Origin of the sequence: Mesorhizobium australicum WSM2073 (assembly GCF_000230995.2) — a bacterium.
Taxonomy (GTDB): Bacteria; Pseudomonadota; Alphaproteobacteria; order Rhizobiales; family Rhizobiaceae; genus Mesorhizobium; species Mesorhizobium australicum.
Map to the genome: position 1 here is coordinate 4,121,602 of NC_019973.1, position 55,904 is coordinate 4,177,505.

56 protein-coding genes (2 of these 56 only partly in view) are annotated in these 55,904 nt (G+C 62.1%); 23 read left to right on the plus strand and 33 right to left on the minus strand.

Translation table 11 applies throughout. The features are described 5' to 3' along the window. Positions 1-547 carry the 5' portion of an anthranilate phosphoribosyltransferase gene (trpD, locus tag MESAU_RS19735; RefSeq protein WP_015317809.1) on the minus strand. Its footprint begins 464 nt before the window's first position, so only the first 547 of its 1,011 coding nucleotides appear in the window; it begins with the start codon at positions 545-547; its stop codon lies beyond the left edge, outside the window. Beyond that, positions 544-2,436 carry a SurA N-terminal domain-containing protein gene (locus MESAU_RS19740; RefSeq protein WP_015317810.1) on the minus strand — a complete coding sequence of 631 codons (1,893 nt, stop codon included), beginning with the start codon at positions 2,434-2,436 and terminating at the stop codon, positions 544-546. The genes trpD and MESAU_RS19740 overlap by 4 nt, the downstream gene beginning before the upstream one ends. 143 nt (positions 2,437-2,579) lie before the next feature. On the opposite strand from MESAU_RS19740, the gene tpiA reads away from it, so the two are divergent. From tpiA to MESAU_RS19765, 5 genes are all read left to right on the plus strand, one after another. Next, a complete protein-coding gene (gene tpiA / locus MESAU_RS19745) occupies positions 2,580-3,350 on the plus strand; it encodes a triose-phosphate isomerase (protein ID WP_015317811.1) in 771 nt (256 codons plus the stop codon). A 167-nt stretch (positions 3,351-3,517) separates the two neighbouring features. Further along, complete coding sequence (secG, locus tag MESAU_RS19750) at positions 3,518-3,994, plus strand: preprotein translocase subunit SecG (protein WP_015317812.1); 477 nt, start codon at positions 3,518-3,520, stop codon at positions 3,992-3,994. Between the two features lie 209 nt (positions 3,995-4,203). Next, complete coding sequence (locus MESAU_RS19755) at positions 4,204-5,334, plus strand: L,D-transpeptidase (RefSeq protein ID WP_015317813.1); 1,131 nt, start codon at positions 4,204-4,206, stop codon at positions 5,332-5,334. A gap of 195 nt (positions 5,335-5,529) precedes the next feature. Beyond that, positions 5,530-7,167, plus strand: coding sequence for a CTP synthase (locus MESAU_RS19760; protein WP_083883046.1), 1,638 nt, complete (start codon positions 5,530-5,532; stop codon positions 7,165-7,167). A gap of 8 nt (positions 7,168-7,175) precedes the next feature. Beyond that, positions 7,176-7,715 (plus strand): DUF1697 domain-containing protein, encoded by a 540-nt coding sequence (locus MESAU_RS19765; protein WP_015317815.1) that lies wholly within the window; start codon positions 7,176-7,178, stop codon positions 7,713-7,715. A gap of 52 nt (positions 7,716-7,767) precedes the next feature. Here MESAU_RS19765 and MESAU_RS31265 read toward each other — a convergent pair whose 3' ends face one another. The 3 genes from MESAU_RS31265 to MESAU_RS19780 all read right to left on the minus strand — a co-directional run bounded on the left by MESAU_RS31265 (position 7,768) and on the right by MESAU_RS19780 (position 11,619). Next, positions 7,768-8,796 (minus strand): HEPN domain-containing protein, encoded by a 1,029-nt coding sequence (locus tag MESAU_RS31265; protein WP_015317816.1) that lies wholly within the window; start codon positions 8,794-8,796, stop codon positions 7,768-7,770. Between the two features lie 108 nt (positions 8,797-8,904). Beyond that, the gene (locus MESAU_RS19775; RefSeq protein ID WP_015317817.1) at positions 8,905-10,362 is read right to left on the minus strand and encodes an NCS1 family nucleobase:cation symporter-1; all 1,458 of its coding nucleotides are present in this window, start codon (positions 10,360-10,362) and stop codon (positions 8,905-8,907) included. 252 nt (positions 10,363-10,614) lie between these two features. Further along, positions 10,615-11,619 (minus strand): LysR substrate-binding domain-containing protein, encoded by a 1,005-nt coding sequence (locus MESAU_RS19780; RefSeq protein WP_245262881.1) that lies wholly within the window; start codon positions 11,617-11,619, stop codon positions 10,615-10,617. Positions 11,620-11,775: 156 nt separating this feature from the next. On the opposite strand from MESAU_RS19780, the gene MESAU_RS19785 reads away from it, so the two are divergent. The 8 genes from MESAU_RS19785 (at position 11,776) to MESAU_RS19820 (ending at position 20,334) form a co-directional block, all read left to right on the plus strand. Further along, complete coding sequence (locus MESAU_RS19785; protein WP_015317819.1) at positions 11,776-13,290, plus strand: leucyl aminopeptidase; 1,515 nt, start codon at positions 11,776-11,778, stop codon at positions 13,288-13,290. A 39-nt stretch (positions 13,291-13,329) separates the two neighbouring features. After that, on the plus strand, positions 13,330-14,235 hold the full coding sequence (locus MESAU_RS19790) for a proline iminopeptidase-family hydrolase (protein ID WP_015317820.1): 906 nt from the start codon (positions 13,330-13,332) through the stop codon (positions 14,233-14,235). 18 nt (positions 14,236-14,253) lie between these two features. Continuing rightward, positions 14,254-15,915, plus strand: coding sequence for an ABC transporter substrate-binding protein (locus MESAU_RS19795; RefSeq protein WP_015317821.1), 1,662 nt, complete (start codon positions 14,254-14,256; stop codon positions 15,913-15,915). A gap of 56 nt (positions 15,916-15,971) precedes the next feature. Next, a complete protein-coding gene (locus MESAU_RS19800; RefSeq protein WP_015317822.1) occupies positions 15,972-16,988 on the plus strand; it encodes an ABC transporter permease in 1,017 nt (338 codons plus the stop codon). Continuing rightward, positions 16,988-17,959, plus strand: a complete 972-nt coding sequence (locus MESAU_RS19805) for an ABC transporter permease (protein ID WP_015317823.1) — start codon at positions 16,988-16,990, stop codon at positions 17,957-17,959. The genes MESAU_RS19800 and MESAU_RS19805 overlap by 1 nt, the downstream gene beginning before the upstream one ends. Then, on the plus strand, positions 17,956-18,915 hold the full coding sequence (locus MESAU_RS19810) for an ABC transporter ATP-binding protein (protein WP_015317824.1): 960 nt from the start codon (positions 17,956-17,958) through the stop codon (positions 18,913-18,915). The genes MESAU_RS19805 and MESAU_RS19810 overlap by 4 nt, the downstream gene beginning before the upstream one ends. Before the next feature lie 8 nt (positions 18,916-18,923). Continuing rightward, positions 18,924-19,910: an ABC transporter ATP-binding protein gene (locus MESAU_RS19815; RefSeq protein ID WP_015317825.1), complete on the plus strand. Its 987-nt coding sequence runs from the start codon at positions 18,924-18,926 to the stop codon at positions 19,908-19,910. A gap of 121 nt (positions 19,911-20,031) precedes the next feature. After that, positions 20,032-20,334, plus strand: a complete 303-nt coding sequence (locus tag MESAU_RS19820; RefSeq protein ID WP_015317826.1) for a DUF982 domain-containing protein — start codon at positions 20,032-20,034, stop codon at positions 20,332-20,334. 94 nt (positions 20,335-20,428) lie between these two features. Here MESAU_RS19820 and MESAU_RS19825 read toward each other — a convergent pair whose 3' ends face one another. From MESAU_RS19825 to MESAU_RS19835, 3 genes are all read right to left on the minus strand, one after another. Continuing rightward, positions 20,429-21,955, minus strand: coding sequence for an HlyD family type I secretion periplasmic adaptor subunit (locus tag MESAU_RS19825; RefSeq protein WP_015317827.1), 1,527 nt, complete (start codon positions 21,953-21,955; stop codon positions 20,429-20,431). A gap of 3 nt (positions 21,956-21,958) precedes the next feature. Beyond that, a complete protein-coding gene (locus tag MESAU_RS19830) occupies positions 21,959-23,674 on the minus strand; it encodes a type I secretion system permease/ATPase (protein ID WP_015317828.1) in 1,716 nt (571 codons plus the stop codon). 128 nt (positions 23,675-23,802) lie between these two features. Then, on the minus strand, positions 23,803-27,408 hold the full coding sequence (locus MESAU_RS19835; RefSeq protein ID WP_015317829.1) for a DUF5801 repeats-in-toxin domain-containing protein: 3,606 nt from the start codon (positions 27,406-27,408) through the stop codon (positions 23,803-23,805). A gap of 835 nt (positions 27,409-28,243) precedes the next feature. Between MESAU_RS19835 and MESAU_RS19840 the strand changes: the two genes are divergently transcribed. Continuing rightward, a complete protein-coding gene (locus MESAU_RS19840) occupies positions 28,244-28,480 on the plus strand; it encodes a beta-propeller fold lactonase family protein (protein WP_041163447.1) in 237 nt (78 codons plus the stop codon). A gap of 185 nt (positions 28,481-28,665) precedes the next feature. Here the strand turns inward: MESAU_RS19840 and MESAU_RS19845 are convergent, their stop codons facing one another. Genes MESAU_RS19845 through MESAU_RS19890 form a run of 10 tightly spaced genes read right to left on the minus strand, consistent with a single transcriptional unit; the run spans position 28,666 to position 37,852 of the window. Further along, positions 28,666-29,082 (minus strand): c-type cytochrome, encoded by a 417-nt coding sequence (locus MESAU_RS19845; RefSeq protein ID WP_015317831.1) that lies wholly within the window; start codon positions 29,080-29,082, stop codon positions 28,666-28,668. Next, a complete protein-coding gene (locus tag MESAU_RS19850) occupies positions 29,063-29,941 on the minus strand; it encodes a cytochrome c oxidase assembly protein (RefSeq protein ID WP_015317832.1) in 879 nt (292 codons plus the stop codon). The genes MESAU_RS19845 and MESAU_RS19850 overlap by 20 nt, the downstream gene beginning before the upstream one ends. Next, the gene (locus MESAU_RS19855; protein WP_015317833.1) at positions 29,938-30,279 is read right to left on the minus strand and encodes a hypothetical protein; all 342 of its coding nucleotides are present in this window, start codon (positions 30,277-30,279) and stop codon (positions 29,938-29,940) included. Before MESAU_RS19855 ends, MESAU_RS19850 begins: the two co-directional genes overlap by 4 nt. Beyond that, the gene (locus MESAU_RS19860) at positions 30,279-30,884 is read right to left on the minus strand and encodes a cytochrome c oxidase subunit 3 (protein ID WP_015317834.1); all 606 of its coding nucleotides are present in this window, start codon (positions 30,882-30,884) and stop codon (positions 30,279-30,281) included. Before MESAU_RS19860 ends, MESAU_RS19855 begins: the two co-directional genes overlap by 1 nt. After that, positions 30,881-32,857: a cytochrome c oxidase subunit I gene (gene ctaD, locus MESAU_RS19865; protein ID WP_015317835.1), complete on the minus strand. Its 1,977-nt coding sequence runs from the start codon at positions 32,855-32,857 to the stop codon at positions 30,881-30,883. Before ctaD ends, MESAU_RS19860 begins: the two co-directional genes overlap by 4 nt. Further along, positions 32,854-33,867 carry a cytochrome c oxidase subunit II gene (gene coxB / locus MESAU_RS19870; protein ID WP_015317836.1) on the minus strand — a complete coding sequence of 338 codons (1,014 nt, stop codon included), beginning with the start codon at positions 33,865-33,867 and terminating at the stop codon, positions 32,854-32,856. The genes ctaD and coxB overlap by 4 nt, the downstream gene beginning before the upstream one ends. Beyond that, positions 33,864-34,397 (minus strand): c-type cytochrome, encoded by a 534-nt coding sequence (locus MESAU_RS19875; RefSeq protein ID WP_015317837.1) that lies wholly within the window; start codon positions 34,395-34,397, stop codon positions 33,864-33,866. The genes coxB and MESAU_RS19875 overlap by 4 nt, the downstream gene beginning before the upstream one ends. Further along, positions 34,394-35,263, minus strand: a complete 870-nt coding sequence (locus MESAU_RS19880) for a substrate-binding domain-containing protein (protein WP_015317838.1) — start codon at positions 35,261-35,263, stop codon at positions 34,394-34,396. The genes MESAU_RS19875 and MESAU_RS19880 overlap by 4 nt, the downstream gene beginning before the upstream one ends. Further along, a complete protein-coding gene (locus tag MESAU_RS19885; RefSeq protein ID WP_015317839.1) occupies positions 35,244-37,121 on the minus strand; it encodes a methanol/ethanol family PQQ-dependent dehydrogenase in 1,878 nt (625 codons plus the stop codon). The genes MESAU_RS19880 and MESAU_RS19885 overlap by 20 nt, the downstream gene beginning before the upstream one ends. Then, positions 37,118-37,852: a heme-binding protein gene (locus tag MESAU_RS19890; protein ID WP_224712988.1), complete on the minus strand. Its 735-nt coding sequence runs from the start codon at positions 37,850-37,852 to the stop codon at positions 37,118-37,120. The genes MESAU_RS19885 and MESAU_RS19890 overlap by 4 nt, the downstream gene beginning before the upstream one ends. A 275-nt stretch (positions 37,853-38,127) precedes the next feature. On the opposite strand from MESAU_RS19890, the gene MESAU_RS31270 reads away from it, so the two are divergent. Together MESAU_RS31270 and dusA are read left to right on the plus strand one after the other, a co-directional pair. Next, positions 38,128-38,265 (plus strand): hypothetical protein, encoded by a 138-nt coding sequence (locus MESAU_RS31270; protein WP_157163660.1) that lies wholly within the window; start codon positions 38,128-38,130, stop codon positions 38,263-38,265. Positions 38,266-38,311: 46 nt separating this feature from the next. Beyond that, positions 38,312-39,310 (plus strand): tRNA dihydrouridine(20/20a) synthase DusA, encoded by a 999-nt coding sequence (dusA, locus tag MESAU_RS19900; RefSeq protein WP_015317841.1) that lies wholly within the window; start codon positions 38,312-38,314, stop codon positions 39,308-39,310. 2 nt (positions 39,311-39,312) lie between these two features. Here dusA and MESAU_RS19905 read toward each other — a convergent pair whose 3' ends face one another. Both MESAU_RS19905 and MESAU_RS19910 read right to left on the minus strand, forming a co-directional pair. Beyond that, on the minus strand, positions 39,313-40,017 hold the full coding sequence (locus MESAU_RS19905; RefSeq protein ID WP_015317842.1) for a TIGR02281 family clan AA aspartic protease: 705 nt from the start codon (positions 40,015-40,017) through the stop codon (positions 39,313-39,315). A gap of 10 nt (positions 40,018-40,027) precedes the next feature. Continuing rightward, entirely contained in the window at positions 40,028-40,258 is a 231-nt protein-coding gene (locus tag MESAU_RS19910) for a DUF1289 domain-containing protein (RefSeq protein ID WP_041163452.1), read from the minus strand. Between the two features lie 198 nt (positions 40,259-40,456). Between MESAU_RS19910 and MESAU_RS19915 the strand changes: the two genes are divergently transcribed. Beyond that, on the plus strand, positions 40,457-41,455 hold the full coding sequence (locus tag MESAU_RS19915; protein WP_015317844.1) for a nicotinate-nucleotide--dimethylbenzimidazole phosphoribosyltransferase: 999 nt from the start codon (positions 40,457-40,459) through the stop codon (positions 41,453-41,455). A gap of 28 nt (positions 41,456-41,483) precedes the next feature. Here MESAU_RS19915 and MESAU_RS19920 read toward each other — a convergent pair whose 3' ends face one another. After that, on the minus strand, positions 41,484-43,004 hold the full coding sequence (locus MESAU_RS19920) for a sensor histidine kinase (protein WP_015317845.1): 1,521 nt from the start codon (positions 43,002-43,004) through the stop codon (positions 41,484-41,486). A gap of 76 nt (positions 43,005-43,080) precedes the next feature. Between MESAU_RS19920 and MESAU_RS19925 the strand changes: the two genes are divergently transcribed. The 4 genes from MESAU_RS19925 (at position 43,081) to MESAU_RS19940 (ending at position 45,563) form a co-directional block, all read left to right on the plus strand. Further along, complete coding sequence (locus MESAU_RS19925) at positions 43,081-43,704, plus strand: thermonuclease family protein (protein WP_015317846.1); 624 nt, start codon at positions 43,081-43,083, stop codon at positions 43,702-43,704. Between the two features lie 33 nt (positions 43,705-43,737). Further along, the gene (locus MESAU_RS19930; protein WP_015317847.1) at positions 43,738-44,349 is read left to right on the plus strand and encodes a glutathione S-transferase; all 612 of its coding nucleotides are present in this window, start codon (positions 43,738-43,740) and stop codon (positions 44,347-44,349) included. After that, positions 44,289-44,963, plus strand: a complete 675-nt coding sequence (locus tag MESAU_RS19935) for a uracil-DNA glycosylase family protein (RefSeq protein ID WP_015317848.1) — start codon at positions 44,289-44,291, stop codon at positions 44,961-44,963. Before MESAU_RS19930 ends, MESAU_RS19935 begins: the two co-directional genes overlap by 61 nt. Before the next feature lie 108 nt (positions 44,964-45,071). Continuing rightward, positions 45,072-45,563 (plus strand): Lrp/AsnC family transcriptional regulator, encoded by a 492-nt coding sequence (locus MESAU_RS19940; RefSeq protein ID WP_015317849.1) that lies wholly within the window; start codon positions 45,072-45,074, stop codon positions 45,561-45,563. Between the two features lie 9 nt (positions 45,564-45,572). Here the strand turns inward: MESAU_RS19940 and MESAU_RS19945 are convergent, their stop codons facing one another. From MESAU_RS19945 to moaA, 12 genes are all read right to left on the minus strand, one after another. Next, positions 45,573-46,136 carry a DUF3299 domain-containing protein gene (locus MESAU_RS19945; RefSeq protein ID WP_015317850.1) on the minus strand — a complete coding sequence of 188 codons (564 nt, stop codon included), beginning with the start codon at positions 46,134-46,136 and terminating at the stop codon, positions 45,573-45,575. Between the two features lie 103 nt (positions 46,137-46,239). Next, complete coding sequence (locus MESAU_RS19950; protein ID WP_015317851.1) at positions 46,240-46,944, minus strand: DNA alkylation repair protein; 705 nt, start codon at positions 46,942-46,944, stop codon at positions 46,240-46,242. Between the two features lie 5 nt (positions 46,945-46,949). Continuing rightward, on the minus strand, positions 46,950-47,819 hold the full coding sequence (locus tag MESAU_RS19955) for an NAD(P)-dependent oxidoreductase (RefSeq protein WP_015317852.1): 870 nt from the start codon (positions 47,817-47,819) through the stop codon (positions 46,950-46,952). Positions 47,820-47,932: 113 nt separating this feature from the next. After that, positions 47,933-48,841: an ABC transporter permease gene (locus MESAU_RS19960; protein WP_015317853.1), complete on the minus strand. Its 909-nt coding sequence runs from the start codon at positions 48,839-48,841 to the stop codon at positions 47,933-47,935. Next, positions 48,838-49,554 (minus strand): ABC transporter permease, encoded by a 717-nt coding sequence (locus MESAU_RS19965; protein ID WP_015317854.1) that lies wholly within the window; start codon positions 49,552-49,554, stop codon positions 48,838-48,840. Before MESAU_RS19965 ends, MESAU_RS19960 begins: the two co-directional genes overlap by 4 nt. Positions 49,555-49,627: 73 nt before the next feature. After that, entirely contained in the window at positions 49,628-50,413 is a 786-nt protein-coding gene (locus tag MESAU_RS19970; protein WP_015317855.1) for an ABC transporter substrate-binding protein, read from the minus strand. 159 nt (positions 50,414-50,572) lie between these two features. Continuing rightward, a complete protein-coding gene (mobB, locus tag MESAU_RS19975) occupies positions 50,573-51,082 on the minus strand; it encodes a molybdopterin-guanine dinucleotide biosynthesis protein B (RefSeq protein ID WP_015317856.1) in 510 nt (169 codons plus the stop codon). Further along, positions 51,079-51,705, minus strand: coding sequence for a molybdenum cofactor guanylyltransferase MobA (mobA, locus tag MESAU_RS19980; protein WP_015317857.1), 627 nt, complete (start codon positions 51,703-51,705; stop codon positions 51,079-51,081). Before mobA ends, mobB begins: the two co-directional genes overlap by 4 nt. Positions 51,706-51,759: 54 nt before the next feature. Next, the gene (locus MESAU_RS19985; RefSeq protein ID WP_015317858.1) at positions 51,760-52,680 is read right to left on the minus strand and encodes a DMT family transporter; all 921 of its coding nucleotides are present in this window, start codon (positions 52,678-52,680) and stop codon (positions 51,760-51,762) included. Between the two features lie 178 nt (positions 52,681-52,858). After that, positions 52,859-53,218 carry a hypothetical protein gene (locus MESAU_RS19990; protein ID WP_015317859.1) on the minus strand — a complete coding sequence of 120 codons (360 nt, stop codon included), beginning with the start codon at positions 53,216-53,218 and terminating at the stop codon, positions 52,859-52,861. A gap of 136 nt (positions 53,219-53,354) precedes the next feature. After that, positions 53,355-53,828, minus strand: coding sequence for a hypothetical protein (locus MESAU_RS19995; protein ID WP_015317860.1), 474 nt, complete (start codon positions 53,826-53,828; stop codon positions 53,355-53,357). A 55-nt stretch (positions 53,829-53,883) separates the two neighbouring features. Next, entirely contained in the window at positions 53,884-54,879 is a 996-nt protein-coding gene (gene moaA / locus MESAU_RS20000) for a GTP 3',8-cyclase MoaA (protein ID WP_015317861.1), read from the minus strand. Positions 54,880-55,072: 193 nt separating this feature from the next. Here moaA and MESAU_RS20005 point away from each other — a divergent pair, with 193 nt between their 5' ends. Together MESAU_RS20005 and MESAU_RS20010 are read left to right on the plus strand one after the other, a co-directional pair. After that, positions 55,073-55,426 (plus strand): gamma-butyrobetaine hydroxylase family protein, encoded by a 354-nt coding sequence (locus tag MESAU_RS20005; protein ID WP_015317862.1) that lies wholly within the window; start codon positions 55,073-55,075, stop codon positions 55,424-55,426. A 63-nt stretch (positions 55,427-55,489) separates the two neighbouring features. Beyond that, positions 55,490-55,904 carry the 5' portion of a pyridoxamine 5'-phosphate oxidase family protein gene (locus tag MESAU_RS20010; protein WP_015317863.1) on the plus strand. Its footprint extends 197 nt past the window's final position, so only the first 415 of its 612 coding nucleotides appear in the window; the start codon lies at positions 55,490-55,492; the stop codon falls past the right edge of the window.

The following is a 55,904-nucleotide window of genomic DNA, read 5'->3' on the forward strand; positions in this document are numbered from 1 at the left end:
AAAGCGGGCCGAGCAGGTTGAAGATGGTGCGCGTACCAAGCTCGCCACGAACCGGACCGACATGCTTCATCGCCGGATGGTGCGCTGGCGCGAACATGAAGCCGACGCCGGCTTCATGGATGCACTTGCCGATTAGCTCCGGCGCGATGTCGATCCTGACGCCAAGGGCAATTAGCACGTCGGCCGCGCCGGTCAGCGAGGACAGGCCGCGATTGCCGTGCTTGGCGACCGGCACGCCGCTGCCGGCAATGACAAAGGCGGAAGCCGTCGAGATGTTGACCGAGTGCGAATTATCGCCGCCGGTGCCGACGATGTCGATGGCGCCGTCAGGAGCATCGACGCGCAGCATCTTGGCGCGCATCGTGGCGACAGCGCCCGATATTTCGCTCACCGTCTCGCCGCGTACGCGCAACGCCATCAGGAAGCCGCCGATCTGCCCTGGGGTCGCATCGCCCGACATGATGATGTCGAAGGCCTCGCAGGCCTCCTCGAAGGACAGTGCGGTGCCGGTCGCGACCTTGGCGATATGGGTTTTCAGCGCGCTCATCTTGTCGAGGCTTGGGCAACGGCGGCCTGGTCGACGCGGACGTCGTACTGCGTCTGCAACTGCGCCACCAACTGGTCGAGCAGGTCGTCGGACATGCCGGAGGTGAATGATTTCTGCGCGTCGTCCGGCACCGAGCTGGCGTCGGCGCCGGCCGGTTCGAACACTTCGGCGACCTTGAACAGGATCTGGCCGTCGCCGGTGGGCGAGGGGATCAATCCGGTGCCGCCTTCGCCGACGCCGAACATGACGGCGGCGCCTTCCTTGCCGAAATCGGCATCGTCGGCTTCGCGCTTCAAGCCGCGCTTGGTCTGCTTCTCCAGCTTGAGTTCGCCGGCGATGACGTCGAGCGTGGTGCCGGCCTTGAGGCGCTTCTCGAGTTCGTCCGCCTTGGCGGCGAGCCGCTTGGCGGTCTCGGCCGCCGTCCAGTCGGCGACAACCTTTTGGCGCACCTCATCAAGAGTGCGGTCGCGGGCCGGTGTGATCGAACCGACCTCATAGAAGACGAAGCCGTTGTCCGCCGTGGTCAGCGCCTCGTTTTCGGTGTTCGGTTCCGCATCGAAGACGGCCTTGATCAGCGCCGGCGATTCCGGCAGGTCCTTGACGATGGAGCCATCGGGCCTCAGGCCGTTGCGATCGATGGCGTCGATGGTGATGTCCTTAAGCTTCAATTTGGCGGCGGCATCGGCCAGCGAACTGCCCGATGCGCGGGTGTCTTCATAATTGTCGTGCACATCCAGAAGGATGCGGCTTGCCTCGCCCAGCGCCAGGTCCTTGCGGATCTGGTCCGACACTTCGGCGAGCGGCTTCACCACCTCGGGCTTAATCTCGGTCACGCGCAACAGCACCGGACCGAAGGCGCCCTGCACGACCTGGCTGACTTCGTTGGCGTTGAGCGCGAAGGCGGCATCGGCAACCGCCTTGTCGGCGATCTTGTCCTTGGCGAGCGTGCCAAGCAGCGTGTCGGCCGGGGTCTTGCCCTCGGCGGTCACCAGCTTGTCGAAGGTAGCGCCGGCCTTGAGCGAATCGAGCGCCGCCTTGGCGGCATCCGGCGTCTTGAACACAAGCTGCTCGATGGTGCGCATTTCGGGCGTGGTGTAGCGTGACTTGTTCTTGTTGTAGTCGTCACTGACCTGCTGGTCGGTGACCGCGGTCGTATCCATTATGTCCGCCGGTTCGAGGCGAACATACGAGAATTTGCGGTATTCAGGTGCGGCGTAGCTCTTCTTGTTGGCCTCGAAATAGGCCTGAAGCACGCTGTCGCTCGGCGCCGCGATCGGCTCGACCAGCGCCTTCGGCAAAGTCAAATAGTCGACGGTGCGGTCTTCACCGCGGTAGAGCGCGACCGCCTTGAAGAACGTGTCCGGCGCCTTGAGGCCGTCCGAGACCGCCTCGACGATCTGCTGGCGCACCGCCACCTGGGCACGGTTCTTCAGATAATCCTCGGGCCGCATGCCGACCTGGTGCAGCATGTAGTCGAATGTCCTTCGGTCGAACTGACCGCCAGGGCCCTTGAAAGCCGGGTCTTCGCGGGTGAGTTCGGCCAGCCGATCCTTGGAAAGGCCGAGGCCGAGCTTGCGTGCCTGCTCGTCGAGGACGGCACCGGAAACGAGTTGCGCCAGCACCTGGTTGTCGATGCCGAGCGCCTTTGCCTGTTCATGCGTGAGGCGCTGACCAAACTGCTGCGACATGACGGCGAGCTGGCGGTCATAGGCGAGGCGGTATTCGTTGATCGATACCTTGGTGCCGCCGGCCGTTATTACCGAATCGTGGCCCGCGAAGCCGCCCATCAGCCGTCCGGAGATGCCCCAGGCGGCGAAACTGACCACCAGCAGCGAAAGCAATGTCTTCGCGACCCAGGTACCCGCCGCGCTTCTCAATATACCAAGCATGGTTACTTCCGATTTATGCGCATTTTCGCATGCGCCGAGTCTGAACCAAGCGCAATAGCGCCCTTCCTGCCCACTGTCGATTGCTTTGTGGCCTGATTTTGGTAGTGAGGGCCAGAGCTTGATATCGCCCGGAGAAGCACACCATGACACCAGGAATTCGCCCGCTTGTCGCCGGCAACTGGAAAATGAACGGCACCAGCGCCTCGCTGAACGAGCTCAGGATGATCGGCAACGGTTTCATGAGCGGGCTCGACGCCGAGACCGAAGCGCTGGTCTGCGTTCCCGCGACGCTGCTTTCCCATGCCGCGGAGATTTTGTCGCGCACGCCGGTCCATGCCGGTGGCGAGGACTGCCATCCCAAGGAAAGCGGTGCCTATACCGGCTGTATCTCCGCGGAGATGCTGAAGGACGCAGGCGCCAGCCATGTCATTGTCGGCCATTCCGAATGCCGCGAGCAAAGCGGCGAGGACGATGCGACGGTCCAGGCCAAGGCCACCGCCGCCTGGCGGGCCGGGCTCGTGGCCATCGTGTGCATAGGCGAGACGCGGCAGGAGCGTGAGGCTGGAGCGACGCTGGAGGTGCTGTCGCGCCAGGTCGCCGGCTCGGTGCCGCCAAGCGCCACGCCATCGAACACCGTCATTGCCTATGAGCCGGTTTGGGCGATCGGCACCGGCCTGACGCCAACCGCGGCCGATGTGGCCGAGGCGCATGCGCATATCCGCGAAAAGCTGGCGGAAAAACTTGGGGCCGCCGCCGCCAGGATGCGCATCCTGTACGGTGGCTCGGTCAAGCCTTCCAATGCCGTTGAACTGCTGGGCGTCAGGAATGTCGACGGCGCGCTGGTCGGCGGTGCCAGCCTGAAAGCGGCTGATTTCCTGGGCATCGCCGAAGCCTATCGCAGCATTGCTGGCTGAGATTCACGAGGATGGACGGGTCTCGTCCCGTTCAAATTCGTTGCAAAGAGGGCGTTGCTTCCCATATTCCGGCCACGGGCTTGGAAATGCCGTGAAAGCATTGTATTGAGCCGCCTCCAATTCACCGGCCGTGTCCGCGGCCGGGCAGGGCCTTGCCAGGATAAATTATGCAAACCGTACTGATCGTCATTCATCTCATGGTCGTGCTCGCCCTTGTCGGCGTGGTGCTGCTGCAGCGCTCCGAAGGCGGCGGTCTCGGCATTGGTGGCGGATCGGGCTTCATGACCGCGCGCGGCGCGGCCAACGCATTGACCCGGGCGACGGCGATCCTGGCGGCAGCGTTCTTTGTGACGTCGCTGACCTTGTCGATCATTGCCCGCTACGGCGAAAAGCCGATCGACATTCTCGATCGGGTTCCCGCGACCTCGGATGGCGCCGGCAAGGGCGTGCTCAACCAATTGCCGGGTACGGCCACGCCGGCACCCGCCGGCAACATCACGCCGACGCCTCCGTCCGGCAACGACGCCGCGACAAAACCGCTGGCAACGGCCCCGGCCACCGCGCCCGCCGGCAGCACCACGCCGCCAGCGGCCAATGGAACCACCAACACCGCGCCGGCGTCGCCTCAGGTTCCGAACCAATAACCTTATGTTCTAAACCGCGATCTGTGTTCGTTTGAACACAGTCGCGGCAAATGCTGCGCAATCACGAAGATTCGACAGACCGCGGCGCGGTCTCGCGCTTGAGGCATACGCGCTTATTCGACTATAGATTGCACGCGGCATTTTCGGCGTCCTTGGGGGACGCCGGGCGACGCCGTGGGCAACAAGCATTGAACGATCGGATCTTCGCCATGCAGCTTCGCAGCTTCATTTTCCTGGGACTTTGCGCCGCAATCGGCATAAGTTCCCCGGCCTCCGCCGCCATGCCGGCAAACATGGCCGCACAACAGTCGGTGTCGCTCGAAAAGACCGACGCCATCCCCGTCGCTGCCAAAAGCGATGCGACGCAGTTGAAGCTTCTCAAGAAGAAGAAAAACCCCACGCCGGAGGATCTTGCCCAGATCAAGAAGATCGAGGCCAAGATCGTTGCCGACAAGGAGGATGCCAAGGCCAAGGCGCTTGAGGCCAGGAAAATGGCAATGCGCGAGGCGGCCAAGGCCAGGGCTGACGCAGATCGGCAGGCGTTCCTGGCCAGCAAGGGCCAGAAAGCAGCGGCAACCGAAGTGGCCGATGCCAAGCCGGCCAAGAAGACCGTCAAGATCATCGAGCCGATCGAACCTGTCACCCCGATCCCGGCGGCCGAGCCGATCCCAGCCGAGGCGATGAATGTCGCTTTGACGGGCAACAATGGCGAACTGCGCAGCGAGGTCGTCGGCGGCCAGAAGCAGTCAAGCGGCGGCCTGTTCGCGGGTCTGTTCGGTGGAACATCGTCTGGCTCATCGATCAGCTATCTGCCCGAGACACGCGCGCTCGACTCGGCACTTGCCCAGAAGAACGCCAAGAAGCCGTTCAAGGTGAAGCCGGAATTCGTGCCTCAGGACGTGGAATTCACCGGCTATGACGCCGGCACAATCGTCATCGACACCAGCGCTCGCCGACTCTACCTCGTCGAATCATCGACCACCGCACGCCGTTACGCCATCGCGGTCGGCCGCGAAGGCCTGCAGTTCAAGGGCACGGTCGCGGTCGGGGACAAGCAGGAGTGGCCGCGCTGGATCCCGACGCTCGACATGCAGAAGCGCGAGCCCAAGCACTACGGCCAGTACAAGGACGGCATGGCAGGCGGCGGCCAGAACCCGCTCGGCGCCCGCGCCATCTATCTCTACGATGGCAGGAAGGACACGCATCTGCGTATCCACGGCACCATCGCGCCGCAGTCGATCGGCACCAGCGCGTCCAATGGCTGCTTCCGCATGATGAACGAGCACGTCATGGATCTATACAGCCGCGTCCGGATCGGCACCAAAGTCGTCATCATCTGACGTTTCCGTCATCATGCCGAAGGGCCGGCTCAGCCGGCCCTTTTGTTTTGCTTAGAGCGATTCAAAGCCCTTTGGCCGTGATGCCTGTCCGAAAGCCGGATCCCACTTTTCGGGATCATGGTCCGAGCGCCTTTTTGGGAAAAAGCCTTCGCGGCGGTTTTTTCTCTGGCGGAATCAATCCGGCCGCGTTAAGCGATGACTCCCATGGCGCGATATGTATTCATCACAGGCGGCGTGGTTTCCTCACTTGGAAAAGGCATTGCCGCAGCGGCCCTTGGGGCTCTCCTGCAGGCGCGAGGTTATCGCGCACGCATCAAAAAACTCGACCCTTATCTGAACGTCGATCCCGGCACGATGTCGCCGTACCAGCACGGGGAGGTGTTCGTCACCGATGACGGTGCCGAGACCGACCTCGATCTTGGCCATTACGAGCGCTTCACCGGCCGGTCCGCCAATCAGCAGGACAACATCACGACCGGGCGTATCTACAAGAACATCATCGAGCGCGAGCGGCGCGGCGATTATCTCGGCGCCACCGTGCAGGTGATCCCGCACGTCACCGACGAGATCAAGAACTTCGTCCTCGACGGCAATGACGATTATGATTTCGTGCTGTGCGAGATCGGCGGCACGGTCGGCGACATCGAGGCGATGCCGTTCCTCGAGGCGATCCGCCAGCTCGGCAACGATCTGCCGCGCAACAACGCCGTCTATGTCCACCTGACGCTGATGCCCTATATCCCGACGGCGGGCGAACTGAAGACCAAGCCGACCCAGCATTCGGTCAAGGAGCTGCGCGGCATAGGCATCGCGCCCGACATTCTTCTGGTGCGCGCCGACCGCGCCATCCCCAAGGAAGAGCGCCGCAAGCTGTCGCTGTTCTGTAATGTCAGGGAAAGCGCCGTCATCCAGGCGCTCGACGTGCCACATATCTACGATGTGCCGATGGCCTATCACAAGGAAGGTCTGGATTCGGAAGTGCTCGCTGCCTTCGGCATCGAGCCGGCGCCCAAGCCGCGCATGGAACCGTGGCAGGCAGTCTCCAACCGCATCCACAATCCGGAGGGCGAGGTCACCATAGCCATCGTCGGCAAGTATACCGGCCTCAAGGATGCCTACAAATCGCTGATCGAGGCGCTTTCGCATGGCGGGCTGGCCAACCACGTCAAGGTCAAGCTCGACTGGATCGAATCGGAAATCTTCGAAAAGGAAGACCCGACGCCTTGGCTGGAGAAGGTGCACGGCATATTGGTGCCCGGCGGCTTCGGCGAACGCGGCTCGGAAGGCAAGATCCTGGCGGCCAAATTCGCACGCGAGCGCAAGGTGCCGTATTTCGGCATCTGCTTCGGCATGCAGATGGCGTGCATCGAGGCGGCGCGATCGTTGGCAGGTGTCGAACATGCCTCCTCGACCGAATTCGGCCCGACCAAGGAGCCGGTCGTCGGTTTGATGACCGAATGGCTGAAAGGCAACATGCTGGAAAAGCGCAGGGCGACCGGCGATCTCGGCGGCACCATGCGGCTCGGCGCCTATCAGGCCGAGCTCGCCAAGGGCTCGAAGATCGCCGACATCTATGGCGACACCCAGATTTCCGAACGTCACCGGCACCGCTACGAGGTCAATATCGACTATAAGCAGCGCCTGGAGGATTGCGGGCTGGTGTTTGCAGGCATGTCGCCCGACGGTGTGCTGCCGGAGACGGTCGAATACCCCGACCATCCCTGGTTCATCGGCGTGCAATATCACCCCGAACTGAAGAGCCGGCCGCTCGATCCGCATCCGCTGTTTGCCAGCTTCATCGAGGCGGCGGTGGAGCAGAGTCGCCTGGTCTGATCGCTCCCATGCGGACCTATGTCGCGCTTCTCTACAGCATCGTCCTGGGAGAGGGGCGGCGGGTCGTCATGTCCGACCTCAAGGCCATGGCGGAAAGTCTCGGCCTGAAGAATGTCCGCACCTTGGTGGCGACCGGCAACCTGGTCTTCGAAAGTGAAAAGACCTCGATCACTACGCTTGGGACACGCCTTGAATCCGCCTTCGAACAGGCCTTTGGCCGCCACGTCGATATCATCGTGCGTGCCGCCGAAGACTGGCGCAAACTCGCAAGCGGCAATCCATTCCCGACCGAGTCGGTGGAAGCCGGCGACCAGGTGGCGGTGCGCGTGATGCGCAAACCTGTGGCCGAAGATGCCATATCGGGGCTTCAAGCCTGTGCCGCCGCGGACGAGAAGGTGCTTCTGGCCGGCGGCGACATCTGGATCGTCTTTTCAAGGGAGAGGCCTAGCTCGCGCCTGCTTGCCGCCGCCAACCACAAGCGCATGGGCGTCGGCACCTCGCGCAACTGGAACACCGTGCGCAAGCTGGCCGAAATGGTCGGCGGGTAAGTTAGGACGTTCTTTGTATCGCACCGACGTATTCGACTTTAGCTGAGACTGGCTATGAAGCCTTTGTTCCCGTCATGATTTCCGTGAATGCAAGCGACGTCCAGTGGTTTCTCACTAGCTTTTGCAAACAGGAAAATATGAGAACGTAGCCAAAATCAAGCCCTTGGATGATTTTATTAGTCTGCTCTACAACTTCCTTGTCCAGAATATCATTATGCATAGGGTGTATAATAGGTTGTCCACCGTGCACCAAAGAACTGCGGAAATCATAAAGATTTCGGAGTTTTTTCTTAACGACAGCGATACTCTTTGTTTCGAGTTCCAGAAAGATGCCAATCCTGTCCGTTAGAACTCGAAAGTTTTCTCCGACCTTGGTATCAAATAGAGTCTCAAGACAGTAGAATATCCAAACCACATTGGTAGGACTGTCAGACACTCTTGCCATATGCAAAAGCGCAAAGAATATGCGCTCTATAGGGTCTTTTGATACCTGCGTTGGCGACTTCCGTATATCGAAATACCATCGCCAAGTGTCATCTGGGCTCAATACGGATGGCAAAGCTAGCCCACCAGAGATGTCTTGCAGGTACGAAACCTCAAATATAGTACTCGTAAGGGATATTTCTTTATTAAGAATTTTTCCGTCTACGGACAATGATGAAACATATATATTAAGAGAAGACGGAGCAGATATATTGGCAATTAGAAATATATCATAAATGTAATTCTCAACAATAGAATCATGTAGTCTTTTATCATGGATTGATGTGACATTTATAGTAATTATTACGGGATCGCGCGGGAACGGGTCTACGGAGCTTCTTAAATCAATTGTTCCGTTTGCTATTCCTTGCAAGGCAACAACAAGGTCTCGAAAGTGTTCGTACAGGGATTCGAAATCCGTCTCGATATCATAGAGCTCGTTTTCGAATTTCACGGTCTTATTTCTGAAAGAGATTTTCGCTATCGCCCAAAAATCCCTTAGGTTTACTTCTATTACTTCCCAGTTGGTGTCAGTGATTTCGCGCCCATATGTCCGCACCTCCAAAATGTATTGACTCTTTTTCGGCAAGATCGCCATTTTCTCCCCGGTGGTTGGTCCAGTGTGGTAAGCATGTCCTAGTCAGAGGTTCAAAGCTAGGGAGTCGAGGGGTGACCTGGATCCCTAGCTTTTATCTAACCTCCTTGGTCAAGCTTTCGCCACCTTGGCGCTGGCTCCCACGGCCGCAGTGCGCAGCACGTAGTAGATGACCCCGGCAATCGCCACGCCGAAGAACCAGCCATAGACGCCCCACCAGGACGGCAGCCAGTTGGTGAAGTTGGGCAGGATCGACGAGAAGATGGCGCCAATGCCGGCGGCGATGAACGCATTGACGTGCCAGCCACCCTGGAAGCGGAACTCGCCGTCCTCGCGATACAGCGCCTCGACGTCGACTTCACCTTTGCGGATCAAATAGTAATCGACCATCATCACGCCGAAGATCGGCCCCATCGTCGCGCCGATGATGTTGACAAAGGAAGCGGCACTGCCTTCCCACGGTGCGAAGGGATAGAGCACCAGCGCGATGACGGCCGCGATGTAGCCGCCTTTCTTGAAGTCGATCTGGCGGGGAAAGACATTGGAAAAGTCGAAGGCCGGCGAGACGAAGTTGGCCACGACATTGATGCCGAGCGTCGCCACCGCGAAGGTAAGGGCGGCAAGGGCGGCCAGGAACCAGCTGTCGAACTTGGCCGAGATCTGGTCGGGGTGCAGCAGCACCTCATGGTAGACGTCGTAGGCGGCGATGGTGGTGACGCCGGCGACCAGCGAGAACAGGATCAGGTTGATCGGCAGGCCCCAGATGTTGCCCTTGCGCAGCGATGCCTGGTCGGGGGCATAACGGGCGAAATCGCAGAAGTTTAGATAGAGCGCCGAGAAGTACGTCACCCAGATCGCCGCCACGGCAAACAGTGCGGTCCAAGACCCTGGAGTACCAGGGACGCCCGCATCCTTGGTCTTTTCCAGCAGTACATCCATTGGGATATCGCTGGTGAAAGCGAAGGTTCCTGATTTGACGCAGAGATAGATGGCCAGGATCAGCATCATCACCCAGACCGCCGGGCCGGCCCAGTCCTGGAAGCGGCGCACCGTTTCCATACCGCGCTGGATGATCAGCAGTTGCAGTGCCCATATGATCACGAAGCAGATCACCTCCAGGCCGGAATGGCCAAGGAAATGGGTATTGGCGTTGAAATCGGCGAACCATTGCGAGCGGATCAGCAATGCGACGATGGCGCCTGAGGCGGCCGCTGTCTGCGCGCCGTACCAGAAGCAGGCGACGATGGCGCGCACCAGTGCCGGAATGTTGGCGCCCCAGATGCCGAAGGAGGCGCGGGCGAGCACGGGGTAGGGCACACCGGTCTTCACACCGGCATAACCGACCATGTTCATCAATGCGTAGATGATCAGCGAACCGATGCCGATGGCGATGATGAAATTGACGAAGCCGCCACAGAACAGAAACAGGCTGGCGGCGAGGTAGTAGCCCCACAGGCTATGGACGTCCGACGTCCAGACGTTGAAGATCGAGAACGGTCCCCAGTTTCGAACCTTGGCAGGAGCGAGGTCTTCATTATACAGGTCAGGCGATGCGCCTTGTATCGTCATTGCAATGTCCCCTTCTTGCAGCACGCGCCCTCACGCGTTGACCGCAGAGGTTACGCCTGACGTAGGGGAACCGGCAAGCAATCGATTTGCCGGCTTTGGCCTTAAAGATATTCAATGCGAACCGCGATTATCGAGAGCCCGTGATGGTGAGCCGCTTTTGAAACAGGCCTGCCTGTCGATTCGAATTCTCGATCCACGGCTTCCAAGCTGGACAAACCCGCGTTCCCGACGCCTATCGGCAAGCAAGGCTGCCTAGCCGATGGCCATCACCCGCTTGTGGTCCTCGACTTCGGAAAGCAGCCAATCCTGAAACAGGCCCGTACCCGGCTTGTTGCCGATGCTGCGGCGCTGATGCAGGTAGATGCCGGCCGGGTAGGTATGGCGGGCGCTGAACGGGGCGACCAATTTGCCCTGCTGCAGCAGATCCTGGGCCATCATCGTGTCGGCGAGCGCTATTCCAGCGCCATTGATCGCCTCGCGCATGATCAGCGTACAATCATCCAGCGTCGTGCTGGATTTCGGCGTCGTGTCCAACACGCCTTCCTGCTCCAGCCAGCGCTTCCATCGCATGGTCTCGCATTCGTGAATCAGGTGGTGGTTGACCAAGTCGGCGGGCGATCGCAGCGGCATCGGCCCTTCAAGCAGCGAGGGCGCACAGACCGGCGTCAGGACCAGCGGGATCAGCAGCGTCAGAGCCGGGCCGGCCTTGTAGACGAACTCGTCGACGATGGCCAAATCGAAATTGGCCCGCTTGCCCGATGTCGAGATCTCCAGATCCACGGACGGATGCCGCCGGCGAAAATTCGGTAGCCGGTCCGCCAGCCAAAGGTTCAGGACAGCAGGGACGCACAAAACCCGGACACGCTGGGTCCTGCCGTGGCTTGGGGCCTCGGCGAGACTGACATCATCGGTGGCCCGCCAGATGGCTTCGAATGCTTCGGAGAGGCTGCGTGCGTAATAAGAGCCCCGAATGGTCGGCGTTATCTGCCGAAAGCCGCGCTCGAACAGCTCCTGGCCGAGATTCCGTTCGAGTGCGCGGATGTGACGGCTGATAGCCGAGGGTGTCAGATGCAGCTCTTCGGCTGCGTCCTTGACGCTGCCGAGACGGGCGGCGGCCTCGAAAGCGCGCATGCCATTGAGTGAGGGTAGGGCCATCGGCCGATCATGAATTGCCAGTTGAGTTTTTGTCAATCGATATGGACAAAATTGGCGTTTGATCGCCTGACCCGTTCGGGGATACCCAAGAGGCAAGAGCAATTAAGTCGTCTCAAGAACGACAATTTGGGGACTTCGGCACGATCCAACCAGAGGTGACGGCCGGTTTGACCGGTTTCCACCGGTGGCGGGAGAAGCCTTGCGCAAACTGCAAGCCGCGCCTGGGCCAAAGCCCCGCAAAGAGGAGAACGCCTACCTATGCCTCAATCGCCAGTGCCGGTCTTTGAAACGGCGGACGAGATTTCCGCGGGAACCTCCGTCGTCGTGATCTTGCAGGCCGCTCAAACCGGCTTTGGCCCGCGGGCAACGGCCCTGGACACCGAAACGGGCGGGATCCTCTCCCGGGCCTGTGCGGATGCGGCTGCCTTGGCTCAATCCGGCGCCTGTATCGATGTCATCGCCCCCCAGGCGGTATCGGCGCGGCGCGTGATTGTCCTGGCCATGGGCAAGGCCGGGGCCGTCACCGCACTCTCCTTGGCGCGTGCCGGCGGCCTGCTTGCCGCGCATCTGGAGGGCAAAGGGGAATGCGCGGCCACCCTGGTCCTGGACCCCATTGCCGGCATAAGTCTGCCGGGAGCGGAAATCCTGGCAAGAGTCGCGCTTGGCATGCGGCTGCGGCGCTATCGTTTCGACATGCGCAACCGGCGCCAAGGGGCGGGGGCCGATCGGACCCTGCGGGTGCAACTGGTCGGGGCCGGCGGTCCGGAGCTGAATTCAGCATTGGCGCGGATCAATGCCATCGCGGATGGCGTCGAATATGCGCGCACACTGGTCAACCTGCCGCCGAACCATCTCCATCCCGACAATTTCCACGATCACCTGGAGCCTCTGCGCGAAGCCGGCATCGACGTCGAGATACTCGATACGGTGAAGCTCAGGGAATTCGGCATGAACGCGATCCTGGCCGTGGGTGCGGGTTCGGTGCGGCCGCCACGGGTCGCCGTCCTGCGCTATCGCGGCAAGGGCGCCCCCGCGCAGCCGCTGGCGTTCGTCGGCAAGGGTGTCTGTTTTGATTCCGGCGGTCTCTGCATAAAGCGCGGCGAGCAGATGTTCGATATGAAGGCCGACATGGGCGGTGCGGCCGCCGTGGTCGGCCTGCTGATCGCCCTGGCCCGGCAAGGCAGCCCGGTGCACGCCGTCGGTGTGCTCGGCATTGCCGAGAACATGCCGTCAGGCACCGCGCTCAAGCCGCGCGACATCATCACGACAGCGTCCGGGCAAACCGTGGAAGTGTTCGACACGGATGCGGAAGGCCGCCTGATCCTGGCCGACTGCCTCTATTATGCCGCTTCGCGCTTCAATCCGTCGGTGATCGTCGACCTCGCCACCTTGACCTATTCGGTGATGCGCGGTCTTGGATCGGTATTCGCCGGTCTCTTCAGCACCGACGATGCCATCGCCTCGCGGATGATCACGGCCGGAGAAATAGTCGGCGAGCGGTTCTGGCAGCTGCCGCTCGACCGGGCTTATGACGAGGGCCTGCAATCGCCGTTCGCGGACCTGCGACATCACGCCAAGGACATGGAAGACGGCGATGCTCCTTACGCGGCGGCGTTCCTGCGACACTTCACGGAAGACCGCCCCTGGGTGCATCTCGACATCGCCGGCAAGGAACTGACCGAGAAGGATCAGCCCCTGGGCCGGGAAGGCGCTACCGCATTCGGCGTGCAGATGCTGGAAGAATGGGTTCGCGCCAGCCGAGTTGCAAACTAGGTGACCAGCGGCATGCCTTCAAACATTCAGGAGATCGGGATGTCATCGGAGATCGTCACCGGGGAGGGACGTGCCGGCTTCGGCGGCTACGAAACCTGGTATCGCGTCAGCGGTAACCTCGATGCCGACAAGGCTCCGATCGTCATTTTGCATGGCGGGCCGGGCGCCGCCCACAATTACGTCGATGCCTACAAGCTTCTTGCCCGAAGAGGCCGCGCCGTCATCCACTACGACCAACTGGGCTGCGGTAACTCCACCTTGCTGCCGGACAAAGGCGCCGATTTCTGGACACCCAGGCTGTTCATCGACGAGCTTGAAAACCTTGTCGACCATCTCGGCATCCGCGGCGGCTTCCACGTGCTCGGACAGAGCTGGGGCGGCATGTTGGGCGCCGAGTATGGGGTGACGCGGCCGAAGGGCCTGAAGTCGCTGACCATCGCCAACTCGCCGGCGTCCATGAAGCTCTGGGTAGAGGAGGCCAACCGGCTGCGCGCCGACCTGCCCATGGACGTACAGGAGACGCTGACCCGGCACGAACAGGCTGGCACGACGGATCATCCGGACTACCAGCAAGCGACGATGGTGTTCTACGAGCGGCATGTCTGCCGGATCGTTCCGTTCCCGGCCGAAGTGACCGAGACCTTCGCCCAGGTCGTGCGCAATCCGACCGTTTACAACGTCATGAACGGGCCGAACGAGTTCCATGTCATCGGTACGCTGAAGAACTGGAGCATCATCGATCAGCTGCCCGCCGTCGATGTTCCGACGCTGATCATTTCCGGCCGTTACGACGAAGCCACGCCCGCGACCGTGCAGCCGTTCAAGGACGGCATCGAGGGATCGCGCTGGCAGGTATTCGAGCATTCCAGCCATATGCCGCATGTCGAAGAGCAGGATCTATGCATGCGGGTGGTGGGAGACTTCCTGGACGACAACGACAACTGAAAAAAGGGGAACTGCGACATGAAGAAACTGCTCTTGGCGGCGTCAGCCGCGGCATTGCTGGCCGGCTCGTGGCTGGCTCCGGCACAGGCCGAATACCTCAAGGAACATCGCGGCGGCACTATTCGCCTGCTGGCCCGCTCGGCCGCCGGAACGCTCGATCCGCACATCAATTACACCGACCAGGGCTGGCAGATGTATCAGCCGATCTATGACGGCCTGGTCGCCTTCCGCAAGGCCGAGGGCATGGACGGCTTCACCATCGTCCCCGATCTGGCCGAGGCGCTGCCCGAGGTGACCAATGACGGCAAGACCTTCACCTTCAAACTGCGCAAGGGCGTCAAGTTCTCCGACGGCAAGGATCTCGGCGTGAAGGACGTCGTTGCTTCCTTCCAGCGCATCTTCAAGGTCTCCGGACCGACCTCCGGCACCTTCTATGCCGGCATCGTCGGCGCCGACAAATGCCTTGCCGAAACCAAGAGCTGCACGCTGGAAGGCGGCGTTGTCGGCGACGAAGCGGCAGGCACCATTACGTTGAATCTCACCAAGCCGGACGCCGAGATCCTCTACAAGCTTGCGTTGCCGCATGCCGTGGTCCTGCCGGCGGACACGCCTGCGGAAGACATGGGCTCCAAGCCCATCCCCAGCACCGGCGCCTACATGATCTCCGCCTTCGATCCCAACAAGGGCATGACGGTGACCCGCAACCCCAATTTCAAGCAATGGAGCGAGGACGCCCAGCCGGACGGCTATCCTGATGTCGTCCAGTATGATTTCGGCCTCTCCGAGGAAGCTGCCGTCACCGCGATCCAGAACGGGGAAGCCGACTGGATGTTCGACGCGCTGCCCAGCGATCGTCTCGGCGAACTTGGTACCAAGGCCATGGACCAGTTGCATATCTCGCCGCTCTCCGCCTGGTGGTATGCGCCGCTCAACAACCGGCTGGCGCCGTTCGACAATGAAAAGGCGCGCCAGGCCGTTGCCTACGCGGTCGACCGCAACACTCTGGTCAAGCTGTTCGGCGGCAAGGTGCTGGCCTCGCCGGTGTGTCAGGTCCTGCCTCCTGATTTCCCCGGCCACGAAGACTACTGCCCCTTCACCAAGAACCCCGGCGCCAAGTGGTCGGCGCCTGACCTCGACAAGGCAAAGCAGCTCGTCGAGGAATCGGGCACCAAGGGCCAGAAGGTGACCATCATCGTCGAGGACACGGCCATTTCCCGCTCCATCGGCGTCTATCTGCAGAGCGTGCTGACCACCATCGGCTATGTCGCCGACGTCAAGCCGATCTCGTCGAACATCCAGTTCACCTACATCCAGAACACCAACAACAAAGTGCAGATGTCCGTTACCCAATGGTACAAGGACTATCCCGCGGCTTCGGACTTCCTGAACATCCTGTTCAGCTGCGCATCTTTCCGTGAAGGTTCGGACGCTTCGATCAACATCGCCGGCTTCTGCGACAAGGATATCGACGCCAAAATGCAGAAGGCATTGGACCTCGGTGTGACCGACCAGAAAGCCGCCGACAAAATGTGGGCCGAAATCGACAGGCAAGTCACGGACAAGGCACCGGCCGTCGGCCTCTTTACGCCGAAGCGGCTTGACTTCGTCAGCAAGCGCGTGGGCAATTTCAAGTTCAACCGGCAGTTCAACTGGATGATCACCCAGTCGTGGGTACAGTAATGGCCTGGGTACAGTAATGGCCTGGATGCAGTAACGAACCGCGGAGGGGCACGTCCGTGTCGTACCAAGTCGCTGCCGTGCCGCGCAAAACACGAGGGCCCTGGGCCGTCGCGTTTGCGAAGCTGGCAAGAAACAGGGCCGCCATGGCGTCCCTGGCCGTGTTCCTCGTCATCGTCCTTGCCTGTCTCAGTGCGCCTCTCTACGCGAAATGGGCAGGTACAGACCCCTTCGCCTCGACGCTCGACGCCGTCATCCAGATCGACGGCGCCGATGTTCCGGTGATGGAACAATCGACAGAGGGGCTCGGGCTTGGCTACACGCCGCTCGGCCCGACCTGGCGGGTCGGCAACTATTTCCTCGGTGCCGACAGCCAAGGGCGCGATGTCATGGCCCGGATGCTCTATGGCGGGCTGAGCTCGCTGCTGATCTCCGGGGCCGCGACCATCTTCACGCTGGTCCTCGGCACGGCGGCGGGATTGATCGCGGGGTATTTCGGCGGCGTTACCGACACGGTTCTGTCGCGCTTGCTGGATGTGCTCTGGGCATTTCCGATCTATCTCCTGGCGATTTCGCTTTCCATCGTCACAATTTCGCAGGGCATCTCGATCGGACCGATCGAGATCGAGTCCGGCAGCCTGTGGTTGCCGGTCATCATCATCGGTATCGTCTATATACCCTATGTGGCGCGTCCGATCCGGGGGCAGGTTCTGTCGCTGCGGCACAGCGAGTTCGTGCTGGCCGCGATCAATCTGGGCGTACCGGGATGGCGAATATTGTGGCGCGACATCCTGCCCAACATCACCACCACCCTCATCGTGTTCATACCGCTGATGATGGCGCTGAACATGCTTACCGAATCGGCGCTCTCCTTCCTCTCGATTGGCGTCCAGCCGCCCGCGGCGAGCTGGGGAACCATCATCCAGGACGGGCAGGCGCTGCTTTACACCAGGCCACTCGTGGCGCTGGTGCCAGGCCTGGCGATCGCGATTTCGGTCATGACCCTCAATGTCTTCGGCGACGGCCTGCGCGACGCGCTCGACCCGCGCTCGAAGGTTCGGCTGGGGCGCGACTGATGATCTACGCCATCCTGCGCCGTTTCGGTCAGATGCTGTTCGTGATGTTCGGCATCTCGGTCATCGTCTTCCTGATTTTCTTCGCCACACCGGGCGCCGACCCGGCGGCCCGTATCGCCGGCCGCAATGCATCGCCCGAAGTGCTCGAGGCGGTACGCCACAGCTTCGGCTTCGACCGGCCGCTCTACGTGCAATACGTGACCATGATGGAGAAGATCTTCGTCACGGGCGATCTGACTTCCTTCGTCAATCGCGGCTGGAAGGTGGTGCCGGCGGTGATGGATTCGATCCCGGTCACGCTTTCGTTGGTATTCGGCGCGGCGATCCTGTGGGTGGTGGTGTCCATCATCATCGGCATCGTCGCCGCCGCAACCCGCGACAGCTGGCTCGACAAGCTTCTGATGGCGTTGGGCTTGCTCGGCATTTCCATGCCGGTCTACTGGCTGGGCGAGGTGATGAACCTGATCACCCAGAGCCGCTATCACGACAGCTGGGCATTTTCCTGGGTGCCGCCGCTTGGCTACAAGAATTTTTCCGACGATCCGAAAGGCTGGTTCCTGACGCTGGTCATACCCTGGATCACGCTCGCCATCCTCTACATCGGCATTTACGGGCGGGTCTTGCGCGCGGCGATCATCGAATCCCTGCAGGAAGATTATATCCGCACGGCCCGCGCCAAGGGCCTTTCGGAGACCCGCATCCTGCTGCGCCATGCCTTGCGCACGTCGCTCATCGCCTTCGTCACCTTGTTCGGTCTCGACTTCGGCGCACTGGTGGGCGGCTCGGCCCTCCTGACCGAAGTGGTGTTCGGGCTGCACGGCATCGGCAAGCTCACCTATGACGCGCTGCAGAACCTCGATCTGCCAATGATCATGGCGACGGTGATGTACGCTTCCATGTTCGTGGTGGTCGCCAACGCGGTCGTCGATTTCGTCTACATCCTTCTTGATCCGCGCCTGAGGACATCATGATATTGTCGGTGCGTGATCTCCGTGTATCCTTCCGGACCGATGATGGCCTGGTGAGGGCCATCGATGGCGTTTCCTTCGACCTCGCGGAAAGCGAAATTCTCGGTGTCGTCGGCGAGTCCGGCTCCGGCAAGACCGTGTCGCTGCTTGCGGTGATGGGGCTTATCACCGATCCCAACGCCATCATCGAAGGCTCGATCCGCTACAAGGGTCGCGAGTTGGTCGGATTGCCACCGCGCGAACTGAGGCGCCTGCGAGGCAACGAGATCGCAATGATCTTTCAGGATCCGATGACGGCGCTGACGCCGGTCTACACCATCGGCTGGCAGATCGCCGAACAGATCCGCGCGCATCGCAACGTCAGCAAAACCAAAGCCATGGAGCGCGTGGAGGAACTGCTGGCGGAGGTGAATTTCCCCAATCCGCACGAAGCAATGTCGCGCTATCCGCACCAGCTCTCCGGCGGCATGCGCCAACGGGCGGTGATCGCGATGGCGCTGTCCTGCAACCCGGCGCTGCTGGTGGCGGACGAGCCGACCACGGCGCTCGACGTCACGGTGCAGGCCGGCATTCTCGATCTCGTGCGCAAGCTGCGCGCCACGCACAAATCGGCGGTGGTCTTCATCACCCATGACATGGGCGTGGTCTCCGAACTCGCAGACCGGGTCATGGTCATGTATGCGGGCCGCATCGTGGAACGCGGCAGCCGCACGGAGCTGTTCTCCGACCCGCGACACCCCTATACGCGTGCATTGCTTGGTTCGATCCCGCCGCTGACCGGTGCCAAACCCCGCCGCCTGCCGGCCATTCCCGGGTCTCCGCCATCGCTGCTGCGATTGCCGCAAGGCTGCGCTTTCGGCCCGCGTTGCCCCGTCGGGTACGAGCCCTGCCTAACCGGCAAGCCCGAGCTTGGCGCCGCCCCGCACGCGGCGGCCTGTTTCCGGGTGGCGCAGACATGAGCGGACCGATGATCGACAAAGACCGTCCAATCCTCGAAACGCGCGGGCTCGGCAAACGCTTCTCGATCGGCAGCCGTTTTTCCGCGGAGGGCAGGCGAACCGTCCAGGCGGTCGACAATGTCTCCCTGACAGTGCGGCGCGGCGAAACTGTTGGATTGGTCGGCGAGTCCGGATGCGGCAAGTCCACGCTGGCGCGATGCCTGGTCAGGCTCTACGACATTTCGGACGGCAAGCTCCTGTTCGAAGGCGACGACATCACCTCGAAATCGCTGTCTGAACTGAGGCCGCTGCGGCGGCGCCTGCAAATGGTCTTCCAGGACCCGTCGGCCTCGCTCAATCCGCGCCGGCGCGTCGGCGACCTGGTGGCCGAACCGCTGCGCATCCATGGCAGGCTTTCATCGCGCGAGATCGCCAGCCGCGTCGCGGAACTCTTCGACCTCGTCGGACTGTTGCCGGACCATGTCATGCGCTTTCCCCATGAATTCTCGGGCGGGCAGCGCCAGCGTGTCGGCATTGCGCGCGCCATCGCCCTGAATCCCGATCTCGTCGTTCTCGACGAACCGGTCTCCGCGCTCGACGTGTCCGTACAGGCGCAGATCGTCAACCTGCTTGCCGATCTCCAGGAGAAGTTGGACCTCACCTATGTCTTTATCGCCCACGACCTGTCCGTGGTGCGTCAGGTCTCGACCCGCATCGCGGTCATGTATCTCGGCTCCATCGTCGAGGAAGGACCGGCGGAAGAGGTATTTTCAGCCCCGGCCCACCCTTACAGCCAGGCGTTGATCTCGGCCGTTCCCGTCGTGCAGGCGACGCCCACTGGGACGCGCAAGCGTATCATTCTGACAGGCGACGTACCGAGCCCGCTCAACCCGCCATCCGGCTGCCGTTTCCACCCCCGATGCCCAATCGCGGTTGAGCGCTGCCGTTCGGAACGGCCGGAGCTGAGGGAGCACCAATCCGGCCGCAAAGCGGCTTGCCACTTCCCGACGGTATAGCCGACCTCATTCCGATCGCCAGAATCTTTTAAAAAATTCTGTTTTCCGTATGGAACAAATCACCAGGCGGGGCGTTTCATACGGTTCGATCGAGCGCATCTCGATCGACCGGGAGGAAACAATGGACTACCTGCATTTCTTTGCGCCCGTGCGGATATCGCGCGGGCAGGGGCATCCTGTAGAAGAAGTGGATAGTGTCGCCGAGGCGATGGTTTTCTTGCGTAAATGGCCGACGGGACGACGTGGGCCAGTGTATCAGTGCGCGCTGAATTGCTGCTCGGCTGCCCTGTCGGGACAGATGTCGGCGGAGGAAGCCAGAAAGGCGTTCACCGGATTTGCCCGGATCACGCGGCTTCTCGACGATGACATGGCACTGCCGATGGGCAGCGACAGCATGGCGAGCATACACGCGCTGCGGCGATAGCCGCCACGCCCCTCTGCCTCTGGTGGATCGCGCCCCTTACGGGCGCGATGGAGGTTATGCTTGACCCTCGGGGCAGGTCGGTGGGTATCGCTTCTCAATTCTCCCTGAACCCACGATTGAGCGAATCGCGAACCGGCGCCAACATATAGTCCAGCAGCGTGTGCTCGCCGGTCAGGATCATGACTTCCGCCGGCATGCCGGGCGATAGATGGATGTCATGCAGATCCCTGAGATCGGCCGCGTCGATCTTGACCTTGGCAAGGAAATAAGGCTCTCCGGTTCTCTCGTCCGTCAGCCGGTCAGCCGAAATCGAGGTCAGCAGGCCATGGATTTGCGGCAGGTGTCTGGTTGGATAGGCCGACAGCACCACACGGGCCGGCATGTCCGGATGCACCACGTCGATATCCGTGGGCTTGATGCGGGAATCGATGATCAGATTGGCCTCGTTCGGGACGATGTCGAGAAGCGCCTGACCGCTGGAGATCACGCCCGATTCCGTTGTTACGCGCAGGTTCATCACCGTTCCGGCGATTGGCGCGACGATGTCCGTCCTCGCCAGCACGTCCTGGCGCGAAGGCAATTGGCTGCGCAATTCGGCGAGATCCGTGCGCGCTTTGGCAAGATCCTCGTTGGCGCTCTCGCTATCCTGCTGACGCAGGTTGAGGAGTTGGAACTGGGTCTCGCCGATCTGCTGATCGTTCTTCGCTATCTGCGCCCGGTTCGATGCCTGGTTGGCTCGAATGTCGGCCTGGGAGCGCTGAAGCGCCAATATCCGCGGCAGGCGTTCGAGGCCCTTCCTGTACATCTCCTGCGCGGAGGCGATCTCCTGGTCGATCAGGCCGAGTTGCTCGGCCTCGGCCGCCATGACATCCCTCGCTCCCGTGCTTTGCTCTTCGATCTGCGCGATGCGCTTGTTGAGGATCTGTGTGCGGCCTTGGCGGGTTGCGAGGCGGCTGTCGAGCAGCGCCTGTTCTTCGGCGACCACCTTTCGCGCGCTCTCGCTGTCGATCGAGGTCAGCTCCTTGGGGAAGGAGATCCGGTCCCGACCGGCAAGTTCCGAAACAAGTCGCGCCTCGGTCGCCAGCAGGCGAACATAGCGCCCCTCCAGCTCGTCATATCGCCCTTGCGCATCGGTCGTCTTCAGGCTGATAAGCACTTGGCCGACGCTGACTTTATCGCCCTCCTTAACGTGGATCGCGCCGATGATGCCGCCCTCCAGATGCTGGATGGTCTTACGATAACCTTCGGGGCTGACGACGCCGTTGGCAACGACAGCGCTCGCCAGCAGGGCGACGCTTGACCAAGCAGCGGTGCCGCCTACGAAAAGGATGGCCGAAGCGTAGCCCAGCATTCGCGCCGGCCGCGTCCGCAGCTTCAGATTGCGCCTGCTGGCACGGTAGGCGCGCGAGCGTCGCCGGAGCAATCCCGCAATCAAGAGCAGGAAGAGCGCGCCAGCCACCGCCAGCAACATTATGCGAGACGGCGTGTCGGTCCCATCCAACCAAACCGATACCGCTGTGCTGAGGTCGTTGGCGGAGGCGGTCAGCCTGTCGGTGAGTTCGTGCAAGCTGTCCGTCAGCCGGTTCAGCGTCGTCGAGAAGTCGCCAAATCGATCGCTCATGGCTCACTCCGCTGCGTTCAGTTTCGTTGCCGCGTTGGCAACAAGCTTTTCCCGCAAGGCCGCCGGAACCGGAATGCGCCTGGGCGGTCCGCCGAGCGCGCCGAGCACCTCGTCGCGCGTGCCGAACATCGAAACCGATCCGTCATGGAGGAAGACGACATGATCGGCGGTGCGCAGGAGATTGGTCTGGTGGCTGACGAGAATGACAGTGCGGCCCCGCTCCTTCAGTTGCTGGAGCACGTTGAACAGCGCCACTTCGCCTTCACCGTCCAGGCCGGTGTTCGGTTCGTCGAGAACGATCAGCTGCGGATCGCCGAACAGTGCCCGGGCCAGCGCGATACGCTGGCGCTGGCCGCGCGAAATGCGAGCGCCATGCGGTCCCACTTCGGTCCGGTAGCCGTTCGGCAGCCGCAGGATCATATCATGGATGCCGGCAAGCTGCGCCGCGGCGATGACCGCGTCGCTGTCGACGTCACGCAGGCGCGCGATGTTCTCGCCGATCGTTCCGGGGAACAGCTCGACCTGCTGCGGCAGATAGCCGAGATGCATGCCAAGTTCGTCCGAAGGCCAGTTGCACACCTCCGCGCCATCCAGCCTGACATGGCCGAGCGAAGGCCGCAGCGCGCCGACGATAAGACGACAGAGCGTGGTCTTGCCGGAACCGGACTGGCCGATCACACCGCAGGTCTGGCCCGGCTCAACGCCGAAGCTTATGGCATTGACAAGCGCCTGGGACGTTCCCGGCGCGCAGTAATGCAGGTTCTCGAGCTTCAGCCTGCCTTGTGGGCGGGGCAATGTGACGCCAACCGTTTGCATCGATCTGGTGTCGGCGAAAAGCTTCGTGAGATTGCGGCGCGCGGTTCGCGCGCTGACCAGGCCGCGCCAGGCGCCGATAGAGCGCTCGATCGGCGCCAACGCGCGGCTGAGCAGGATCGAGGCCGCAATCATCGAGCCTGGCGTCAGCTCGCGACGCAGGACGAGATAGGCGCCGAGCCCGAGCACCGCCACTTGGAGCGCTAGGCGAAGCGAACGCGACAAGCTGCCGATGACGGTGGTGCGCCGCAGGAGCCGGGTCTGGATATCCATCAGCGACTGCTGGTTTTCCTCCCAGCGCCGCAGCGCCGGCTCGGACATGCCGAGCGAGCGCAATGTCTCGGCGCCGTCGATGAACTGCCCGACGGCGGTCTGGCTGCGGCGCAGTCCGGCCGCGGCCTCCTGGCTCTTGCGGCGGGTGAGGAAATCATTGGCGAGCGCAGCACAGAACAAAAGCACGGCGCCGGCAAGACCGACCACGCCCAGCGCGGGATGCAGCAACCACATGAACGCCAGGAAGACCGGTGTCCATGGCGCGTCGAGAAAGGTCAGGATGCCGTCGCCGGCGATGAAACCGCGCAGGTCCGCTACGTCCTTCAGCCCGGCTTCGAGGCTGCTGCCGGCGAGCCGCGCGTCCATGGCGCGTTCGATCACCGGAACGCTGAGCTGGTCGTCCAGCCATTGGCTGATATGCCCCAGCATCATACGGCGGGCGTGTTCCAGCATGCCGTAGACGGCGATGGCGCCGACAACGGCCAATGTGAGCCAGAACAATGTGTCGATGGAACCGCTCGACAGTACCCGGTCGTAGATTTGCAGCATGTAAACGGTGCTGGCGAGCAGGAGAAGATTGGAGACCAGGCTGAAGAGGAGGAGGGCGGGGACCTGGTGGCGTGCCAGATGCATTACCTCCTGGAATTGCGGTCTTGGCTGCATCACGGATTTCCCACTTCGATGCTACTGCGAGTGCCCGGGCGCTCAGCTGGGGCGTGGCGGGTGGGGGCAGCAGCAGCTGCTGCCCCCGTAGTTGACCGTCAGGCGATGTCGACGTGGATGAACTGCACGTTGGTCATGTCGCCGTCCGCGTCCGCCACTTGGACGCCGAAGTCGAGGTGCGCGTCCGGTGTCGTGGTCTGGGTCGAGGTGAAGCCGAGGTCGACGATCTTCAGCACATCGTTGTCGGTCGCGTCCCAGTTCACCAGTGTGTTCTGGGAGCTACCACCACCAGAGCCAATCGCCCGTTGCAGGTCGATCGCAGTGTTGTCGCCTGTGATCCCGTTGCCGGATTGCATGATCTGGGCACCTTGGATCACCCAGTTCTCGCCGGCAGCGTTGTAGTCGTTCTTTTCGATGATCACGAGGCCGTCGTTGTTATCGAGCGGGAAGTCCGCCGCGTAGGCGGCAGGCACCTGCCCAGTCTTGTAGATATCGGCGTTGGAGATGTAGACCGCCTTGGAGGTGTGCACCGAACTGTCGGTGCTGCTGACCAGTTGAAGAATGACCATCAGGTCCTCGCTGCTGCCGATGCCGTCGAACTTGATCGCCATGTCGCTGGCCGCCTGGGTGGGAATGGTGTCCTCGGTGGCGATGCCGGGACTGTGGTCGAAGAACCGCAGCGTCAGCAATTCGCCCTTCTGGATGGTGTCACCAGCAACCCCGTTCGTACTCTGTGTGGCAGACACCCAATCCTCGTGGCTGTTTGTGACCAGGTCGCCGGGGTTCCACTGGGTGTCGGTAGGTGTCGCGCCGACCCCGTCACTGTCGCCGGTCGTGTTAAGCCCGAACTTAATGGTGTTGGTGGTCGAGTTCGCCGTGAACTGCACGAAGAAGTCACGGTCGGTCGTCTCCGGTGTACTGTCCGCCTCGAAGAGCTTCTCCACCACGATATTCGGGTGGCCGGTATTGCCCGTAGGCTCCTTGGATAGAAGCTCACTGGTGTGAAGAATGTCTTTGGTGAAGCCCTCCACCGCGTCGTTCAAGTTGATGGTGTAGGTGTCATTATCTTTGTCGAAGACAAGGGTGCCGCCCGCCGTTGCCGGGGGGTCGGCGGCCGAGTTGGGGTCGCTGTCGTAAGTGATTTGCCAGTTGAACGATGCCTGATGGGCGTCTTCCGACTGGAGCGTCGCGAACGAGCTGATGAACGGAGTCGCGCCTGGTGCAAGGCCGGTGAGGTTACCACCAAGGCTGAGCTGGATGCCGGAGAGCACGCTGTCCTGGTCGACAAAGTCCGAACCGCCACCCGTGTAGAAGGCAGCCGGATGAGCATCCGCGCCAACGTCGTAGCCAAAGGCTCCTATGGCTGATGCGCTGGTCGTATTGGCCAGAGTCTCGGGGGTGCCGGCAGTGCCGGTCTGGTCGCCGTCGAACGGCACGGTGATCGTCGGAGCATCGTCCTTGAAGATGAGACTCGTGCCGATGTTGACGGTGTCAGAATCCTGATCGCCGTCGCCATCCGTGATGGTTGCCGTCAACGTGATGAGATCATCGGACGTCAATGTTGTTTGCTGATCCGGCCCGGTGTCCGGCGAATGAATGATGGCGCGCTCCTGATCGAGTGTGACGTTACCGTCAATATCCACGCTAACCGTGAACACGACGGCGCCACCGGCTGAGCCGGCACGACCGACCACGGCGCCGCTTTCGACGAAAAGCAGGACGGACTGGCCGCTTAAGGTATCGATCAGGCCGCTGTCGTTCGTGACCAGATTTATTCCGAGCGCATAGCTGATGTCACCACCATCTGCACCGGCATTCGACTGGAAGGCGGCAGAGAAATCGCCGCTTTTGTCGCCCAGGCTGGACTCGTCAACCGTGATCGTCGGCTTGGTGCCGTCCCCCGTGACGCTCGGGCCGTCATCCCTGATCTGTACCTTATCGCCGATGGCGACGCTGGTGTCGCTGCTGTCTCCGTCGCTGTCGACGGCATGGAGCTTGGCGACCAGCGCGCTGTCGAGCATTGTCTGCACGTCGTCCGCGTCGCCGGGATTCGAGTGGGCAATCGCCAAGTACTGCGCGATGCTGAGAATGCCGTTCTGGTCGATCGAGATAGCGAGCGCGATCGGGTCGCTGGCGACGCTGCCGTCATTGCCGACATCAACCCGGCCTATCACGAGGCCATTCTCGACATTAAGCAGGATATTATGGCCATCAAGCGAATCAAAGCCGGAGTCAGCGTTTGGCCCGCTGACGCCAAGCGACAGCGTCTCTGTGCCAGGTGCGTCCGCGCCGAAGTTCGAGTTAGGCGTGACAGCGGCGGAAGCGCTGGACGCCCAGCCAATAGCCGAGCCAAGCGCCACGAAGGCGGCGGGCAGGGAGCCGAGCGGCTGGTCATCGGAGTTGAGGTCGACACCGGATGTCTCGTCCTGCAGCAGCGTGGCCGTTTCCTCGATCAAACTGGCCGCCGGGCCGTCGTCGTCGAAGTTGATAAAGGAGCCGACTTGTTCGGTGTAGGCGTTGGTTGATTGTCCACCAAAGTGAACTTCCTTCACATCGAAATAATCTTTCTGCGTATCGATGTTCTTGATGGTGAAGCGGTCAAAGGTAGCGTCTGCAGTGAAATCGACCGTCACGCCCTCGCCGACATCATGAAGGATCAGTCCAGGGCCGCTGTCATTAATGGTGATGCCCAGGGCTGCGGCCGTGGTTGTGACGCCGTTCAGTTTGAAGGTCACCGCGGAGATATTTATCTCTGCATCATTGTCATCGCCGGGCAACGCGGCGCCTTCCGCGTTGTCGTTATTGTTGTAGGCGTGGATCTCGATATCGGCCTTGGTATTGGTAGGTGTGGACTGCGAGACCGAAAAACCGGCGCTGATGACAGTTTCGATGTGGCTGCCGTAGTCTGGCGCGAGCGGCGAGTTGGTGAAGTTCTTGCCCGCGCTCTGGGTGCCACCATTGATGAGGTCAATCTGTAGCTCGCGGCCAAAGCGCACGTCCTGGGATGAGACACCCAGGCCTTGCGTGCTGATGTTGACTTCGGCTTGCACGCCATTGTCGTGAGCAGTGACGAGAATCTTCTGTGAGCTCGCCGCATCGGCGTCGAGAATGTACCATTTGTTGTGTCCGGGAGGGGCATCGCCAAGTTGGCTGAAATTGACGACGGTGGTTCCCGAGACCGATGCGAACACCTTGCCGGTCAGATCGATGCGGTCGTCTGGGTCGGCCGGGTTCAGATGGAGCAACGGCACATACTGAACCAGGTAGAGGTCCGCACTCGCGCCGGTGCCATCCAGCCCGAACGAGAAGGCGAGCGGGCCGTTCGCGTCTGGCGCGATGACCAGACTAGAGGTCCCAATGACGCCGATCACTACATTTGGGTGCCCCACGGCTTGGAATAGCCAGACATAATTGCCGTCGGCCGTCTGAATGCCGCTGTTCACACCGACGGTGGTGGAAAACGGGGTTCCGGAGGCGTTCTGCGTAAGAACGACTGAGTCGATGGTTTCCCCCGCGCTCGCCGAGGCCACCACGAAGTTGGACTGGAAGGCGACCTGCGGTGAGGCCAGCCCCCCCGCTCCGTCGCGGCTGAGGAGATATAGCAACGTGCCATTGCTGTTGCCGGTCGGGTCTATTTCACTGGGCTGCTGAAGGCCGGTCGTTTCGTCGATGATGATGTCTTGGGCGAGGATGTCGAGTGCCATCGGAATTCTCCCTGGTTATTGCGGCAGGCCCAAATCGGCCCCAACGCCGACAACCAGCCGCATGGGCGCGCATCCGCCGGTACGGCCGGCGCTACGCGTCCTCGTTAAAGAAAGTGGAGTGGTGGAATGGATCGGGGGTAGGGCGTCGAGGGCGTTCCAAGCCCTTCGCTCATGCCCCGGTCAGGCGTTCCCGCGCGGACGTGTCCTGCGCGCGTGGATCATCCGCAGCCGGCGGATGCTATCAGGCAACAAATAGGCCATGATGATGACCCCCCTCCCTTGGCACGCACGGATGTGCATGCCGTCCTCCTTTTATTAGCAATAGCTAAAAAGCTACTCCAATTTGTGGATAATTCAATATGCCTATTGCATTTTTGAAACTAATATGAATCTAAACCGATTCAAACGAGCATCGAACAGCCGTGAATCGCGGCAATGCTCGCCCGCCAAGTGTTTGAAATACAAAGAGAATGCAGTAGATTACAGGCTTTCCAAGCTGTTCGGTGATCAACACTGACCAGCCTCGGCAGAGAGCAACTAAAATCAAACATGCTGGAAGCAAAATTCGCTATGGATTGGACGGATCGGTATTGCCGGTTCTTCCGTCGCCAGTTGACGGCCCGCAGGCGAAGATCGACGTGGCCGATCCTCAGGTCGTCAATGAACTCCTATTCTCGCCCAACCTCTCCATCAATGAAACTGGCGCTCTCGATTCTGCTGCTTCTGTTGGTCCCGGGACGGTGACCGCCTCGACACCACGTCTCGTGCAGAGACCGGCAAGGTCGAGTTCGAGGTCCCCGGCATCCGCAGCGAGGGCGTCCAGGTCGACATCGAAATGGCACGCGACGGCGCCACTGCCTATGTCGCGCTCGGTTCGGCCAACCGGGTGGCCGAAGTGGATGCCAAGACGCTGGCGGTGCGCCGCCTCTATCTCGTCGGCCAGCGGCCGTGGCACTTGGCGCTGTCCGATGACCAGAAGCGCCTGGTCAGCGCTAAGGGCAATTCCGGCGACATCTCGTTCATCGATCTGGAGAATGAGGAGGTGGTGAAGTCGGTGGTGATCGGTCCATGAAGGCGCTGTCGCTCGAGGGCCGTTCAGTTCGGCGGTCGAACTGATACGCTTCACGCTCTATCTACGCTTCGATCTCGTTTCCGCCCTAAATCGTTCTCGCCTGCCTCGTCGTGTTTTTCCTGGCGGCAGTGGTCGGCTACGACCCCGGCCGCGGCCTGTGGTCCCGGGGCGGCGGCGAGGGCTGATCATTTCAGGGCGTAGAGGTAGGCAGCGATATCACGCGCCTGCTGCTCTGTGATCCCCGTCGATGGCATGGCCGTGTGCGGATTGATCTCCCTGGCCGCTCGTATCCAGCGGATCAGGTTCTCCGGATTGTTCGCCAGCACGCCGGCGATAAAGACCCGGTCGGCAAGGCTGGAATCGAGGCGCGGACCAACCTGGCCTTGTGCCCCCGGCACGCCGGGGATCGTATGGCATCCAGAGCAGCCGTTCGCGATCATGATCGGAATGGCGCGCGCTTCCAAGCCGCCGGTCGCCATGTCCGATTCGTGGCGAACACGATCGCGCCGGTCGGACCACAAGGTCGCTGCGGCGACTGCCGCGGTCAGCAGCAGGATCGCGGCGAGCGCGCCGCCCACCATCCTAGCCAGGCCGGAGCGCATGGCTTGCCTCCCTGATTCCGCTCTTACTTATCCAAAGGCCGGCAAGCAGCAAGGCGGCTCCGCCATAGATCAGGCCAGCCGGAACCCACATCACCAGTCCGGCGAGCTGCTGGTCCTCGATCGGGGTTAGACCCCAGAGCGCCGCGTCGGCGGCATTCTGCGGGTACCAGAGTCTGGGTGACAACAGCAGCAGCACGCCGAGCAGACCGGTGTGCAGTGACGTGAAGAAGAGATGCATGACCGCGCTGCCATAGGCCTGCTGGCGGCCGGAACGCGGCAAAATCCCCCACCAGAACAGCAGGGCTGTGCCGAGGAAGCTCGCATGCTGGGCATAGTGCAGCACGCCCTGCTGAAGCGCTGCCTCGAACAGGACGGGAACGTGCCAGATCCAGATCGCGATGCCGTGGATGGCGGTTGCGTTGAGGGGGCGGCTGGCAACGGTCCATATCGCATGAAGAGTCCTGCCGTGCGTGAGCCTTCCCGTCCCTCGGCGAAGTCCGGTCGGCAATGCCCATATCAGGGCTGCGCCGGGGCAGGCGGCGACAAGGAGTGGCGCCGCTACCGCCATCAGCAGTTCATGCTCGATCATGTGGGCGGCAAACACCCGTTCGCCAAGCGCATGGATCGGGCTGACCAGCGCTCCGGTCAGCACGCCCCAGCCGGCGGTGAACAACAGAACTTGCCGCGTCCGCTCGGAGCGGCCCCGGCTGCTGCGGCGCCATAGCCGGCTCGCTCCGAGCGCATAGATGAGCGCGATTGCGGCCAAAGGGAGCGTGATGGGAAACGCAAGCGTCCATCCCGCTTCGGGCGCGCCGGCGCCATAGCAGATCGAGGTTGAGAAGAAGGCCTCGAAGCTCATCGCAGGCACTCGTCGAGAATGAGTGCGGCGCTGCCCTGCATGACGATGACGAGGGCAAAAAGCAAAGCCGCAAGAATGCCGAGATCGGCGACGAATTGCTCGGTGCCGCGCGTGCGCTCCGGCTTGAAAGCCGCGCCCCCTTGCCGCCGTGCCCGCCAAGAAAGCATGCCGCCGAGAAGTGAAAGGAAGGCCAGCAGCAATGCGATCGGAAGCACGACCGGAACCTGGCGATTGCACTGCCACGGAACAAGCGCGTAGTTCAGCTGCGTCGAGATTGCCCAAGCCAAAGGCCCCGACAGAAGACCACCCCAGGACATTCCCAACCGCAGCGCGCGCATCAGCCTAGCCTCGGTACCCAGTAGATGAGCAGGTAGATCGGGATCCAGGTGAGCACCACGAAATCCCAGTAGAAGACGTTGTCGCCCACATCGCCGAAGCGCCGGCCGCTATACCCATGGCGTGTGAACATCAGCACCGTCAGCACGATCGTGTCGCCCACGTCGGTGATCAGATGCGTGGTGTGCAGTCCAAGCAACACCCAAAGCATCGAGCCGTAGGCGTTTGTGTCCCAAAAGATATTCAATGCCGGGAACTCGAACCAGCGCACCACGAGCGGGGCGACACCGAACAGCGACATCACGACCATGCCGATCCGCACCGGTACCATTGCGCAATGCTCGGCGTAGCGATTGAGGATGTGGTTTGGCACCAGGCTGGCGATCAGCAACAGAGTGACGATCGTTCCCGGCCAATGGTTAGGTTCCGGGGCGCTCAGACGCCAGTTGGGCCATGACATCGCCAGATAGAGATAGGCGCCGGCCGCCAGCGCGAAGCCCGTCCCTTCCAATGCCATGAAGCCGAGCGTGCCCCACCAGGTTGGGCTGCGCGGACCATGGCCAAACGTAGGGAGGGCGGAAAGGTCGGTGACGGGCCGCTGGTTCATTCCTCGTCCTCCGGATCGCCCTTGGGCCAGAACCAGCCGAGCAGCGTGAGCGCGATCGGCATGGCGCCCCAGACGATCGCCCACGGCGTAAAGATCGAGTAGAGGAACGTGCCGCCCACGGCGATCGCCGCCAGCAGCGGCCAGATCGACGGCGTCGCCGATTTCTCGCGGATGTCGGGGTAGGCCTCCGCCACCGTCGAGATGAGCAACTCGCGGACATCGACGCGGAGTCCAGTTGCGACGGGAAGTGCCTCTCGTTCGGCCCACAGCGGCTCGACATTCGTCACGATCGGAATGCGCGAGAAATTGTAACTTGGAGGCGGGGACGACGTGGCCCATTCCAGGGTGCCGGCATCCCAGGGGTTATCGCCGGCCGGAGCCCCTTTCAATGCGCCATGTATCAGGTTGAAGGTGAACAGCACGAAACTCAGGAAGAACAGCACCGCGCCGGCGCTGATGAACAGGTTGACGTTGCCCCAGCCAAGCTCCGCCGGATAGGTATAGACCCTGCGCGGCATGCCCCACAGGCCCACGAGATGCATCGGGAAGAAGGCCGCGTTGAAGCCGATGAAGGCCAGCCCGAAATGCCAGCGTCCGAGACGTTCGCTCATCATGCGCCCGGTGATCTTGGGGAACCAAAAATAGGCCGCGCCCAGCAGCGGGAATACCGATCCGCCGATCAGGACATAGTGGAAGTGGGCGACGACGAAGTAGGTGTCGTGCACCTGAAGGTCGAGCGGCACCGAGGCGAGCATGACGCCGGTTAGCCCGCCGATGACGAAGATGAAGAAGAAGCCGAAGACGAACAGCAGCGGCGTGCGGATCACCGGTCTGCCATCCCACAAGGTCGCCAGCCAGCAGAAGATCTGCACGCCATTGGGGATGGCGATCAGCATGCTGGACGCCGTGAAGAAGCTCGCCCCGAGCTTCGGCAATCCTGTTGCAAACATATGATGCACCCAGAGGCCGAACGACAGGAAACCCACCGCGATCAGCGACAGGACCAGCCCTAAATGGCCGAACGTCGGTCGCCGGGCAAAAGCGGGAATGATGGAGGAGACCATGCCCGTCGCCGGCAGGAAGATGATGTAGACCTCGGGATGACCGAAGAACCAGAACAGATGCTGAAACAGCAGGGCGTCGCCGCCCTCCGCGGGGTTGAAAATGTGGGTTCCGACAAGCCGGTCGAGAATGAGGAAGGTCGAGGTGATCATGACCGCCGGCATCGCGAAGACGACGACGAAGGAAGTGACCAGCAGTGCCCACACATAAAGCGGCATCTTGTCCAGCGACATGCCGGGCGCGCGTTGCTTGAACACGGTGACGATGGTGGCGACGGCGACCGCAAGCGACGACACTTCGGTATAGGTGATCATTTGCGCCCAGACGTCAGCGCGCTTGCCAGGAGAGAATTCCGGTCCGGATAGGGGCACATAGGCGAACCAGCCGACGTCCGGCGCCATGTTGAGGAGGAATGAGATCCAGGCAAAGGCCCCGCCCGAGACGTAGATCCAGTAGCCGAATGCATTGAGCCGCGGGAAGGCGATGTTACGGGTGCCGACCATCAGCGGCACCAGATAGATTCCCGTTGCCTGAACGATGGGCACAGCGAACAGGAACATCATGGTGACGCCATGCATCGTGAACAGCTGGTTGTAGAGGTCCGGCCCGATCAGCCCGCGCTGCGGCCCGGAGAGTTGGATTCGCATGGCGACCGCGTTCAGCCCGCCAAGGCACAGGAAGATGAAGGCCGTGATCAGATAGCGCCTTGCGATGACCTTGTGGTCGACGGCCGACAATGCTCCGATGATGCCGGGCGGCGTGCGCCATGCCCGCGTGAGCCAGTGGTGCAGGCTGGCATCGTCCATGCCAGTATCGCGCGGTCCGTCATGCTCGGGAGCCAGGTCGCCCTTGGTGGCGGTCTCGCGTTTCGGCGGCAGGTCGCGTTCGCTGATCAGATCCGCGCTGCTCATTTCAGACCCTCGAGGTAGGCGACGATGGCGTTGAGTTCGTCGCCGTTGAGCTCCACCACAGGCATGTGGGAACCGGGCTTCACGCCTTGGGGGTCCGCTATCCAGGCAGCGATATTGCCTCGGCTCATCGTCAACGTGCCGGCGGCGAGCGTGCGCCGGCTGGCAATATGCGTCAGATCCGGCGCGACGGTTCCTCCCGCTGGAGTGCCCCCGATCCTGTGGCACATCACGCAGGGACGCTTGAGGAACAGGTCCTCGCCAGCCTTGGCCTCGTCGCTCGCCGGAGGGCCAGACGGCTGCAACTGGTCGTTCCACCAAGCGTCGAACTTTTCCTTCGGCTCAGCGATGATGAAGGTACCCATGTTCGCATGCTGCGCACCGCAGAACTCGGCGCACTGGCCGCGATATACGCCAGGCTTGTCGGCCTTGATGTCGAGCACATTGATATGGCCGGGGATGAGGTCGAGCTTGCCGGAAAGGCTCGGCACCCAGAAGGAATGGATCACGTCCGTCGATGTCAGCAGAAGCCGTACGGGCTCCCCGGCGGGGATGTGGATCTCGTTCGCCGTGGTCAGGATGCGGCTCGGCGTGGCGTCTTCGTAGCGGACTTCCCACCACCATTGGTGGCCCGTGACGCGAATGGTGAGCGCGGCGTCGGAGCCGATCGCCGCAAGTGTCCTGTTGGCGAAGAAGCTCAGCAAGGTCAGTCCGACCACGATCACTGCGGTCAGCCCGACGGCGATCACGACAACGCGCAACTTTCGATGGTCGGCGCCGGCGTCGAGCACGAGCGGCTCGGCGCCGTCCCGCGACCGCATCATCAACGGTGTGGCAAGAGCGATCATCACCAGGACCCAGATCACCGCGCAAAGCGCGGTGAAAAACCAGATGAGCCATGCCAGCTCACTGGCAGCTGGCCCTTTCGGGTCGAGCGCTGATTGCCATCCCGCGCATCCCTGCAGAAACAAGACGCAGGCCGTGCCGAACCCGGTCGACGCAAGGCGCTTCACGGTGATTTCCCCAGCGTGGCTGCATCTGGCATGCGGTTTTCCGACGGATGCGGCATCATGTCGTCATTGCGTTGCGGCGCGGCGGACGAGGGTGCGTTGCCACTCAGCGAGCGAACGAAGGCGGCAAGCTCCCAAATCTGGTCATCGGGTATCTTGTCGCGGAAGCTCGGCATGCCTTTTGGCCGCCCATCGCGGATGGTGGCGTGGATGCTTTCGATCGAACTGCCGTAAAGCCATTTCTGGTCCATCAAGGCCGGCCCCATGCCGCCGCCGCCATTGGCATGACAGCCCGAACAGTTGAACCAGCTGAACAGGCGCTTGCCCTCGCTGAGGTGGAAGGCATTGGCCTCGAAGCTGGCTGCCTTGTTGTCGCTGGCCGAAGGCCGCTGTCCACCGGGTTCCAATGTGGTCACAGGCGCCGGCTGCTCACCCGATCCGAGCGAGGATTGCGGGCGCGTGTCACGCTCCTCGCGCTGGCATGCCGTAAGCGCTAGGGCCGTAAACAAGAGCATGGCGACACCGTGCTTCATCGCACTGGGCTCCCCGGGCCATCGAGGCGCGGCACGCCATATTGCGACAGCAATGCGTCGATCTCGGCCTTGTGCCTGGCCAGCGCGCTGTTCACATCGCCACGCAGCGCATCGTCCTCGCGCCGAACGCCCATCGAGATGTCGTAGATCATGGGCAATTGCGGCCCGTCGATGCGAGGCGTGACGGGCGTGACGCGGAGAGGCACTTTCTGCTTGGCGGCGAAGTAGCCGGCGAGCGGGCCCCAGACGACGGCAAGATCGATGTCTCCGGTCGCCACTGCTTCGACGATACGCGCCGGAGGGTTGGGTGCGGAGTAGTCGCCATAGACGGGATAGCCGACGAGATGCCCGACGATGCCGCGGCGGCCGAGCGCCTGGACGGGAGGCGAATTGGCCCCGTCGTCGCCGATGAGTTGCACGCCGATCCGCATGGCGCGCAGCCGCGGATCGTTGAAGGATGCCACATCCGGACCGTCCTGGCGGGTGACGAAAACATAGGACGACCGATAATAGGGGGTGGTGGTGCGCAGCATTTCGAGATTGGCCGGCGTGCCGGGCACGAGATCGCAAAGGCCGGCCTTCAGCGTGTTGCGCACGAAGCCCCGGCGCTGTGCCCACCAAGTGTAGGTCAGTTTGGCGCCGAGATCGGCGGCCACGATCTCAGCGATCCTGTTCTCGAAGCCCTGACCGGCGGCGTTGGAGAAGGGCATGTTGTTCGGGTCGGCGCAGACCCTCAGTTCACGCACATTCGCTGTCGCCGGCAAGAGCAGCAAGGCGAGGGCGGCCATGCCGGTTGCCATCCGCTGGAGCGCCTTTCGCACCTGGCGCGAGGGCCGCTCGAGTGCCTCAGGGGAGCCGGAACACATAGAGCGTGCCTCCCGCCGTTGTCGCGTCCTTGAGATCCTTCATCGCGTTGACGAAACCGAGGGCAGCGGTGGCGTCGCGCGGATCGAGATCGCCGGACACGATGGCGCCGGCCCAGCCGCCTACACCCGACAGGATCGCCACATATTGGTGTCCGTCGGGGCCGCGATATGTGATGGGCTGGCCGATGATGCCGGACGACGTCTTGAATTGCCAAAGCAGCTCGCCGGTTTTGGCGCTGACCGCCTTGAACCAACCCTCCATGGTTCCGTAGAAGACGACATCGCCGGCGGTCACGACCGCGCCGCTCCACACCGGGAAGTTCTCCTTGAGGCTCCAGGCGGGCTTCTCCGCGGCGATATCCCAAGCGGTGAAGGCGCCCCGGTTCCCACCAGGCCCGGGGATCATGCGCACGTTCATGCCGACATAGGGCGTGCCGGCGATGTAGTTCACCTCGACGCCTTCTTCGTCCATGCACAGATTGTTATGCGGGATGTAGAGCAGCCCGGTCTTCGGCGAAAAGGCGGAAGGCTGCCAGTCCTTGAGCCCCGATGCGGTCGGGCAGATGTCGCGGACGACCTTGCCGGTACCGGTCTTCTTGTCCGGGTTCTCGATCAGACGGCCGCTGTCGAGGTCGACACCCTTGCTGGAATTGACGGGGCCGTAGGGCTTCGCGGACAGCACTTCGCCGGTGGTCCGGTCGAGAATGTAGAGATAGCCGTTGCGCTCGGGCCGGACCAGCACCTTGCGCGGCTTGCCCTGCCAGTTCATGTCGAGCAGGACCTGCTCGTTGATCCCGTCATAGTCATGAAGGTCATGCGGGCTCCACTGGTAGAACCATTTCGCCGCTCCGGTATCGGGGTCGCGGGCGAAAATCCCTGACGTCCATTTGTTGTCGCCGGGCCGCAGATCCGGGTTCCACGGTCCGGGGTTGCCGGTGCCGTGGAAGATCAGGTTGAGATCCGGGTCGTAGGAAATCCAGCCCCACATGTTGCCGCCGCCGATTTTCCAGGCTTCCGGCGGCCATGTCGTGACGCCAAGGTCCTTGCCCTTGTCCATGTCGTAATGCGGCTTGAAATCGGGGCCGATTAGCACGTCCTTGTCCGGTCCGGTGCCGTAGGCCGTCCAGACGACATGACCGTCGCCGGCGTCAAGCGCCTTGACCCAGCCGCGGACGCCCATCTCGCCGCCTGAATTGCCGACCAGCACTTTGCCTTTCACTACCAACGGCGCCATGGTGATGGTCTCGCCTATGTTGATGTTGCCGATATGGGAGTTCCAGATCGGCTGGCCGGTGTTCGCATCGAGTGCGATGGTGTGACCGTCCAGTGTGTTGAAGAAGATGCGCCCGTCCGCGAAAGCCGCGCCGCGATTCACGACGTCGCAACAGGCAACCCCTTGCGCCGCGGGTTCGGGATTGGGTTCGAACTTCCATTTCATCGGCGCGCCTGGCTTGGTGAGGTCGAGCGCGTAGACCATGTTGGGGAAGGGGGTCACGATGTACATAGTGCCGCCGACGACCAGCGGCGCCGCTTCCTGGCCTTTGTTGACCCCGGTGGAGAAGGTGAAGGCCACCTGCAGGTTCTTGACATTGCCTTCGTTGATTTCCGTGAGCTCACTGTAGCGGGTCGACGCGTAGTTCTTGGCCGGCATCGTCCATTGCCCATCGTCGCGCGGTGCGGCGGAAGCCGGCGGCGAGATCGCTGACGGTGGCGGAGCTTCGGAAGCGCCCGTCAGCAGAGGAGTGCAAGCCAGCAGCAACCCCGCAAGGAAGCTCTGGAGACGTTTTCTAGCTGCCGCCGGGCGGTTCGTGCGTACCGCGTCAACGCAGGGTGTTGCACACCGCGCTGCTTGCTTCATTTCGGTGTCGCGCCTCCGACGCCTGAACCGATTTCCGCTGCGATGTCGGCCTCGGTGCCCGAGCATAGCGGGTGACCCCAGCCGGAGGCGCTTTTTCCGCCGGGATCGAGATCATAGATGATGGCATCCTTGCGGTTGGGATTGACGCCTGCCGGGACCTTGTCGAGGCCGAGAGCCGCGCGAACGCGCCAGGCGACATTGTGGTCGGCGCAAGAGGAATCGCCACTGACGCCAAGCGCGCCGACGATCGTTTTGCCGTCGTAAAGGGCCAAGCCCCCGCCAAACACGACGACGCCGCCGATAGGCTTGCCGACCAACGGATCGTTGGCGCTGCCGAAGGTTTTGGGATCGCCCGCATAAGCCGCGGTTTGGTTGACGGGGTTGGTCGCCTGCAGCCCGAACAGCGGCCCACCCGGTTGCACGCCGGCGTAGAGATTGGCCGTCGACAGGGCCATTTGAGCCAGGCTGAGACCGTTGGCGGTGTTGGCTTTCTCCGCTGCGATGAGCCGACTGCCCGGCCATTGCGAATCGACTGCGGGGCCGCTGAACGCAATCGCGCAGACAGTGCCATCGCGGGCAACGATCGCGCCCCATTCGTTGGTTTCAAAGCCGCCATTCGCTGGTCCGCCGCTTGCCTTCACATTGGCTTTGAGGACTGTAAGCAGCCTATCGTGATCGGCCGGACAAGCCTGCTGCGCCATGGCCCTGTCATCGTGGAGCAGGTCGCCCATCAGCAACAACAAACCAAAGGCAGATACGAAAAGCTGACAGCGATACATTGTCTTGGGCATTCGTTCGAACATCAAAGAGAACCCTGGCAGATCGTGGAATGCGAGCAGGCGTCCGTGCCTAACTCGCACAATGCTTCTATGTTCCTGCTTTGGAAAAATTCGTGCAGTTGGATTTGGAGGCTGGTGCTCAGCCATGCTGTCCGTGTCATCCCAAGCCTCTTTTGGCGGGCGATAAACCCGGACAACTCATCTGCTACCTAATCCGGACAACTCATGTGCTTACGACACAGATCGGAGAGGGACTTGCCTACATCGCACATGTCGTCGATATGAAGGTCGATGAATTCGCCGAAGGGCTTCAGGCGCGCTATACGGGACTTTGTCAGCGTCTCACCATGATCGACTTGGCGTAAATTCGTGTGCACTCGGCAGGGTCTAGCGTTTTGAATGTTAAAGAAAATGCTGAAAAGTCAACAATATAGACTGGCTATCGCACCCATGATGGACTGGACGGACCGGCATTGCCGGTTCTTCCATCGCCAGCTGACGACACATGCGCTGCTTTATACCGAAATGGTTGTGGCCGACGCGGTCATCCACGGCGCGCGCGAGCGGCTGCTTGGCTTCGATGAGGTGGAACATCCCGTCGCCCTGCAACTTGGCGGCTCCGATCCGGCAAAACTTGCTGAAGCGGCGCGCGTTGGCGAAGCCTTCGGTTATGACGAGATCAATCTCAATGTCGGCTGCCCGTCCGACCGCGTCCAGTCGGGCACGTTCGGCGCCTGCTTGATGAAAGTACCCGACCTCGTCGCAACCTGCGTCGCGGCGATGAAGGCGGCGGTGACGGTGCCAGTCACGGTCAAGTGCCGCATCGGCGTCGACGAACAGGATCCGGAGCCGGCGCTCGATGCGCTGGCGAATGGGGTTTTCGATGCCGGCGCCGATGCCTTGTGGGTGCATGCTCGCAAGGCGTGGCTGGAAGGGCTGAGCCCCAAGGAAAATCGCGACATCCCGCCGCTCGACTATAACAGGGTTTATCGGTTGAAGGCTGGAAAACAAAACAAATTCATTGGCATCAATGGCGGTATTCAGTCTCTTGGCGAGGCGCGGCTGCATCTCGATCATGTCGACGGAGCCATGCTCGGCCGCGCCGCGTACCACACACCAGGCATTCTGGCCGGTGTTGACGCCGCCTTCTACGGTGCGCGGTCGGAAGCGTTCGATTTCGCGGCACTGATCGATGCGATGGCGGACTATGCGGCGCACCATATCGAACAGGGCGGCCGGCTCGGCCATGTTACCCGCCATATGGTCGGGCTGTTTCACGGGCTGCCCGGCGCGCGCCGCTACCGTCAGATCCTGTCCACCGACGCGACCCGACCCGGGGCCGGGGCGGATATGCTGAAGACGGCTTTCGCGGCTGTCGAACTCGGTGGAGCGACCGCCGAAGCGGCCTGAGCTCAGTCCCTGAGGATCATCCGGTCGCCGCGCACGTCGAAGCCCGACAGCGAACCGATGAAGTTCATGCCGAGCAGGCTTTGGCTCAGCATGCCGGGAGCGGCGATCATCACCGGCATATCCTTGCGCACGATGCCGCCGATCGCCAGTTCGTCGGTTTTGACCGCCGCGGCGCGCGCCATGCCATTGGCGGTCGAAACCGGTATCGTGTAGTTGAGCGCCGCGGGATTGAAGCCTGCGGCCTGGGCGTCCTCCGAAGTCAGAACCGTGCTGGTGGCGCCGGTGTCGACAACGGCGCGAACCGGGTTGCCGTTGACCAGGATGCGCGCTTCGAAATGGCCATTGTCGGCCTTGTCCAAGGTCACGGTGGCGTGGCCGTCTTCGACACCGAGCGCCAGCGGGCTGCCGGGAACGAGGCCGGCGGTCACCCGGCTGGCGACGTCCTGCAGCTCGTAGCGATATTGATAGCCGGCGATCAGCGCGAGCACGATAGCCGCCCAGGCGCCGAGATTGCGGGCCATTACTCCCAGCGGAGCGGACCGCAGCAAGCCGGCGCCGATAAGGGCGCCGAAAGCCCCAAGCCAGATCAGCCGGCCAAAATCGTAATTCTCGACGCCGAACGTGCTGCCGGCGGAATCGTTGAGCATGAGCAGGGCTGCCCCTACACCGATCACCGCCATCACAACCCAGAACAGCCGGCTGCTCACTCGTCCCTCGCTAGAGTGCGTCGCGTTCGCGTGCCATGCGGGTGCGGCGCGTTTCCCGGCGCGGCCGGCGCTCGACGGTTTCGAGCCGGGCTGGCAGTTCGGCCATCACGCTGCGGCGCGTCTCGGGCGTCATCCCTATCCAGGCGCCGATCTCCTCGCGCGTGCGGCCGCAACCGAAGCAGAAGCCGGTTTTCATATCGATCGAACAGACCAGGATGCAGGGAGATTCGATGGCCGTCATGACTTTCTCTCGGTGGACCCGGTCCGGAATCCGCTCTTCCACCTCCACATGGTGCAATGGCAAAGCCAATGCAAGCCCTCCCGATCGCGCCTTCCGTGGCCGCCTTTGCGGCAAATCAGGAAGGACGATCGAGGAGGTTGTGCCGGTCACGCAAGACAGCTATTCCGCTCCTCTGCTCCAGGAACGATTGTTCGCGACATGACCAGTGCACTGCCTTTCGATGATTTCCGCGACCTGCTCGGCAATCTGCCATTGGCCGACCTCAAAGCTGAAGCGCGCGTGCGCACACTGTTTGCCAAGGCCGATAAGCCTGAGAATTCGCTTGGCCGCGTCGAGGACATCGCCGCCTGGCTCGCAGCCTGGAGCGGTCGCGCTCCGCCTGCCGTGACCAGGCCCCTGATGGCTGTCTTTGCCGGCAACCATGGCGTTGCCAGGCAAGGCATTTCGCCGAGGCCCGTGGCGGCGACCGCTAACGCGGTCGAGCTTTGCGCGGCCGGCGGTGCGGCGATCAACCATATCTGCATTGCCAACGACCTCGGTCTGAAGGTGTTCGATCTTGCCCTGCACATCCCGACCGGCGACATCACCGAGGACGCCGCGCTCGATGAGCGCGGTTGCGCCGCCACCATGGCCTTCGGCATGGAGGCGATTGCCGGCGGCACCGACCTGCTTTGCCTCGGCGATCTCGGCGTTGGCAATTCCACCGTCGCCGCCGCCCTGCTCGCCGCGCTTTTGGGGGGCAGGGGTGCCGACTGGGTTGGCCCGGGATCCGGCGCCGACGCGGCGATGCGGGCTCGCAAGGCAGAGGTGGTCGATGCGGCGCTGGCCTTTCACGGCCGCCATCTAGAAGATCCGCTTGAGGCGCTGCGCCGGGTGGGCGGCCGCGAGTTCGCGGCGATAGCCGGCGCAATCCTTGCCGCGCGGATGCAGCGGATACCGGTACTGCTCGATGGATTCGCGGCAACGGCAGCCGCGGCGGTGCTGCATGCAGCGAACCCCGCAGCCCTTGATCATTGTCTTCTCGCCAGCCTGTCGCCGGAGTGCGCGCATGCAAGGGCGGCCGAGCACCTCGGGCTGCGTCCGCTGCTCGATCTGGGGATCGGCCACAGCGAAGGGGCGGGAGCCGCTCTGGCGGCTGGGCTGGTCAAGGCGGCGGCACTGACCAGTTCGGGCATGGCGGCGGCTGTGCGGGGTTGACCACGCGGCACCAGCGTTTACGGGGTCCTTACCGCCGTCGCGCGGCCACCGCCGCGGTCGGCAGCGCCGGCAGTTCTTCCATCACCCGGCTCAGCGGGAAAATAGCGATCGCCTCGGTGCCTTCGCGCAGCTTGGAATGAAGCTCGAACTCGCCGCCATGCATGGCGAGCAGCCCTTGGACGATCGGCAGGCCAAGCCCGGTGCCTTGCTCGGCGCTCTTGATGGCGATCGAACCCTGGCCGAAGGCTGAAAGCACGACCGGAATCTCGTCTTCGGGAATGCCCGGACCGTTGTCCTTGATCGAAATGTATTGTCCGCCGCCCGCCGTCCAGCCGACCCGGACGCGGATTTCGCCGCCGGTGGCGGTGAACTTGATGGCATTGGACAGAAGGTTGAGCGTGATCTGGCGCACGGCGCGCTCGTCGGCGAACAGCCGCGGCAATGTCTGTTCGAAATCCTGGATGACGCGGATGTCCTTGTTGCGCGCCTTCAACTCCATCATGTGGCAGCAATCCTCGACGATGTTGAGCAACATGACCGGCTCCTCGTTGAGCTGGTAGCGGCCGGCCTCGATGCGCGATAGGTCGAGGATCTCGTTGATCAGGTCGAGCAGATGCTGGCCTGAGTCATGCACGTCGTGGGCGTAGTCACGATAGGTGGGATTGCTCATCGGCCCGAGGACTTCGTTCGCCATCACCTCGGAAAAGCCGAGAATGGCGTTGAGCGGCGTGCGCAATTCGTGGCTCATCGAAGCGAGGAAACGCGATTTTGCCAGGTTGGCGTCCTCAGCCCGCCGCCGCGCCTCGTCCGACATCGACTTCGCCGTCTCCACTTCGGCGATCAGCGCGTCCTTTTCGGAGCGGAACGACAACAGCAGCAGGGAGAAGCGATTGAGGTGACTGGCAATATAGGCGAAGAAAGGCAGCGACAGGACAAGCAACGCGGCCATGATGGCCTCGACCGGCATCCACGACTTGGTCGCGGCATAGGCGTAGAGCGCCACTGGAACCGCGAAGGTCGCCAGCAGTGCTCCGCCCAGGGACGAGGCCATGAGCGCCGTCCCTGCCATGGCAAACAGCAGCACCACCGCCTTGACCGCCTGGAACTGGTCGACCTCGCAGGCCCCGCAGCCCAGCCAGACGAACCAGGCCCAGCCCAGACCACAAAGGAAATGGCCGACCAGGAATTCCCTTCGCGTTTGCAAGGCGTTAAGTTCGGAAGCTTCCGTGCGCTCGATGCGCCGCGCCATGAAAACGACGATCGTATAAGAGGTCAGCGTAAACAACGCCCAGAGCCCGATCTCATTGCCGACACCGGCCAGACGACCGGCCGCGGCGATCGCCAGGACGAGCATCGGGATGACGACGGCACCGCTGGTCATCGCCTGGGCATGGAGCTTCAGCAGCTCGCGGTCGAAATCGAGATTGCCGGCCTGCTGCGAAAGACGGTCGCGCGTCTTGCGCACCGCGCGCGCGACATCGCTGTTGCGATGCCGTTTCCTGCGGTCCACAATGAACTTGTCCGCCGTGTTCGAGCGTTGCAAGGGCATCAAAAGCTTCAATTTATGCGCGCAGCGATTTCAAGGTGTTAAGCTACGTTCGAATGATTAACCAACCGTTTGCCATATGAGCCGTTCGTGGTCGCCAAGGTCGCGCCCGAGGTACGCGGCAGCGCGCCCGAGAAGTCCGTGGCGAAAGCTGCTGGATTACGGGCTGACCGTCATCATTCTGGGGCTGCTGATCCTGCTTGCGGCGCGTCTCGATCGAGTGGAGACACGCAAGACGCAAGGTATAGCCATCATCAATGACGGCGATTCGATCACGCTCGGCACCGAGCGCATCCGCATGCGCGGCATCGACGCCCCGGAATACACCCAGACTTGCCACAAGAACGGCGCCGATTATGCCTGTGGCACGCTGGCGCGCCAGTCGCTGGTGCGGCTGATCGCAGGCAGGCCGGTCACCTGCAGCGGCTGGCAGCGCGACCGCTATGGCCGGTTGCTCGGCGACTGCAAGGCCGGCGGCACCGACCTAAACCGCGCCCAGGTCGAGGCCGGCTGGGCCGTTGCCTACGGCGCTTTCGAAGGCGAGGAAGCGACGGCCCGCGCGGCCAGGGTTGGCATCTGGGCGGGCACGTTCGACCTGCCACAGGACTGGCGCGACAGTCACCACGGCGAGGTCGTCGAGCGAAAACATGGCACACTGGCGTCGATCGGCGACGCGGCGCGCGAGATCTTTCGCTTCTGGTGAAGCGTGTCTGGCGGAAGGAAGAGGAGGATCGAAATGAAGCTGTTCGACGGCGGCCGGGCACCCAACCCTCGGCGGGTTCGGGTTTTTCTCGCCGAGAAGGGGATCGCGGTTCCGTTGGTGCCCGTTGACATGGGCGCGCTGGAACACAAGCAGCCGCCAATAAGCTCGCGCAACCCGCTGCGGCGCCTGCCGGTGCTGGAACTCGATGATGGCACCATCCTCACCGAATCCGTCGCCATCTGCCGCTATTTCGAGGAACTCCATCCCGAGCCGGCATTGTTCGGAAACGGCGCGCTTGGCAAGGCGCAGGTCGAGATGTGGCAGAGGCGGATGGAGTTCAACCTGCTCAGCAGCGTCACGCAGGCTTTCCGCCATATCCATCCCGCCATGAAGGAATGGGAAATTCCGCAGATCCCTGAATGGGGTGAGGCCAACAAGCCGAAGGCGGTGGAGTTTCTCATGCTGCTCGATGCTGAACTCGGCAGCCGTGAATTCGTCGCCGGCGACAGCTATTCCATTGCCGACATCACAGGGCTGATCGCGATCGACTTCATGAAGCCGGCACGCATCAAGGTGCCGGAGGAATGCACCAATGTGTCGCGTTGGCATCAGGCAATCTCCAGCCGGCCGAGTGCCGCTGCTTGAGCGTGGAACTGGACAGCTTCGCCACGACGGTCCGCGCTTGCCGCATCTGCGCGGACAATCCCATCGGCAAGCCGCTGCCGCATGAGCCGCGTCCGGTGCTGCGACCCTCTTCCAGCGCCCGTATCCTGATCGCCAGCCAAGCACCGGGAACCAAGGTGCATCTGTCGGGCATGCCCTTCACCGATGCTTCGGGCGACCGTTTGCGGACTTGGCTCGATGTGACCAGCGACGAATTCTACGACATCGAGAAATTCGCCATCGTGCCGATGGGCTTCTGCTTTCCCGGACAGGACGCCAAGGGCGGCGACCTGCCGCCGAGGCGCGAATGCGCCCCGGCCTGGCGCGCGCCCTTGATGGCGCTGATGCCGCGGATCGACCTGGTGCTGACGATCGGCATCTACGCGCAGACCTGGCATATGGGCGCGGCGCGGCGCGCCTCGCTGACGGAAACGGTGATGGACTGGCGCGCCATCTGGGAGAATTCCGTCGGCCCCAAAGTGCTGCCGCTGCCACATCCATCCTGGCGCAACACAGGCTGGTTGAAGCAGAATCCGTGGTTTGAAATAGATTTGCTGCCTTTCCTGCGCTCGGAAATCCGCTATCGCCTCGGTTAGGCATTGAGCAAGAAAACACTCGCTTTCGACGCAAGCGGCAGAATTTTTTTCTTGTGAATGGCCCAAATAAAAGGGAATATAGCGAAACTATTCCACCAGGAGCCTCCGATGGATCGCCTCGACCGAAAAATTCTCCGCCTGCTGCAGGAGGACGCGACGCTCGCGGTCGCCGATGTCGCCAAGAAAGTCGGCCTGTCGACCACGCCGTGCTGGCGGCGCATCCAGAAGCTGGAGGAGGAGGGCGTCATCAAGCGGCGCGTCGCCATTCTCGACCACGAGAAGGTCAATGTGCGGGTCACCGTCTTCGTGTCGATCCGCACCAATTCGCATAGCCATGAATGGCTGCGCCGGTTTTCCGAGGTCATCCAGGAATTTCCCGAGGTGGTCGAATTCTATCGCATGAGTGGCGACGTCGATTACCTCTTGCGCGTCGTGGTGCCCGATATCGCCGCCTACGACGCCTTCTACAAACGGCTAATCGCCAAGATCGAGATCCGGGACGTGTCGTCGTCCTTCGCCATGGAGCAGATCAAGTACACGACCGAAATCCCGCTCGACTATATGCTGCTGGACAAGGAGTCGGGCGCGAACGCGGCCTGAGCCCGCCGTTCAATTCTTCTTCTTGTTGAGGAAGCTCCAGGGCGAGTTCACCGGCAACACAACGGAGTCCGGAACCGTGTCGACGGCCACGACATCTGCCTTGCGCACGGTGTAGCCGGACTGGATGACGCTGACGCCGTCGAGAATGAACAGCTGGCTCTTCTCCATGTCCGGCTTCAGGGCGCCGGTGACGGCAACCGGTTGGTAGGCCTCGGACATTTTGTAGGGACGGGCTGGTGTGACCAGCACGATCTGGTTGGGCGGAGGCGTCGGCATGTGGCTGCACGCACCCGTCCATGGCACCAGCAGGAACTGATAAACGAGATCTCCGTCGCGATCGACCGGCAATGCATAGCCGGCTAATTGTATGGTCTTGTCGTGCAGGGCGACCGAGAGTGTCTCGCCATGATCCGGCAGTTTCGCCGCGATCATCGGCAAGCCGGCGTCTTCGGCGATGGCCTGGGTCGCCGGGCGCAGATCCTTCCAGAAGATGTACGTGGTCTCGGCCGAAGCGCCCGCGGTGGAGAGTGCAAGCGCGGCCGCAAGCGCCAGGATCGCTTTGAAATGGTTCATGGTCGCATCCTTTGCGGGCGAGTAAAGACGCCGCTGTCGGTGGCGTCAATGCTCGAGCCGCGTCACATGTCGGCGAGAACCGGCCGCGGCAATCCTCGCCTTGTCAGGTCTTTCTGGTGGCGAGGCGTTCGTGGGTTTTGGCATGCGAGAGTTCTTTCACCGCATCCTTGCCGATCCAGCGCGCCGTCCTGTTCGCGGAGTTGGCAAGTTCCTGCGCCAGGGCAAGGGCAGGGCCATGCAAACCCACCGACCGTTTGCCGATTTGCCGCAGCGCCCAGTTGACCGCTTTCCTGACGAAATTGCGCTCGTCGCGGGAATGAGCCTCGACTAGCGGCAGGTAGGACAGAAACGTCGCGTCCGGCTCCTTTTTCAAATGCACTGACGCCCATGCCAGCATCGCGAAGGCCGTGCGGCGAACGAATTCGCGCTCGTCGGCGGCAAACTCCTCGACCAGCTGGCGCCAGAACAGCGTATCCACGAACAGATCCGAGACGGTGTCGACGATCTCCCAAGAATCGAAATCGCCGGCCCAGCGGCGGCATTCTTCAATGGTAATCTTTTTCGGCTCGCCGGTGAAGGCCGCCATCAGCCGTGCTTCGCGAACGCCGCTGTCCCACAGCGCCAGGGATCGCTTGTGGTCGCGCTTCAGCTTGCGCGCCAAAGGCCGCAAATCCGCATTGGCGACACCGAGCGCGGTCGCGGTGTTGATACCGAACCGCCCCATGCCGGCGCGGACTTCCTCGGTTCCGATCGAATGCAGATGAGCGACGATGTCCTGCGCGGTCCAGCCTGGAACGGGCAGGGACACTGCGCCTACTTCTCCAGCCGCGCCAGCAGCGAGGACGTGTCCCAGCGCTTGCCGCCCATCGCCTGCACGTCCTTGTAGAACTGGTCGACCAGCGCGGTCACCGGCAGCCTGGCGCCATTGCGATCGGCCTCTTCAAGGCAGATGCCGAGATCCTTGCGCATCCAGTCGACGGCGAAACCGAAGTCATATTTGCCAGCATTCATGGTCTTGTGCCGGTTTTCCATCTGCCAGGAACCGGCCGCGCCCTTGGAAATCACCTCGATGACCTTCTCAATGTCGAGACCTGCCTTCTTGCCGAAATGAATGCCTTCCGAAAGCCCCTGCACCAGCCCGGCGATACAGATCTGGTTGATCATCTTGGTGAGCTGTCCGGCGCCCGCCGATCCCATCAGTCCAACCATGCGGGCAAAAGCGTCGATAACTGGCCTGGCCCTGTCGAAGGCGGCCTCATCGCCGCCGACCATCACGGTCAGCACGCCGTTCTCGGCGCCGGCCTGGCCACCGGAGACGGGCGCGTCGAGAAATGAGAAGCCGCCCGATTGCGCGGCTTCGGCCAGTTCGCGCGCGACTTCAGCCGAAGCCGTGGTGTTGTCGATGAAGACCGAGCCTTTCTTCATCGCCTTGAAGGCGCCCGCGGGGCCCGTGGTCACAGAACGCAGGTCGTCATCGTTGCCGACGCAGGAAAAAACGAAATCCTTGCCCTCGGCGGCCTGGGCCGGCGTCGCGACAAAGCCGCCGCCATGTTGGGCGACCCACTGCTCAGCTTTGGCTTGGGTGCGGTTGTAGACGGTCACGTCGTGGCCACCCTTGTTCTTCAGGTGTCCGGCCATGGGATAGCCCATGACGCCAAGACCGAGAAATGCCACCGATGCCATGCCTTGTCCTTCCGGCGAAACAGAGATTTCAGCTGCGGAAGCTCTAGGCCATGCGACGAATTCGTCAAGGCGCGCGGTGCGGCATCGACTGGCACAGGCCGATCCGGAGCGGCTCAGCGATTGAGGTGGATCGTAATCCTGCGCTCGATCCATTCGACGCCATGGCGCAGGATTTCGACCATCACCAGATAAACGATAGCGACCCAGACATAGGCCTGGAAATCGAAGGATTTGGCGTAGGCAAGTTTCGCATTGCCCATCAAGTCGTAGACCGTGATGATGGCGACGATGGCCGAGGCTTTGATCATCAGAACCAGTTCATTGCCGTAGGGCCGCAAGGCAACGATGAATGCCTGCGGCAGGATGACCTTGCGCAGCGTCTGCAGCTTGTGCAGGCCGAGCGAGGCAGCACCTTCCCATTGGCCCCTGGGAACACTCTCGATGGCGCCGCGGAGGATTTCGGCCTGGTAGGCCGCGGTGTTGAGCGCAAAGGCAAAGACGCCGCAGAAAAACGCATCTTTGAAGAAATCCCAGAGCGTGAATCTTTCGATCGCCAGCCCGGTCGGGATGCTTACGTAGGGCATAATTTGTTGCCAATCGCTAATGACCGGCAAATAGAAGCCAAATGCACTGAGTTCCGGCCGGAACGAACCCAACCCGTAATAGACCAGATAGACCTGGACGAGCAGCGGTGTGCCGCGGAAGAAATAGACATAGCAATAGGCAAGGCCGGACAAGCACCGGTTCTTCGACATGCGGCCATAGGTGACGGGCAGCGAAAAGATCGCGCCGGCCACCATCGAGATCGCCACGAGCGACAGCGTGGTCCACAGTCCCTGCAGATAGGCGGGTGCATACCTGGCAAAGAACTCGCCATTCCAGGCGTAGGCGAGATAGGCGAGGATACCGAGGCCGAAGAGGATCCAGAGGCCGACGAGTGCGTAACCGACGATGCGGGTGCGCGGCCAGCCGCGTGCCCGCGGCGGCGGGCGGTCGACCGAGATCGCTTCCGTGACGCTCATCGTGCCTCCCTCCGCCCCAGCGAGCGCAAGATGAACCCGGTCGCGATCGACGACAGGATCGCCAGGACGAGGAAAACCAGTGCGGCGACGCTGTAGAACAGGAAGGAATGCTTGGTGACACGTGCCGCCACGCCGGCATTGCGCAGGGTTTCAGCGAGGTTGACGACCGAGACGAGGGCGGTGTCCTTGAGCAGGCTCAGCCAGCAATTCTCAAGGCCGGGAAAGGCGATGCGCAGCAGCTGCGGCAGGATCACCTTGCGCATGGTAAGCCATTTCGACAGGCCGATTGCATAGCCGCCTTCATACTGGCCCTTCGGAATGGCGCGAAAGGCGGAGAGGAATACCTCGCTGGCGTAGGAAGAAAAGATCAGCGACAGCACGATCATGCCGGCGATGAAGCTGTCGACATCGATCGTTGCCTCGGGCTTGAAGAGGCGGATGACGTATTGCAGCAAGATGGGCATGCCGAAGAAGAACAGGAACAGCGTCACCAATTCCGGCAGGCCGCGAAACATGGTGGTGTAGATGTTGGCGGCCAGCCGCAGCGACGGTTCTTCGGACTGCTTGGCCCAGGCTACGAAAAAGCCGATCGTCAGGCCGATCGGCAGCGTTGCAAGCGCGAGCGCGATGGTGACCAACGCACCATAGGCAATATCGTCACTCCAGCCCTCCGGTCCCCAACTGAGCAGTGTCCATATGCTTTGGACTGGCATTGACTGGCCTTACCCCACGGCGCTCCCGAGATGAACAAGGCGGCAGGGAAACCCGCCGCCTTGGCAATGATGATCAGGACTCGGCGCCGTAGACGTCGAACTTGAAGTACTTGTCGTTGATTTCCTTGTATTTTCCGTTGGCGCGGATGGCGTCGATGGCGGAATTCAGCTTGTTGACCAGGTCGGTATCGCCCTTTCGAACGGCGATGCCGGCGCCAGGTCCGAAAATTTCGACAGGTTGCGGCGAGGGCTGGCCGAGAATCTTGCAGCAGGCGCCTTCAGGCGAATCCAGAAACTGCTGCAGCACGACAATATCGTCCTCGATGGCGTCGAGACGGCCATTGGCGAGGTCAGCCTGTTCCTCGGGGCTGCTCGGATAGCCCTTAATGGTGCTGTCCGTGTAGGTCTTCGAGGCATAGTTGAAATGGGTGGTGGTGGTGGCGACGCCGATATTCTTTCCGGCGAGGTCTTCCTTGGTCACTCCCTTGAGCGGCGAATCCTTCGGCACGGCGATCGCCGACGGGGTGTTGTAGTATTTGTGCGAGAAGTCGACCTTCTGCTGCCTCTCCGGCGTGATCGACATCGAGGCCACGATGGCGTCGAACTTGCCGGCCTGAAGTGCGGGGATGATGCCGTCCCAATCCTGGGCGACGAAGGTGCACTTGACCTTCATCTCATCGCAAAGTGCCTTGGCGATGTCGATGTCGAAGCCGACAAGCTGGCCATCGGCGGTGAGGTTGTTGAAGGGGGGGTAGGCGCCTTCGGTGCCGATCCGCAGGGTCTTCTCCTGGGCCTGGGCTACGCCGAGCGTCAGCAGCGCAGCCGATGCGGCGAGCGCGATACGCAGTGCAATACGCATGATAGTCCTCTCTTTATGGTCCCGGCCGTCGTTCCGAAACGGCTCTGTGGGGCGGTGCTTTTTGACCGCCCGCTAGGCCGATACTCCCACTCTTTCCAAGAAAAAAGCAACCGCAAAACCGCCGAAATCGGTAATGGGCTTCTACCGTTACGTTACTTCTCAAGCAACGAGGCCGGTCGTGCGCTCGATGAAGTCGGCTATGGATTTTGCGTCATCGAGGTCGAACACCGGCAGGCTCTGGTCGGCGATGGCGAAATCCGCGGCGACGGCGACAATATTGGGATCATCCACCGCAAGCGGCGTCCGGTCCTTCGCTTGCAGCCGCCTCGTTTCGATCTTACGGTGGGATTCGCGCTTGTAGCCTTCGACCAGCACGATGTCGCAGGGGGCGAGCCGCGACAGGATGGCGTCCAGCGGCGGCTCCTGCTCGCCACGCAATTCGTGCATCAGCGCCCAGCGACTGCCCGATACGATCGCAACCTCGGTAGCACCCGCCTGCCGGTGGCGGAAGCTGTCCGCGCCGGGCTTGTCGATGTCGAAATGATGATGAGCATGTTTGACCGTCGAGACTTTCCAGCCGCGCCGCACAAGCTCCGCGACCAGCCTTTCCGTCAGTGTGGTCTTGCCGGAGTTTTTCCAGCCGGTGATGCCGAAGATGCGTCTGTTCATGGCGACATGCTCTGCAACAGCTGTTCAGCCTGGGCAAGATCGTCCGGCACATTGATGTTGAAGAAAGGATCGATTCCGACGGATTGCGGGACAGGGAATTCCACGTCGACATGGCCGTGTTGTTCGATAAAGGCCGAAACGCGCCTGTTGTCCTCATCGACCAGGAAATGCCGCAAGGCTTCGCGGCATCCGGTTGGCCACAGCGCGAAGGTCGGATGCCGCCGGCCCGCCGAAGAGGCGACGGCGATCGAACCGGGGTGTTGATGCGCCGCCGCCGCAAGACGATCAACGAGATCCGGCGGCAGGAAAGGCGTGTCGCCGGCCGCTGTGACGATCGCCCTGCGAGGCGTGCCGGCGGCGGCCCATTCCAGGCCGGTCAGGATTCCGGCAAGCGGCCCGGCAAAGCCTTCGATGGTATCGGCAAGCACCGGCAGCCCGAACCGGGCGAACCGCGCCGGATCGCCATTGGCGCTGAGCGCCAGGGTCTCGAGCTGCGGGCCAAATCGCGACAGCACCTGGTCGAGCACGCAGCCGCCGCCCAGCGGCAGCAACGCCTTGTCGCCACCGCCCATCCGCCTCGACTGGCCACCTGCCAGGATGATCCCCGCGATATCCCGCTTCATGCTATCCAGCCTGTACGCCAGCCGCGGGAAATCGCAAGCGGCTTCAAGGGGGTGCTAGAGTCCTTCCGGCGCCATGGCCGGGCCGGTGCTTTCGGCGACGATCTTTCGCCGGCCGACCATCCGCTCGCGATAAAGCGTATAGAGACCCGAGCCAACAACTATTGCCGCGCCGGCAATCATCGGCACGTCCGGTATGTCACCGAAAATAATCAAGCCAAGCAGTATCGACCAGAGGAGCGCCGTGTAGCGGAACGGGGCGATGAAGGAGATCTCACCCGATCGCATCGCCATGATGATGAACTGGTAGCCGATGAGCACCAGCACCGCGGCCAGCGCCAGCAGCGCCGTGCTTTTGCCGGTCATCGGTGTCCAGCCACCCATCGGCGTCAACAAAAACGCACCGACTACGGTCATGGCCAGCGCGGTGGCGGTCGAGACCAGCATCGTCGGGATGGCCTGGGGGATGCGCTTGGTGGCAAGGTCCCGCACCGTGCAGCAGGCGACGGATGCCAGCGCCACCAGCGAGTAAATGCTGAAGCCCTCGAAACCCGGCCGCACGATGATGATGACCCCGGCAAACCCGATGGCGATCGCCAGCCAGCGCCGCCAGCCGACCGCTTCACCGAAAAACAGCGCCGCGCCCATCGTCACCGCCAGCGGCAGCGCTTGCAGAACGGCCGAAACGCTGCCGATCGGCAAATGGGCGAGCGCGACCAGGAAGGACACCGTAGCGCCCGCCTCGCCCAGGACACGGACCGCCACCAGCGGCTGCAGCATCAGGCGCGGCTGAAAAAGTGCGCCACGTTGCCAAGCCAGCAGACCGACAAACAGCGAGGCGAACGCCCCTCTGATCAACATGACCTGCGCCATATTCATCGACTCCGAAGAGTATTTGGTGATGGCGTCGTTGAGCGTGAAGCCAACCATCGCTACCACCATGAACAACGCGCCGCGAAGATTTGGGGAAAGGGGCAAGACATCTACCGGTTGCTTTGGCAAGCAAGGCTGTAACAGCCCGCCACGAGACAGCAACGGCAAAGGGCTGGGCCAGGACCCGATATCCATCTTCGCCGGCGTGAAACCATCCCGGACGAGGTATGAATTCTGTCGGAAGGCGGCAACGCCTCCCGACACGGTGCGGACGAGGGATTGTCTACTTCTTGGGTGACAGCACCTCGGTGCCGTTCCCCTCCTTGCCGGCGATGGTCCACAGACCATGCAGCGACCCGTCATCCTCGACCTTGTAGACGACGAGGCCGATATCCTTGCCCATTTCGTAGCCAGCGGAGAATGCGTTGTCGTTGCGCATGCAGATGCCATCGGAAGAAGAACCGCCGGTCTCCCAGTGGATCGTGCAGGTGGTGCCGCTGGTCAGCGTGATGGTGGCTTCGCCGCCATAGGACGAACCATCGAAATTGGTGCCGGCAACGGTGTAAGTGCCGCCGATCGACTGGGCAGCCGCCGGCAGGGCAGCCAAGCCGAGCAAGGCGAAAGCGAGAAGAAGTTTGCGCATGATGTAATCCCCCGAAAATGCGATGAATCGCTGCGGAACGGAGGGTAGGCGGGAAACCATGACCAGTAAATCAGACCGACATTTGCCGACAGAGATTTGTTTGCGGTGTGGCTAAAATACTCTTAGCTCGAACGGTTCATGGCCCCTTGAGGCTGCCAGCGATGGCGCCGACCAGCGGGTCATATTTCGATTTCAGCGCCGGCGGATAGTCGATCCAGATCGTGCGGATGACGCCATCCCCGTCAAACAGCCGCCGCTCATAAAAAATCTTTCCGTCCTTCACGCCCGACAGCACCGCCCAATCCTTGCCGGCCTTGCCGTAGGTGACCTTGTAGCCAGGCTCCTTGCTCGCCTTTTCGCCGACGACAAAGTCTTTCGGCGTCTCATGGTCAATGTTGAGTATGCCGGAGCATGTCAGGCTGGCGCCGTCCGCGCTCAGCCATACCTGACCGTCGCCATTCTCAGGCTCGGGCTGGCGATCGGTGAAGATATCGTCGGGGAAGGTGCAAACGGTGCCGAAGCGCTCGTTCACGTAGGTGGATTGCGCGGCAAACGCGGTATTCGCCGAGACCGCGGCAAGAGATATGACGATTGAGTAGAGCCGTCGCATGCCTTGCCCCGAAGCCGATGATTGCACGGCATTCTCGCACGGACAGGCGACGAGGTCAGCCGCCCGTGACACTCATATGCCGAGACACCGACGGACGGCTGGTGCGGCGGTCGATGATGAAGTCATGGCCCTTCGGCTTGCGGCCGATGGCTTCGTCTATAGCGTCGGCAACCAGTTCATTGCCTTCGGACGCGCGCAACGGGGCGCGCAGGTCGGCCGCGTCTTCCTGGCCAAGGCACATATAGAGCGTGCCCGTGCAAGTCAGCCTGACCCGGTTGCAGCTTTCGCAGAAATTATGCGTCATCGGCGTGATGAAGCCGAGTTTTCCGCCGGTCTCGGCGACTTGGACATAGCGGGCCGGGCCACCGGTCTTGAACGGGATGTCGGTCAGCGTGAATTGGCGCTCGATCGATGCGCGCAGCAGCGACAGCGGCAAGTACTGGTCGGTGCGATCGGCGTCGATTTCGCCCATCGGCATGGTTTCGATGACGGTCAGGTCCATGCCGCGGCCATGCGCCCAGCGCATCATTTCGGGCAGTTCGACGTCATTGAAATCCTTCAGCGCCACCGCGTTGAGCTTGACTTTCAATCCAGCCGCCTGGGCGGCATCAATGCCCGCCATGACCTTGCCGAGATAACCCCAGCGGGTGATTGCGTGGAACTTGTCGGCATCGAGCGTGTCGAGCGAAACATTGATGCGCTTGACGCCGCAATCGGCGAGCTCGGCGGCGAAGCGCGAAAGCTGTGAACCGTTGGTGGTCAGCGTCAGTTCTTCCAGTGCGCCGCTGTCGAGGTGCCGCGAAAGCTGGCGCACCAGATGCATGATGTTCTTGCGCACCAGCGGCTCACCGCCGGTGAGGCGCAACCGTTTGACACCCTTTTCGATGAACACGGTGCAGAGCCGGTCGAGTTCTTCCAGCGACAGCAGGTCTTTCTTGGGCAGGAAGGCCATATCCTCGGCCATGCAATAGGTGCAGCGGAAATCGCAGCGGTCGGTGACCGACACTCTGAGATAGCTGATGGTGCGACCGAAGGGGTCGATCATGTTCATGTTCGAGCGTTTCCGTGGCCGTTAACGGCGCCGTTATATACAGCTATGTGATACGATCCAGCCCGCCATTCAAGATAGCCGGCCTCGATCTTTGGTAACATTCCGCGACCGACATTGCGTGTCGGCACGATCCCATACCTTTTCGCTTGGCGCGAAGCAGCGTAGGGAAGGGCAAATTCAGGCAGGATCGATCATGACGGCTCCGAAAGAACTGAGGGTCTCCAAGGACCGCAAGCTGCTCACCGTGACCTTTCCCGGCCACCAGCCGTTCGAGTTGCCGGCCGAGCTGCTGCGCGTCGCCTCACCGTCGGCGGAAGTGCAGGGCCATTCGCCCGAACAGCGGGTGACGGTTCCCGGCAAACGCGATGTGGCCATCCTGAAGATCGAGCCGGTCGGCAACTATGCGGTGCGAATCACCTTCGACGACTTCCATGACACCGGCATCTTCACCTGGAATTACCTGCACACGCTCGGCCATGAGAAGGATGCGCGCTGGAATGCCTATCTCGCGGAACTCGACGAGAAGGGCCTGAGCCGCGATCGTTAGCCGCCATTGCGTCGTCAAAACGTCACCGATCGGGCGTAGGGGGCGGAACGGGAGACGGAAAAAATGTCGGTCATCACCACAGTCGAACAACTCGAAGCCCTTTACGGATTGCCGGGCGAGGCCTCGGTGGTCAAGGAACTCGACCATGTCATTCCCGAATACGCCGCCTTTATCGAAGCCTCGCCCTTTGTCGCGCTAGCCACCAGCGGCCCGGAGGGGCTGGATTGTTCGCCGCGCGGCGATCTCGCGGGCTTCGTGCGCATCGTCGATGTGAAAACGCTGATGATGCCGGACCGGCGCGGCAACAACCGTGCCGATTCGCTGAAGAACATCATCAGGGATCCGTGCGTCGGCCTTTTGTTCCTGGTGCCGGGCTCCGGCACGACGCTGCGCATCAACGGCCGGGCCCATATCACCACGGACCCAGCGTTGTGCGCGTCGTTCATGGTCGACGGCAAGCCTGCGCGTTCGGTCACCG

Bases quoted from the DNA above. Each gene is read 5' to 3' on its own strand.
- MESAU_RS19835 (WP_015317829.1), bottom strand. From the start codon at position 27,408: ATGGCACTCGACATCCTCGCCCAAGACATCATCATCGACGAAACGACC.
- MESAU_RS19925 (WP_015317846.1), top strand. From the start codon at position 43,081: ATGAGCCGTTCGTGGTCGCCAAGGTCGCGCCCGAGGTACGCGGCAGCG.
- MESAU_RS19830 (WP_015317828.1), bottom strand. From the start codon at position 23,674: ATGCATCTGGCACGCCACCAGGTCCCCGCCCTCCTCCTCTTCAGCCTG.
- MESAU_RS19765 (WP_015317815.1), top strand. From the start codon at position 7,176: ATGCGGACCTATGTCGCGCTTCTCTACAGCATCGTCCTGGGAGAGGGG.
- MESAU_RS19790 (WP_015317820.1), top strand. From the start codon at position 13,330: ATGTCATCGGAGATCGTCACCGGGGAGGGACGTGCCGGCTTCGGCGGC.
- MESAU_RS19845 (WP_015317831.1), bottom strand. From the start codon at position 29,082: ATGCGCTCCGGCCTGGCTAGGATGGTGGGCGGCGCGCTCGCCGCGATC.
- MESAU_RS19875 (WP_015317837.1), bottom strand. From the start codon at position 34,397: ATGAAGCACGGTGTCGCCATGCTCTTGTTTACGGCCCTAGCGCTTACG.
- MESAU_RS19820 (WP_015317826.1), top strand. From the start codon at position 20,032: ATGGACTACCTGCATTTCTTTGCGCCCGTGCGGATATCGCGCGGGCAG.
- MESAU_RS19960 (WP_015317853.1), bottom strand. From the start codon at position 48,841: ATGAGCGTCACGGAAGCGATCTCGGTCGACCGCCCGCCGCCGCGGGCA.
- MESAU_RS19970 (WP_015317855.1), bottom strand. From the start codon at position 50,413: ATGCGTATTGCACTGCGTATCGCGCTCGCCGCATCGGCTGCGCTGCTG.
- MESAU_RS19860 (WP_015317834.1), bottom strand. From the start codon at position 30,884: ATGAACCAGCGGCCCGTCACCGACCTTTCCGCCCTCCCTACGTTTGGC.
- MESAU_RS19915 (WP_015317844.1), top strand. From the start codon at position 40,457: ATGACCAGTGCACTGCCTTTCGATGATTTCCGCGACCTGCTCGGCAAT.
- MESAU_RS20005 (WP_015317862.1), top strand. From the start codon at position 55,073: ATGACGGCTCCGAAAGAACTGAGGGTCTCCAAGGACCGCAAGCTGCTC.
- mobB (WP_015317856.1), bottom strand. From the start codon at position 51,082: ATGAACAGACGCATCTTCGGCATCACCGGCTGGAAAAACTCCGGCAAG.
- moaA (WP_015317861.1), bottom strand. From the start codon at position 54,879: ATGAACATGATCGACCCCTTCGGTCGCACCATCAGCTATCTCAGAGTG.
- MESAU_RS19825 (WP_015317827.1), bottom strand. From the start codon at position 21,955: ATGAGCGATCGATTTGGCGACTTCTCGACGACGCTGAACCGGCTGACG.
- MESAU_RS19880 (WP_015317838.1), bottom strand. From the start codon at position 35,263: ATGTGTTCCGGCTCCCCTGAGGCACTCGAGCGGCCCTCGCGCCAGGTG.
- MESAU_RS19995 (WP_015317860.1), bottom strand. From the start codon at position 53,828: ATGCGACGGCTCTACTCAATCGTCATATCTCTTGCCGCGGTCTCGGCG.
- MESAU_RS19740 (WP_015317810.1), bottom strand. From the start codon at position 2,436: ATGCTTGGTATATTGAGAAGCGCGGCGGGTACCTGGGTCGCGAAGACA.
- MESAU_RS19795 (WP_015317821.1), top strand. From the start codon at position 14,254: ATGAAGAAACTGCTCTTGGCGGCGTCAGCCGCGGCATTGCTGGCCGGC.
- MESAU_RS19775 (WP_015317817.1), bottom strand. From the start codon at position 10,362: ATGACGATACAAGGCGCATCGCCTGACCTGTATAATGAAGACCTCGCT.
- dusA (WP_015317841.1), top strand. From the start codon at position 38,312: ATGCTGAAAAGTCAACAATATAGACTGGCTATCGCACCCATGATGGAC.
- MESAU_RS19885 (WP_015317839.1), bottom strand. From the start codon at position 37,121: ATGAAGCAAGCAGCGCGGTGTGCAACACCCTGCGTTGACGCGGTACGC.
- MESAU_RS31265 (WP_015317816.1), bottom strand. From the start codon at position 8,796: ATGGCGATCTTGCCGAAAAAGAGTCAATACATTTTGGAGGTGCGGACA.
- MESAU_RS19965 (WP_015317854.1), bottom strand. From the start codon at position 49,554: ATGCCAGTCCAAAGCATATGGACACTGCTCAGTTGGGGACCGGAGGGC.
- MESAU_RS19805 (WP_015317823.1), top strand. From the start codon at position 16,988: ATGATCTACGCCATCCTGCGCCGTTTCGGTCAGATGCTGTTCGTGATG.
- MESAU_RS19955 (WP_015317852.1), bottom strand. From the start codon at position 47,819: ATGGCATCGGTGGCATTTCTCGGTCTTGGCGTCATGGGCTATCCCATG.
- MESAU_RS19815 (WP_015317825.1), top strand. From the start codon at position 18,924: ATGATCGACAAAGACCGTCCAATCCTCGAAACGCGCGGGCTCGGCAAA.
- MESAU_RS19890 (WP_224712988.1), bottom strand. From the start codon at position 37,852: ATGGGCGACCTGCTCCACGATGACAGGGCCATGGCGCAGCAGGCTTGT.
- MESAU_RS19945 (WP_015317850.1), bottom strand. From the start codon at position 46,136: ATGAACCATTTCAAAGCGATCCTGGCGCTTGCGGCCGCGCTTGCACTC.
- MESAU_RS19840 (WP_041163447.1), top strand. From the start codon at position 28,244: ATGGCACGCGACGGCGCCACTGCCTATGTCGCGCTCGGTTCGGCCAAC.
- MESAU_RS19760 (WP_083883046.1), top strand. From the start codon at position 5,530: ATGACTCCCATGGCGCGATATGTATTCATCACAGGCGGCGTGGTTTCC.
- MESAU_RS19930 (WP_015317847.1), top strand. From the start codon at position 43,738: ATGAAGCTGTTCGACGGCGGCCGGGCACCCAACCCTCGGCGGGTTCGG.
- mobA (WP_015317857.1), bottom strand. From the start codon at position 51,705: ATGAAGCGGGATATCGCGGGGATCATCCTGGCAGGTGGCCAGTCGAGG.
- MESAU_RS19910 (WP_041163452.1), bottom strand. From the start codon at position 40,258: ATGACGGCCATCGAATCTCCCTGCATCCTGGTCTGTTCGATCGATATG.
- MESAU_RS19850 (WP_015317832.1), bottom strand. From the start codon at position 29,941: ATGAGCTTCGAGGCCTTCTTCTCAACCTCGATCTGCTATGGCGCCGGC.
- MESAU_RS19990 (WP_015317859.1), bottom strand. From the start codon at position 53,218: ATGCGCAAACTTCTTCTCGCTTTCGCCTTGCTCGGCTTGGCTGCCCTG.
- MESAU_RS19920 (WP_015317845.1), bottom strand. From the start codon at position 43,004: ATGCCCTTGCAACGCTCGAACACGGCGGACAAGTTCATTGTGGACCGC.
- secG (WP_015317812.1), top strand. From the start codon at position 3,518: ATGCAAACCGTACTGATCGTCATTCATCTCATGGTCGTGCTCGCCCTT.
- MESAU_RS19855 (WP_015317833.1), bottom strand. From the start codon at position 30,279: ATGCGCGCGCTGCGGTTGGGAATGTCCTGGGGTGGTCTTCTGTCGGGG.
- ctaD (WP_015317835.1), bottom strand. From the start codon at position 32,857: ATGAGCAGCGCGGATCTGATCAGCGAACGCGACCTGCCGCCGAAACGC.
- MESAU_RS19935 (WP_015317848.1), top strand. From the start codon at position 44,289: ATGCACCAATGTGTCGCGTTGGCATCAGGCAATCTCCAGCCGGCCGAG.
- MESAU_RS19785 (WP_015317819.1), top strand. From the start codon at position 11,776: ATGCCTCAATCGCCAGTGCCGGTCTTTGAAACGGCGGACGAGATTTCC.
- tpiA (WP_015317811.1), top strand. From the start codon at position 2,580: ATGACACCAGGAATTCGCCCGCTTGTCGCCGGCAACTGGAAAATGAAC.
- MESAU_RS19755 (WP_015317813.1), top strand. From the start codon at position 4,204: ATGCAGCTTCGCAGCTTCATTTTCCTGGGACTTTGCGCCGCAATCGGC.
- MESAU_RS19810 (WP_015317824.1), top strand. From the start codon at position 17,956: ATGATATTGTCGGTGCGTGATCTCCGTGTATCCTTCCGGACCGATGAT.
- MESAU_RS19940 (WP_015317849.1), top strand. From the start codon at position 45,072: ATGGATCGCCTCGACCGAAAAATTCTCCGCCTGCTGCAGGAGGACGCG.